We start from the raw sequence: 57,671 nt of genomic DNA on the forward strand, positions 1-57,671 counted from the left end.
TGTTCGGCGACATCCTCACCGACGAGGCCTCGGTGCTGGCCGGCTCGATGGGCATGCTCCCGTCCGCCTCCATCGGCGAGAAGGGGCCGGGCCTCTACGAGCCCATCCACGGCTCCGCCCCGGACATCGCCGGCAAGGGCATCGCGAACCCGGTGGGCACCGTGCTCTCCGCCGCGCTGCTGCTCCGCCACTCGCTCGGCCTCGAGCCGGAGGCGGCCGCCATCGAGCGCGCCGTGGACCAGGCCATCACCGACGGCTGCCGCACCGCCGACCTGGGCGGGAAGCTCTCCACCCGCGCCATGGCCGACGAGATCCTGAAGCGGCTCGCCTAGCCACGCCCCGGGACGCCGCCATGCCGGCCGGCCCACGCGGCCCGCTCCCCGCGCTGGACGGGCTGCGCGGGCTGGCCATCGGCGGCGTCCTCGCCTGCCACCTGCTCAACGCCTGGCCCGGCGCCGGCGCCTGGGAGCGCCGCGCGGTGGCGGCGCTCGGGCTGGGCTGGACCGGCGTGGACCTGTTCTTCGTCCTCTCCGGCTTCCTCATCACCGGCGGCCTGGTGGACACGCTCGGCCAGCGCGGCTGGTGGCGCGGCTTCCTGGTCCGGCGGGCGCTCCGGATCTTCCCGCTCTACTACCTCGCGCTCGCGGTGTTCGCGGTGGCGGGGCCGGCGCTCGGGCTGGTGGACCAGTGGACGTTCGGCCGGTGGGGCTGGTGGTACTGGGGCTACCTCGGCAACTGGGCCTACGCGGCGCGCCAGGTCATCCCGGCGCTCTCGCACTTCTGGTCGCTCGCGGTCGAGGAGCAGTTCTACCTGGCCTGGCCGCTGGTGGTGCTGCTCGCGCGCGGGCGGGCGCTCGCCGCGGTCTCGGCCGCGCTGGTCTGTGCCGGGCCGGCGCTGCGCTGGCTCATCGTGGACTCGGGGCTGCCGGTGGGGAGCGCCTACCGGCTCACGCCGGGCCGGGTGGACGCGCTCGCCATGGGCGCGCTCGTCGCGGTGGTGGCGCGCGCGCCGGGCGGCGCCGGGCTGCTGCGGCGCGCCTGGTGGCCGGCGGCGGCGGTCGGGGCGGCCGGGTTCGCCGCGCTCGGGCTGCCGCACGGGTTCGACATGCACGCGCGGCCGCTCGAGATCTGGAGCCACCTCTGGCTGGCGCTGGCGTTTGGCGGGCTGGTGGCGGGCGCGGTCGCGACGGAGGGGACCGCCCACCCGCTCCGGCGCGCGCTGTCCGCGGCGCCGCTCCGGGCGCTCGGCCGCTACAGCTACGGCCTGTACGTCGTGCACTACCTCGTCCACGTGGGCGCGCTCGGCGCGCTGCGGGCGCGACCCTGGGGCACGGCGCTGCTCGCCTCGCGCGCGGGCTACGCCGCCTACGCGGTGACCGCGCTGGCGGCCTCGCTCCTGATCGCCTGGGCGAGCTTCCACCTGGTGGAGCAGCGCTTCCTCGCGCTCAAGGACCGCCTCGCGCCGCGGCGCGCCGCGGCGTAGCGCCCCCGCCCGCGCGCCCGCGGAGGGGCCGAAAGCGGACCGGTCCGGGCGAGAATCCGCGTGCGATCGGGGCTCAGCGGCGCATCGACACCGGCCGCCGTCCTGTGCTTTCCTGCGGGCCCCGGGCACCGAGAGCGCACCGGCCCGCGTTTCGACTTCCCACCCCGTTCGCCCGCGAAGGAGAGGCACACATGGCGACTCCCGCGTTCCACTACCAGGACCCGTTCCCCGTCTCGAAGGACGCGACCAAGTACCGGCTCCTCACCAGCGAGGGCGTGTCGGTCGGGACGTTCGAGGGCAAGGAGATCCTGAAGGTCGAGCCGGCGGCGCTCACCCGCCTCGCGCGCGAGGCGATGCGCGAGGTGTCGTTCTTCCTCCGCCCCGAGCACAACGAGCAGGTCGCGAAGATCCTGGCAGACCCCGAGGCGTCGCAGAACGACAAGGGCGTCGCCATCGCGTTCCTCAAGAACGCCGAGATCGCGGCCCGCGGCGAGCTGCCCATCTGCCAGGACACCGGCACCGCCACCATCGTGGCGAAGAAGGGCCAGCAGGTCTGGACCGGCGTGAAGGACGAGCAGTACCTGTCGGAGGGCGTGTACCTCACCTACACCGGCGAGAACCTCCGCTACTCCCAGACCTCCGCGCTCGACATGTACCGCGAGGTGAACACCGGCACGAACCTGCCGGCGCAGATCGACGTCCTCGCGACCGAGGGCGCCGAGTACAAGTTCCTGTTCGTGGCGAAGGGCGGCGGGTCGGCCAACAAGACCATGCTGTTCCAGGAGACCAAGGCGCTCCTCACGCCGGAGAAGCTCGAGAAGTTCCTGGTCGACAAGATGAAGTACCTCGGCACCGCCGCCTGCCCGCCGTACCACATCGCGGTGGTGGTGGGCGGCACGAGCGCCGAGACCTGCCTGAAGACGGTGAAGCTCGCCTCGACGAAGTACTACGACGGCCTCCCCACCGAGGGGAACGAGCACGGCCAGGCGTTCCGCGACGTCGCGCTGGAGCAGCGGCTGCTCGAGGCGGCCAACAAGCTCGGCATCGGCGCGCAGTTCGGCGGCAAGTACTTCGCGCACGACATCCGCGTGGTGCGGCTGCCGCGCCACGGCGCCTCCTGCCCGGTCGGCATGGCGGTGTCCTGCTCGGCCGACCGCAACGTGAAGGCGAAGATCAACAGGGAAGGGCTCTGGATCGAGGAGCTCGACCACGCGCCGGGCCGCCTCATCCCGCTCGAGCTGAAGAAGGGCAAGCACGAGCACGGCGTGAAGGTGGACCTCAACAAGCCCATGAAGGAGATCCTGGCCGAGCTGACGAAGTACCCGGTCTCGACCCCGCTGCTCCTCACCGGCACGCTGGTGGTGGCCCGCGACATCGCGCACGCGAAGTTCAAGGAGCTGATCGACCAGGGCAAGGGCGTGCCCGAGTACCTGAAGCACCACCCGGTGTACTACGCCGGCCCGGCCAAGACGCCGAAGGGCAAGCCGTCCGGCTCGTTCGGCCCCACCACCGCCGGCCGCATGGACTCGTACGTGGACCTGCTGCAGTCGCACGGCGCGTCGATGGTGATGATCGCGAAGGGCAACCGCAGCCAGCAGGTGACCGACGCGTGCAAGAAGCACGGCGGCTTCTACCTGGGCTCGATCGGCGGCCCGGCCGCGGTGCTGGCCGAGGAGAACATCAAGAAGGTGGAGTGCATCGACTTCGCCGAGCTCGGCATGGAAGCCGTCTGGAAGATCGAGGTCGAGAACTTCCCCGCGTTCATCCTGGTGGACGACAAGGGCAACGACTTCTTCAAGAAGCTGGGGATGTAGCCGGCCCCGCCTCGATCACCCGCACCCCCCGGCCGGCAGGCGCGCCCGCGAAGGCCGCCTGCCGGCCGTCCTGTTCCGGGGCCGCCGCGGCGGCCGGGGGCCGGGCGCGGCGCGCGGGGGGCCGCGGCGCGAACGCCGCCAGCTCCTCGTCCAGCGCGCCCGCCAGCGCGCGCGGGTCGATCGGGAACGCCGCGTCGGCGCGCACGCCCATCGTCACCTTGCCGGCGTAGCTGAAGACGCTCACGCCCAGCCCGAGCGCGGCCGGGTGCGGGACCCAGAACAGCAGCTCGTCCACCCGCCGGCCGGCGAGGTGGAGCCGCCGCTGCGGGCCGGGGACGTTGGTCACCACCAGCGACGCCTTCCGCGAGAAGAACGCGGTGCCGAGCCGCTCCAGCGCGGGCGGCGCGAAGCCGAGGGCGCCCAGCACCCCGAGCGCCACCCAGGCGTCCGGGCTGCGCTTCAGCGCGGCGGTGCGGCCGCGCACGATCTCCAGCCGCTCGTCCGGCGCGAGCGGTTCGACCGGCAGGTCGAGGAACACGAGGCCGAACTGGTTGCCCGCCCCGGCCACCCCCGCCGCGGGCGCCGCGCGCAGGTTCACCGGCACCAGCGCGCGCACGTCGTCGGGCAGCGGTCCCGGCGGGACGGGGCCGGCGCGGAGGGCGCGCGAGAGCGCGCCGGAGAGCGCCGCGAGCAGCGCGTCGTTCACGGTGCCCCCGCCGGCCCGGGCGGCGGCGCGCACGTCCTCGAGCGGCCACGACCGCGACCACGCGACGGTCCGGCGGCCGGAGAGCGCCGGCGGCGCGAGCGCGCCGGTCGCGGTGGGGAGCGTGGCCATCTTCCAGAGCGCGGCCGCGGCGGCGAGCGGATCCCGGAGCAGCGCGCGGGCGCCGCGGCGGAGCGGGTCGCCTCCGGGCACGTCCGGCGCCGGCGCCTCGACGCGGCCGGCGTGCTCGTCGGACAGGCCGAGCAGCACCGACACGAGCGCGACCCCGTCCGCCATGCAGTGGTGGAGCTTCACCACCAGCGCGCTCTCCTCGGCGCCCTCGAGCAGCAGCGCGCGCCAGGGCGGGCGGCCGGCCGGGAGCGGCTGCGTGGCCGCCTCGGACACGGCCGCCTCGAGCGCCTCCGGGTGCGCCTCGCGCAGCGGCCGCGCGCTGAGGTGTCGCGCGATGGAGAAGCGCGGATCCGGCTCCCAGGCCGGGCCGCCCAGCGCGCCGGCGTCCGCCACCCGCGCGCGGAACCGCTCGTGCGGCAGCAGCCGCTGCTCCAGCAGCGTGCGCAGCCGCGGCGGGGTGAGGCGACCCGCGAGGCGCAGCAGCACCACGATGTCGGCCGTGTTCTCGGGGCGGTCCATGCGCAGCCAGGCGGCGTCCACCCGGCTCATCGGCTCGCGGGTCATGTCGGCTCCTGGGCCGGATCCTGCGCGGATCGGCGCGCGGAGGGAGGGACCGGGAGGGAGCCCGGGCGACGTGACGCAGGGGAGGGCAGCCGGCCGGCCGGTCAATACCGCCGCTCCACCAGCAGGGCGACGCGGCGCGGACGTACCACCACCGTCCGGCGGAGCACCTTGCCCCCGCTGCGGAGCACCACCTCGTGCGTGCCGGCCGGCACGCGCAGGCGGGCCACCTGGAGCTCGGCGGGCAGCGACAGCCAGCTCCGCCGGTCGGCCTCGCTGGTGGACGTCAGGGCCAGGAACGTCAGCCACCCGAGCACCTCGCTGTCCGTCGCCTCCCCGACCGCGGCGGCGACGCCCCCCTTCAGCGCCGTGCTCACCACCGCCTTGGCGGCGATGCGGCCGATCCGCTCGGACAGGTGCACCTGCGCCACCTCCTCGAGGGAGGTGACGGTGACCGCGTCGGCGCGCCGGGCGCCGGCCTCCAGGGTGGCGGCGTCGCGTACCCACGGGCGCGTGACGTACACCGGGACCACCAGGAGCTCCGGCCCGGCGCCCTGCCGGCTGGACCGCTTCTCCGGCGACAGGCCCGCCTCGAGCACGAGCACCACCTGTCCCTCCTCGGCGCCGAGCGGATCCGCGCCGAGCGCGGGGCGCGCCGCGGCGAGCGCGTCGGCCTCTTCGGCGCGGCCGGTCGCCCGCGCCAGCCGCAGCGCGGGCTCGGCGAGCGGGCCGAGGTCGGGCGCGAGGCGCAGCGCGTCGGCGTAGTCGATGTACGCCGAGTCCGGGTTGCCGGAGTCCTCCCACAGCACGCCGCCCAGGTAGCGCGCCACCGCGAGCTGCTGGTACGGCTTCTTCTCCTCCTGCACCATCTTCCGCAGCCGCTCGTCCACGCGCCGCACCTCCACCAGCGCGTCCTCGTCCTTCCCCAGGGCGGCGTAGTTGAGCGCCTGGACGACGTTGATCATCAGCTTCTCGAAGTCCTCGCCGCGGTAGGCGCGGGCGCGCTCGTTCTCGAGCAGCGCGCGCCCCTCCTCGCTGACCGAGATCGCCTCGAGCGACGCGGCCAGCCGCTCGGCGCGGGCGAGCACCGGGAGGCTCTCCTCCCAGCGCCGCGCGGCGTGCAGGATCATGCCCTGGTCGAGCAGCGCGAGCAGGCGGTCGCGCTCGGGCCCGCGGCGCACCTCCGCCTCGGCGAGCGCGGCGGCGCGGTCGTGGTCGCCGGCCTGGTACGCCTCGCGCATCGCGCGCGTGCGCGAGACGTAGTCGCCGGCGCAGCCGGAGAGCAGCACGGCCCCGAGCGCCATCGCGGCCGCGCGGGCGCGGCGCACGGCCCGCCCCCCTACCAGCCCACCGACTGCTTCCGGAACTTCTTCCGCAGCTCCTTCTCGTCGGTCCAGGTGATGAGGCCGGTCCGGAGGTCGGTGAGCTGCATGGTCATCTTGTAGTAGACGACCTTGTCCGCGCCGACCTCCTGCACGATCGACGCGATCTGCCCGGTCAGGACGCAGTCGGCGCCGACCTGCGCGCCCGGGCCCTTGGCGGTCTCCTTCGCGACCATGCCGGACTGCTGGTAGTCGTACTCGGCGGCGATCTGCTCGCGGGCCGCCGCGTCGGCGAACGCGAACCGGCCGGACCGCTGCAGCTCGACCCGGACCTTGTCCGCGAGCGACTCGGTGTCGATGTGCTCGGAGGTCTTGTTCCGGACGCGGCCCACCACCAGCACCGGCCGGCCCGGCAGCGCCTGCACCACGGGCGCGCCGAGCAGCGAGCCGGTCATCTTCTTGGCGATGAGCTGCAGGTCGTTCTCGTTGAACTGGTCGGAGAGCAGCTCGATGGTGTTCGGGTCCTCGTAGGCACCGCGGGTGAAGGCTCGCGGGCCGCAGGCGGCGACGAGCGCGGCGGCGGTGAGCAGCGGGAGCGTGCGGGGCAGGGCGCGGGAGCTGGCGCGGGGCATGGCGGTCTCCGGGGCCTACAGGCGCAGGCCGAGGCCGAGGAAGATGCGGTGGGTGACGGTGGTGTCCTGCTCCACCGGGATGTCGAGCGCGTAGTGGAGGCCGAGGACGAACCGGTCGCTCGCCTCCAGCTCGGCGCCGATCTGCGGGCTCAGGCCGAAGCGGCTCCGGCCGTTCCAGTGCATGACGCCGCCCTTCACCCCGGCGCTCAGCGAGAACGGCGACGCCGGGGTGCGCAGGCGGGGCCCCACCAGCACCAGCGTCCGCTCCAGGTCGAAGTCGTAGGCGCCGGTGAGCTCCAGCAGCAGCCAGTCGTCGGGCGACCAGGCGAGGTCGGCGCCGAGGAAGTAGGGTCGGTCCTTGAGCGGGTACCCCGGCCCCTCGCTGGAGATCGCGCCCCCCGCGTCGAACGTGATCTGGAACGCGCCGGGACCGGGCGCGCGCCGGTAGCCGCCCTGGCCGACCTCGGTGCCCTCCGGGCCATCGGTCCTCCCGGGCGGCGCCGCCGGCTGCGCCAGGGCCAGCGCGGGCAGCGCGGCCAGCAGGAACGCTGCTACGGAACGGAGCGGTCGAGCCATGGCGAGCCCCCTCTCGCGCAGTCGAATGCCGTCGTCCACGCGTATCACCCTCGCGGGACCGCGGCGCAAGGACCCAATGCGTGCGTGTGCGGCGTCGCCGCGCGCCGCGGCGTCCGGCCGCCCGCCCGCTGACGTCCACCCGCACGAGGGCGCGCCGCCTCCGGGGGGCGGGGCAAGGTTCCACGCGACGGCGAACGGGCGGCAGCGCCGTCAGGCGCCGCTCGCGGCCACGCACCGGCGGCGGCCGGTGATGATCCGCAGGGCGGCCGGCTCGACCCGGATCTCGATCTCGCCGGGGGAGGCCGAGCCCTCCAGGTCGATCTGGATGGGCGAGCGCGAGGCGAGGCGGATCCGCGCCGCCCGCGCGGTGCGGACGCTGCTCCGGGGCGGGGCGGCCGTCGCGACGCCGTGGCGGAGCGCGGAGGTGAACGTGCGGCGTCGCCGGTGCACCACCACGTCGGCGAGGCCGTCGGCGGGGTCGGCGTCCGGGTGGACCACCGTGCCCCAGGCCACGCAGGGCAGGTTGTACACGCCCACGTTGAACACCGGCTCGGAGGGCTCGGCGAGCACCACCCCGTCCGCCTCCAGGCGGACGCCGGTGTGCTTGCGGAGCGCGCCCGGGAGCGCCGCCAGCACGCCCCCCACGCGCGCCAGGCCGCGCCCGCGCGAGGCGCCGGAGATGATCTGCCCCTCGAACCCGCAGCTCACCGACGCGAGCGCCAGCGGCGCCTCGGGGTGGGTGGTCACCAGCGCGTCGATCTGCAGCGAGCGGCCGTCCGCGATGGCGGCGAGCGCGCGGCGAAGGTCCGCCACCCCGAGCGCGTGGGCGATGACGTTGCCGACGCCGAGCGGGAGGATGGCCATGGGCCGGTCGGCGCGGTCCGCGGCCCGCACCGCGCGCGCCACGAAGTTCACGGTCGCGTCGCCGCCGGCGGCCACCGGGATCTCGTCGGGCGCGAGCCCGCGCATGGCGCGCTCGGCCCCGGACAGCGTGGTCACGACCGCCAGGCGCGATCGGCGGGTCCAGGCGGGCGCGCGGGAGAGGAGGCCGCGCAGGCGCGCGGCGGCGTGGCCGTCCTGCGCCTCGGGGTTCACCAGGAAGACGAGGCGGGGGAACTCCACCTCGCGCCCGGAGGTGCGCGCCTGCTCCATCCCCTCCGCTGCCCGCATGCGGCCCCCTTCGACCCCGTGACGTTACACGCGGGGACGCAGCGTTGCCAGCCCGTCATGCGAGGAGCGCGGAGTTCGTGGAGAACCGCCCGTGCCTGCCTCAGGGTTCGCCCGGGGTCGAGGCGCGGGAGGCGACCTCCTCGGCGGCGCGGACGTCCCCCGGCGCCCCGAACCGCCGCGCCAGCGCCACCGCGCGCTGGGCCGCCACCCGGGCGGCGCCGCGGTGCCCGGCCGCGAGCAGCCGCCGGGCCAGCGTGGCGGAGGCGGTGCTCGCCGCGCGCAGGCTGCCGCTCCGCTCGCCGAGCTGCGCCGCCTTCCGCAGCAGCACGCGCTGCTCCTCCTCGGCGGTGCCGCGCTCCGCGAGCACCTCGGCGAGCGCGATCTGGGCCCAGGGCACGAACGCGGCCGCGCCGGCCTGCTCGCGCAGCGCGAGCGACTGCCGGAAGCCGAGCTCGGCGCGGGCGAGCTCGCCGCGGTCCTGGTCCAGCCCGGCCAGGTGGCGCTCCATGTTGGACAGCATGAAGTCGTCGCCGAGCCGCCGGGCGCGCGCCGCGCCGTCCTCGAGCAGCGCGCGGGCCGCCTCCGGCCGGCCCAGCCGGTCCTCGGCGAGCGCCTGGTGGAAGATCGCCTCGGCCTCCAGGCGCGGGTCGCCGGCGTGCCCCGCGGCGGCGCGCGCCTCCCGGATCGCGGCGGCGGCCGCGCGCATCCGCGACGGATCCTCGAGCGCCTCGAAGTAGACGCGCCGCGCGTGGACGAGCAGCGCGGTGGCCAGCACGCGCGGATCGCCGGCCTCGCGCGCGGCGGCGAGCGCCCGGTCGGCGGCGGTCGCGGCCTCCCGCGGCGCGTGGCGGTGGAACTCGCTCCGGTCCACCGCGATGCGCGCCAGCAGCACGGCCAGGTCCGCGCGCAGCTTCGCCGGGACCTCGCCGCAGGCGAGCTCGCGCTCCACCGCGGCGCGCGCCGCGTCCCAGCGCCCCTCGAGCAGGTCCTGCTCGACGCGCGCGGAGAGCTGGGGATCCGGCCCGACCTTCCCGGGCAGCGGGGTGGCGGCGGCGAGGTGGAGGAGGGCGAGGGCGAGCGCTGGGGCGAACGGGAACATCGGGTCGATCTCGGGCGCGGGGGCCGCTCGGGATGGGAGGGGCAGGCGGCCGGCTTGTGACCTCGAGCCGGCCCGCCGGGACCGCGCCGGTGCTATGAAGGCGCGGTGACGCTCCTGCACGCGGCCGGCCTCGGCCTCTCCTTCGGCAGCCGCACCCTGTTCGACGGCCTGACGTTCACCCTCGAGGAGGGAGAGCGCGTCGGCCTGGTCGGCGTGAACGGCGCCGGCAAGTCGTCGCTCATGCGCATCCTGGCCCGCGCCACCGAGCCGGACCGCGGCGAGGTGCAGCTCCGCCGCGGCGCGCTGGTGACCTACCTGCCGCAGGAGCCGGCGTTCCCGGAGGGCGCCACCGTCGCGTCCGAGCTCGAGGTCGCGCGCGCCCCGCTCCGCGCCGCGCTGGAGGCGCACGCCGCGCTCGCGGCGCGGCTGGAGACGGCGCAGGACGGCGCGGCGCACGCGCGGCTCCTGGCCGAGATGGCGGCGCTGTCGGATCGGATCGATCACCTGGGCGGCTGGGACACGGCGCACGAGGCGCGGCGGCTGCTCGACCGGCTCGGCGTGCCGGACTGGGATCGCGCGGTGGCCGAGCTGTCGGGCGGCGCCCGCAAGCGCGTCGCCATCGCCCGGGCCCTGCTCACGCGGCCGGACCTGCTGCTGCTCGACGAGCCCACCAACCACCTGGACGCGGACACGGTGGACTGGCTGGAGGAGGAGCTGGATCGGCTCGACGGCGCGCTCCTGCTCGTCACCCACGACCGCTACTTCCTCGACGACCTGGTGGACCGGATCCTCGAGATCACGCCCGGCGCCGGCGTCACCAGCTACCCGGGAAACTACGAGGCGTACCTCGAGCAGAAGCTGGAGCTGGAGGCGCTCGCCGCCACCGCGCAGCACAAGCAGGAGCGCTGGATCGCGCAGGAGGTGGCCTGGCTGCGGCGCGGCGTGGAGGCGCGGCGCACCAAGAGCAAGGCCCGCATCGAGCGGGCGCGGCGGCTGATGGCCGAGCGCGGGTACCAGCGGCCGCGCGCGGCCGAGCTGAGGCTGGCGGAGGCGCCGCGGCTGTCGCAGGTGGTGCTGGAGGCGCACGGGGTGGAGAAGCGCTTCGGCGAACGGACCGTCCTGCGCGACGTCGAGGTGGTGCTGCAGCGTGGCGAGCGGCTCGGCATCGTCGGCCCGAACGGCGCCGGCAAGACGACGTTCCTGCGCGTGCTGCTGGGGGAGCTCGCGCCGGACGCCGGCGAGGTGGTGGTGGGCAAGCGCACCCGCGTCGCCTACTACGATCAGCAGCGCGCCGGGCTCGATCCCGAGCAGACGGTCTACGAGGCCGCCGGGGGCTCGCCGCCCGGGCGCACCGGCGAGGACTTCGTGGAGCTGTCCGGCAAGCGCGTGGCGCTCCGCGACTACCTCGACGACCTGCTGTTCCCGCCCACCATGCAGCGCATGCAGGTGAAGGCGCTCTCCGGCGGCGAGCGCAACCGGCTGCTGCTGGCGCGCCTGTTCCTGGAGGGCGCGAACGTGCTGGTGCTCGACGAGCCGACCAACGACCTCGACCTCGTCACGCTGAACGTGCTCGAGGGCCTGCTGCTCGGGTTCGACGGGACGGTGCTGCTCGTCACGCACGACCGCTACTTCCTCGACAAGGTGGCGACGTCGATCCTGGCGCTGGAGGGCGACGGGCGCGCGATCCGGTACCCGGGCAACTACGAGACGTACCGGACGCTGAAGGAGCAGGCGGCGGCCGCGGCGGCGCCGGCGCCCGAGCTCGCGCCGCCCGGCGGACGAGCGCGGGAGGCGCCCACCGCGGGGGGCGCGGCCGCGGCGGAGCCGAGGGCGCGCAGGCCCGGCAAGCTCTCCTTCAAGGAGCAGCGCGAGCTGGAGGGGATGGAGGCCGCGATCCTGGCTGCCGAGGAGCGCAAGGCCGCGCTCGAGGCGACGCTCGCCGATCCGGAGACGTACCGCCGGGACGGCGCGGCCGTGGCCGGGATGCGCGAGGAGCTGGAGCGGCTCGCGGCCGAGGTGGAGCGGCTGTACGCGCGCTGGCAGGAGCTGGAGTCGTACCGCGGCGGCGGGGCCTAGGCCGGGCGTGGCGGCGGCCGCTGCGGCGCGGCCGGGTTCGCGGTATCCTCCGCGCCCCCATGAGCGTCTGGCACGTCCAGGTGAACGGCGTCCCGGCCTGCACCTCGCCGGTGATCACCGAGGAGGAGCGGCTCGAGCCGCCGGTGTGCGGCGCGCGCAACCGCCAGCGCGCCGAGGAGTACGCGGCGATGCTCCGCGAGCGCCACCCGGGCGACGCCGTCGAGGTGGTCGAGCACGGCTGCCCGATGCGCGGGGAGTGAGGCGAGGGATCGGTGTGCCGGCTCGCCGCTAGTCGTGGGGCCTGTTCTCCGCGTCGAGCTTCCAGCGCAGCGTGACCATCACCTTGCCCCACCCGCGGGCCCCGGGCGTGCCGCCGGGCTCGCCGGGGCGGAAGTCCACCCGGAGGTTCGCGTTGGCGATGTACCCGGCCACGGTGGAGAGCGCGGGGATGGGCGCGCGCGAGAGGATGCCGAGCACGAGGTCGGTGCGGCTGGCCCGGTAGAGGGGACCGGAGTCGGGCATGGCGGAGGCCTGGAGCTGGCAGACCTCCGGGGGGCAGACGGGTCCCTGGCGGCGCAGCTCGCCCTCCGGCTCCTCCACCAGGGAGGACTGCCGCGAGGCAGCGGGCGCGGGCGCCTGCGCGACCAGGGCGCTCCGGGAGGAGGCCAGGCCGAGCCTCGGGAGCGCGGACCGGCGGCCGTCGTCGCCTGCGAGGGCGGGGAGCGAGGAGGCGAGCAGCGCGAGCGCGAGCAGGGATCGGAGCATCTCCGATCAACCTGCGCGCTGGCGCCCGCCGGAACAACGCCGCCCGTCGGTACGCCCTGCCCGGCGCCGGGCAGGGGGTTGGCTCGCCGGAGTCAGCGGCGTCCGCCGTCGCCGGCGCCGCGGCCCACCGCGGCCTCAGCCGGCCACGTCGAAGCGGTCGAAGCGCATGGTGAACAGCGCGCGCCCCTGCGTCGCCGATCGCAGCTCGGTGGCGTAGCCGAACATGCGCCGGAGCGGGGCCTCGCAGGTGATCACCTTGACCGCCTCGCCCCGATCGGCCACGTCGAGCACCGTGCCCTTGCGCCGGTCGAGGCTCCCGATGACCTCGCCCAGGTGCTCCGACGGGAGCACGATCTCGACGCGCATGAGCGGCTCGAGGATCACCGGGCGGGCCTTCGCGGCGGCCGTCCGCACCGCGTCGGCGGCGGCGACCTTGTACGCGAACGGCTTCGACGCGCCCTCGCGCCAGGTCGCGCCGGTGAGCGTCACCCGGACGTCCTGCAGCGGGTGACCTTCCAGCGCCCCCGCCTCGGCCGCCTCGCGCGCGCCGTCCTCCGCCATGCGGCGCACCTCCGGGCGGAGGAAGGGGAGCGCGGCCGCCTCGGGCGAGACCTCGAAGCGGAAGCCGCCGCCGCGCGGCAGCGGCCCGACCGCGACCGACACCTGGCCGTAGATCTCCTCGTCCTCGAGCTTGCGCTCGAAGGTGGCGTCCGCGGTGGCCTCCGCCGACAGCGTCTCGCGCAGGAGCACCTGCGGCTGGCCGGTGCGGACCGCGAGCCCGAACTCCCGCCGGAGCCGCTCGGCCACGACGTCGAGGTGCAGCTCGCCCATGCCGGAGACGAGCAGCTGGCCGGTGTCGGGGTCCTCGCCCCACCGGAACGTCGGATCCTCGTCGGCGACCCGCGCGAGCGCCTCCAGCAGGAGCTCGCGATCCTTCTGCGAGCCGGCCTCGATGGCCTCGGAGATGACCGGATCGTAGGACGAGAGCCGCTCGAGCAGCAGCGGGTGGGCCTTGTCGGTGAGCGTATCGCCGGTGCGGGTCTCCTTCAGACCGGCCACGGCGAAGAGCTGGCCGGCGCCGAGCGACGGTACGCGCTCCTTCTGCGCGGCGTGCATGAGCAGCACGCGCCCGACCTTCTCGAACTTGCGCTGGCTCGCGTTCCACACCGCGTCGCCCTCGGCGACGCGCCCGGAGTACACGCGCAGGAACACGTACCGGCGCCGCTCGTCGAGCAGCGAGACCTTGAACGCGAGCGCCAGCAGCGGGGCGCCGTCGGTCGGAGGGCGCCGCTCCTCCTCGCCGGTGTCGGGGTGGACGCCGGCCGGCGGAGGCACGTCGAGCGGGGAGGGGAGCCAGTCGCAGACGGCGTCGAGCACCTGCGGGATGCCCTTGTTGCGCAGCGCCGAGCCGCACAGCAGCGGCACGAACCGGCCCGAGAGCGTGGCGCGCCGGATGGCGGACCGCAGCCCCTCCTCGTCGAGGTCGCGGTCCGACAGCACCGCCTCGGCCGCCGCGTCGTCGAGGTCGGCCAGCGCGGCCACCAGCGCGGCGCGCTCGGCCTCGCCCTCGGCCGAGATGCCCGGCTCGGCGGTGAACGCGCGCGGGTCGTCGGGATCGCCGAACCGGACGGTGCGCCGGGCGACCAGGTCCTCGAAGCCGGAGAAGGCCGCCTCCGCGCCGAGCGGCCGCTGCACCGCCGCGACCACGTGGTCGGGGAAGTGCTTGCGCATCGAGGCGAGCGTGTGCCCGAGGTCGGCGCCGACGCGGTCCATCTTGTTCGCGAACGCGATGCGCGGCACGTGGTAGCGGTCGGCCTGCCGCCAGACGGTCTCGCTCTGCGGCTCCACCCCGTGCGCCGCGTCGAACACCGCCACCGCCCCGTCGAGCACGCGCAGCGAGCGCTCGACCTCGATGGTGAAGTCCACGTGGCCGGGCGTGTCGATGAGGTGCAGCTCGTGCGCGCGCCACTCGAGCCGGGTCACGGCGGACGTGATGGTGATCCCGCGCTCGCGCTCGAGGTCCATCCAGTCCATCACCGCGGCGCCCTCGTGCACCTCGCCCATCTTGTGGGTGCGGCCGGCGACGAACAGGAGGCGCTCGGTGAGCGTCGTCTTGCCGGCGTCGATGTGCGCCATGATCCCGAGGTTGCGGATGGCGCGCATGCGCCGCTCCGACGCCGTCCCCTCGCCGCGTGGCTCCCCCATGCACCGACCCTCCGCCCGCCGCCCCGCCTCCGGCCGCGCGCTCCGGGAAGTATACGTCCATCCCCACGGCGCCGACCGGTTCCGGATCCGCGGCGGTTCGACTAGGCTCCGCGTCCCGTGCGAGAGCTCTGCCGCCGCTGCCTGCGCCCCACCGCCCTCTGCCTGTGCGCGTCGCTCCCGGCGGTGCGCGCGCGGACGCGCGTGGTGATCCTCCAGCATCCCCGCGAGGCCAGGCTCGCCATCTGCACCGCCTGGCTCACGCGCCTGGCGCTGGAGGGCTGCGAGCTGCACCGGGGCGTCCGCTTCGAGGATCACCCGCGCGTGCGCGAGGTGGTGGCCGGCCCGGGGACGGCGCTGCTGTTCCCCGGCGAGGGCTCGGTCCCCGCCGCGGCGCGCGCCGCCGATCCGCCCCGGGTGCTGGTGGCGGTGGACGGCACCTGGCACCAGGCGCGGAAGATGGTGGAGGCGAGCCCGTCGCTGGCGGCGCTGCCGCGGATCTCGGTCGTGCCCGACGGGCCGGGCGGCTACGCCGGGCTGCGGCGCGAGCCGGAGCCGGAGTACCTGTCCACGCTCGAGGCGGTGGCGCTCGCGCTCGGCGCGCTGGAACAGGACCCGGCCCGCTTCGAGCCGATGCGCGAGGCGTTCCGGAAGATGGTGGCGCAGCAGCTCGAGTGCGCGCGCGGGGCGCGGCGCAACCCGCGGCACCGCGGCGGCGCCGCGGGCGCCTGACGCGGCTTCCGGGGAGCGGCCCCAGCCGCATGGCTGGGGAGGCAGCGGCCGCAGCCCTCGTTACAGCTGCGGTGCCAGCAGCCGCGCCGCGCTGGCGCCCAGGCGCGACAGGAACGGCGCGTCGGCCTCGCGCGTGGTCTTGGGCCGGGCCACCTCCAGATCGCGCTCGAACAGGTCCGCGAGCGCCTGCACCGCGGGGGCGCCGTACAGGACGGCCGTGACCTCGAAGTTGAGGCGCAGGCTTCGGTTGTCGAGGTTGGCGGTGCCGATCATCCCGACGTCCTGGTCCACGAGGCAGGTCTTGGCGTGGAGCATGCGCGGTCCGTAGAGCCAGATCCGCGCGCCGGCCGCGAGCAGCGCGTCGTGGTACGTGCGCGAGGCGGCGTCCACCACCCGCGAGTCGGTGCGGCGCGGCAGCAGCAGGCGCACGTCGACGCCGCGGAGCGCGGCGCTGGTCAGCGCCGCGAGCAGGGCCTCGTCGGGCACGAAGTACGGGGTGGTGATCCACACGCGCTCGCGCGCGCCGCCGATCGCGGCCACGTGGAGCTGGCCGACCGCGGACGTGTCCTGGTCCGGGCCGGACGGCACGATCTGCACCTCGTGCGACCCGGGCGGCTCGTCGGGGAAGTACGGCCGGAGCCCGCCCGCCGGCAGCGGCGAGCCGGTCTTGCCGGTGGCGAAGGCCCAGTCCTCGAGGAAGGTGAGCTGCAGGCCGTGGACCGCGGCCCCCTCGATGCGCACCGTGGTGTCCCGCCAGGCGGACCGGCCCACCGCCGCGGCGCTCTGGTCGTCCGACACGTTCATCCCGCCGGTGAAGCCCACCCGCCCGTCGCACACCACGATCTTCCGGTGGGTGCGGAAGTTCGCCGAGCCCCCGCGCAGCCGCGACACGAGCATCGGGTTGAAGCGCTCCACCTCGCCGCCCGCCTCACGGAGCGGCGCGAGCAGCGCGGCGCCGAGCCGCGGCGACCCCGCGTCGTCCACCAGCAGGCGCACCTGCACGCCGCGGCGGGCGGCGGCGGCCAGGGCGGCGAGCACGCGCGCGCCGGTCCGGTCGCGCTCGAAGATGTACATCTCGACGTGGACGTGGTGCCGGGCGGCGGCGAGGTCTCGCTCCAGCGCCTCGAAGTGGTCGTCGCCCTCCGAGAAGAGGACGACGGATCGCGCGGTCTCGGGCGGCGGCGCCTGGAGCCGGATCGCGAGCCGGGCGAGCTGGCCCATGCTGGAGAGATCGCGCGCGGTGGCCCGATCCCACGCCTCGAGGTACGCGCCGCGGGCGCGCTTCAGCACGTTCAGGCGCAGCTTCTTGCGGTCGAGCCGCCGGGGCCCGACCACGAGGTACACCGCCACGCCCACCACCGGCATGGCGGCGAGCGCCAGGATCCAGGCCAGCGTGGCGGTGGGGGAGCGGCGCTCCAGCAGGATCCAGCAGCTCGCCGCAACCACCCAGGCCGCCTCGAGGACGCCGAGCACGCCCGGCGAGGGCAGCGCGTCGAGGAGCGCGAGGTCCGGGGTCCACATCTTGGCGATTCTACACACGCAGCGGGCGGGCGTGCCGGCGCCCGCCGGGCCGGTGCGGCCGCGCGGCCGACCGCGCGGTACCCACCCGCCCGCGGCATGGGATACAACGGACCGGTCCGCCGCCCGTGCGCCCGCCGGGCGGCCGCCTGCACCGGGGGAGTCCATGTCCGAGCCCGCCGCCGCGGTTCCCGCCACGCCGCCGCCACCGTCCGCGCCCGTCCCGCGCGCGCCGCCGAAGCGCGCCGGCCCGCACCGCTGGCGCTTCTATCGCGTCGGCGGCCTGGAGCAGCCCTACCTCGAGACCGGCGAGGACCTCGCGCGCCTCGCCGAGCTGGACCAGAAGCTCTGGGTGGCGCTCTCCTGCCCGACCCGGGGCCTGGAGCTCGACGCGCGCACCCTGGAGCTGCTCGACCTGGATCGCGACGGCCGCGTCCGCGCGCCGGAGGTGCTGACCGCGCTGCGCTGGTGCGACGAGCGGCTGGTGGACCTGGAGTCGCTGCTGCGCGGCGGCGACGCGCTGCCGCTCGCCGACATCGACGCCGCGAAGCCGGCGGGGCGCGTGCTGCTCGGCGCCGCGCGCCAGGTGCTGTTCCACCTCGGGAAGCCGGAGGCGTCCGCGGTGCTGCCGGCCGACGTGGCCGACCTGACCAGGCTGTACGAGAGCACGCGCTTCAACGGCGACGGCGTGGTGCCGCCGGAGACCGCCGACGATCCCGAGGTGCGCCAGGCCATCGCCGACGCGATCGCCTGCGCCGGCAGCGAGCGCGACCGGAGCGGCAAGCCCGGCGTCGACCGCAAGCGGCTCGACGCCTTCTTCGAGGACCTGGCGAAGCTCGACGCCTGGGCCAGGGCCGGCGAGGCGCCGGACGTGGCGTTCCTGGGCGAGGCGACCGCGGCGGCCTGGGAGGCGTTCCGGGTGGTGAAGGAGAAGGTCGACGACCACTTCGTCCGCTGCCGGCTGGCCGCGCTCGACCCGCGCGCCGCGGTGGCCATGAACCGGTCCGAGCCGGAGCTGGTGGCGCTCGCGGCCCGCGACCTGGCCCGGTCGCGCGACGAGGTGGCCGCGTTCCCGCTGGCGCGGGTGGAGCCCGGGCGCCCGCTCCCGCTCGGCGGCCCGCTGAACCCGGCCTGGGCCGCGGCGCTCGCCGCGCTGCGCGAGCAGGTGGTCGCGCCCGTGCTCGGGGCGGACAAGGCCGCGCTCACGGCCGACGAGTGGGAGCTGCTCTCGGCGCGCTTCCTCCCGTACCAGGCGTGGCTCGGGGCCAAGCCCGCGCAGGCGGTGGAGCCGCTCGGCGTGCCGCGCGTGCGGGCGCTGCTCGCCATGGGGAAGGCGCCCATCGAGGCGCTCGTGGCGCGCGACCTCGCCCTCGAGGCGGAGGAGGCGGCCATCGGCGACGTGGTGCGGATGGTCCACTACCACCGCGACCTGGCGCTGCTGCTCCGCAACTTCGTCTCGTTCGCCGACTTCTACGACCCGCGCCGCCCGGCCGTGTTCCAGGCGGGCACGCTGTACCTCGACGGCCGGAGCTGCGACCTGTGCGTGCGGGTGGACGACCCGGGCGCGCACGCGGTGCTGGCCGCCCACTCGCGCATGTACATCGCCTACTGCGACTGCCGCCGCCCCGGCGGCGAGGCCATGAAGATCGCGGCCTGCTTCACGCAGGGTGACTCGGACTACCTGATGGTGGGGCGGAACGGCCTGTTCTACGACCGGCAGGGGCGGGACTGGGACGCCGCCATCGTGAAGATCGTGGACAACCCGATCTCCATCCGCCAGGCGTTCTTCTCGCCATACAAGAAGTTCCTGCGGATGATCGAGGACCAGGTGGCGCGGTTCGCCGCCGCCAAGGAGAAGGCGTCCGAGGCGCGCCTCGCCTCGGGCGCGGAGGCGGGGGTGGGCGCGGCCACCGGCGGGAAGCCGCCCGTCCCGGCGGCCGTGGACGTGGGCAAGATGGTCGGGATCGTCGCCGCCCTGGGCGTGGGCGCCGGCGCCATCGGCACGCTGCTCGGCGGGCTGGTGTCGGGCTTCGTCGGCCTGGAGCCGTGGTGGGCGAAGGCGGTGGCGGTGCTGGGCGTGCTGCTCGTCATCTCCGGCCCGTCCATGCTCATCGCCTGGCTCAAGCTCCGGCAGCGGAACATCGGCCCGGTGCTGGACGCGAACGGCTGGGCCGTGAACGGCCGGGTGAAGGTGAACGTGCCGCTGGGCGCGGCGCTGACCCACGCGGCGGCGCTGCCGCCCGGCGCGCGCCGTACGCTCGACGATCCCTACGAGGATCGCAGGGCGCGGACGCGCCGCCGGCTGGCCTGGCTCGTGGTGCTGGCGGTGCTCGCCGGCCTGCTGCTGGCGCGCCGCGCGCAGGTGTGGCCGTTCGCGCCGCACGCGCCGGAGGCGCCGCCCCCCGCGGTGTCGCCGGTGGTGCCGGGCCGCTAGCGGCCGTTCGCGGGCCTCGCGGGCCTCGCGGGCGCCGCCGGCCGGCCGGCCGCGCCCGGGGTCCGCTTCAGGAGGCGCTCCATCTCGTCCATGGTGGCGTTCATCTCCTCCATGGCGGCCGCGAACGGCGCGGGCGTGGTCATGTCCACCCCCGCCTCGCGCAGCAGGTCGACCGGGTAGCGCGAGCCGCCCGCGGCGAGCATGGCCAGGTAGCGATCGCGCGCCCCGGTGCGCCCCTGCGCCTCGTCCTCGCGGATGGCCCGGGCGATGGCGGTGGAGGCGACCAGGCTGGTCGCGTACTGGTACACGTAGAAGTCGTAATGGAAGAAGTGCTGGATGTAGGTCCACTCGGCGCCGTACAGGTCGGCCACCTGGCAGACGCCGGCGTCGTGCCCGTAGTACCTGCGCACCAGCCCCAGGTAGAGCGCGCTCATCTTCTCGCCCGTGAGCGCCTCGCCCTTCTCGGCGAGCTGGTGGATGGCGAGCTCGAACTCCGCGAACATGGTCTGGCGGAACAGGGTGGTGCGCAGCGACTCCAGGCGGTTCCCGAGCAGCGCCAGCCGCTCGCCGTCGTCCTTCGCCTGCCCGATGGCGCGGCGGAACAGCAGGTTCTCGTTGAGCGTGGAGGCCACCTCGGCGACGAACGTGGCGTAGTTCGAGGTGGCGTAGGGCTGCTTCTCGAACGCGAGCACCGTGTGCATCGAGTGGCCGGCCTCGTGCGCGAGCGTGGAGACGTCGGTCCACTGACCGTTGAAGTTGAGGAGCTGGTACGGGTGCACGCCGTACACGCCGGTGGAGTACGCGCCGGCCCGCTTGCCGGTCACCGGGAGGAAGTCGGTCCAGCCGGACTGGAACCCCCCGCGCAGCTTCGCGACGTAGGCGTCGCCGAGCGGCTTCACCGCGTCGAGCGTGAGCGCCACCGCCTGGTCCACGTCGTAGCGGCGGTCCACCGCCTTCACCAGCGGGACGTACAGGTCCTCGTAGCGGAGCCTCTGCAGGCCGAGCATGCGCTGCCGGAGCTTCAGGTAGCGGTGCAGGGTGGGGAGGTTCGCGTTCACGTCCGCCACCAGCCGCTCGTACACGGCGGTGGGCACGTTGTCGCGGAACAGCGCCGCCGCGAGCGACGAGTCGAACCGGCGCACGTCGCGCTCGAACAGGTGCGCCTTCACCTGCGCGTACAGGGCCGTGCCGATGGTGCGCTCGTACTGCTTCAGCGCGCCGAAGTAGGCGTGGAAGACCTTCTCGCGGTCGGCGGCCACCGGGCTGGTGCGCGAGCGCTCGTAGCCCGCCTGGTCCAGCCGGACCGCGCCGGTGGAGAGCTTCACGGTGGGGAAGGGCAGGTCCGCGTTGAGCAGGACCGAGTGCACGTCGCGCCCGGCGCCGTCGAGGTCGCCGGTCTTCGCCACGATCCGCTCCTCGCCGGCGGGCAGCGTGTGCGGCTTCCAGCGGAGCGTGTCGTCGAGGAAGAACGCCCACTCGCGCAGGCGCGGGTCCTCGCCCAGGAAGCGCTTCACCGTCTCCGGCGGCAGATCCAGCACCGCCGGCCGCACCCAGGACAGCGCCGCCTGGGCCTCGACCGCGAGCCGCTCCGCCTCCGCGCGCATGGCGCGCGGCCCGGGCTCGCGCGTGTCCTCGTCGGCGCGGGCCGAGGCGTACACGTAGACGCGCTCGAGCGCGTTCTGCAGCGCGCCCATCTCCGAGAGCGCGTCGGCGAGCGCCCTGGCCGAGTCGCCGAGGTGCCCGCGGTGCCGGTCGAAGCCGGGGAGCCGGCTGGCCAGGTCCGCCCGCGCCCTGGCCCAGGCCGCGTCGTTCGGGAACAGGTCGGCGAGCTTCCACTTGTAGCGGTCCGGGACCTGCGCGCGGGTCGTGGCCGGCTGCGCCGGGGGGTTCCCGGGGCTCGAGGCGGCCAGGCTGAGGGCGGCGAGGAGGGCGATCGGGGTGTGCACGGCGGCGCTCCGGGCGAGATGTCGGCGAACGAATCACACAGCCTGCCACGCGCCGGCCCGGGAGGGGAGGATTTGCAGGGGGCCTTCCGCCCGCGCCATCGGCCGCCCACCGCGGGCTCGCCCGGGGCCGCGCGGCGCCGCGCGCCCGGCGGCGCCCCGGCGCCCGGACGCTCCGTGCTGACAACCCGCCCGCTCCGACGTAGCCTCCGGCCATGCCTCCCGCTCGCTCCCGCCGCTGGCCGAAGGTCCTCGGGGTCGCCGTCGCGGTCGTCGTGGTCCTGGGGATCGCCGCCGTGCTGCTCCTCGACCGGATCCTCCTCTCGCAGGTCCGCAAGCAGACGGACCGGCTCTCGCAGCAGCTCGGGCGCCCGGTGGCCGTCGAGAGCGTGAAGACCCGGCTCCTCGGCGGCGTGGGCGTGCGCGTCGCGGGCGTGTCGGTCGGCGCAGGGGAGGGCGAGGACCGGCCGCTCGCCACGCTGGAGCGCGCCGAGGTCGAGGTGAACCTGATCGGGGCGCTGCTCTCGGGCGGGAAGCGCGTGACCGTCCGCGAGGCGGTCGTGGATGGACTGCGGGTGAACGTGATCCGCTTCCCCGACGGGACCACGAACGTGGAGCGCGTGGCGAAGCGGCTGGAGGAGACGTCCGCGAAGGAGCCCGCGGCGGAGGCGCCGGCGGGCGAGCAGAAGCCTGCGGACCTCTCGGCGGTGCGGGTGGACCGCGCCGCGGTGGAGAACGCGCGCATCGCGTTCCTCGACCGGAGCGTGAAGGGCGCCGAGGAGCTGTACGTGGACGACCTCGACGTCGAGGTGCGCGACCTGCGCGCCGGCCGGCCGCTCGAGGTGGTCCTCAAGGCGGCGGTGCTGGCGAAGGTGCAGAACCTGGAGCTGCGGGTCAAGGCGGCGCCGCTGCCGCCCACGCTCGTGCCCACGCCCGAGCAGGTCACGCTGAAGGTCCAGCCCATCGATCTCGGGCCGCTCGCGCCGTTCGTGCCCGGCGAGGCCGGGTTCCGCGGCGGCCGCTTCCAGGCCGACCTGGCGGTGGTGCTGGGGGCGGCGGTGCCGGGCGGCAGCGGGCGCACCACGGTGAAGGGCGGCTTCCGCGCGGACCAGCTCGCCTTCGCGGGGCAGGAGGGCGGCAAGAAGCTGGACGCGGCGCTCGACGCCGACCTGGATGCCGACGCGGAGCACGGCGACCTGCGCATCGGCAAGCTCGAGCTCACGGCCGGGCCGGTGGGCCTCACCGGCCACGGCGCCGCCACCGGGCTGCGCGGCGACGCGCCGCGCGTGGAGGGGCTGGAGATCGTCTCCCGCGGGCTCGACCTCGCCGCGCTCACCGCCTACTACCCGCCGCTCCGGAAGCAGCTGGGCGGCAACGTGGTGGCCGGGCCCATCGGGCTGTCGCTGAAGGGCTCGGGCGGGCAGGCGGCGCAGTCGCTCGAGCTGCGGGTGGACCTCGGCCCGGTCCACCTGTCCATCCCGCGGCAGCTCTCGAAGGCTGCGGGCGCGCCCATGGCGCTCGTGGCCCGCGCCGACCTGGCGCAGCAGGGCGGCGTGGTCCGCTTCGACGCGAGCGCAGACCTCGCCGGCGTGGACCTGCGGCCGGGCGGCGCCGTCGCGAAGAAGCCGGGCGATCCCATGTCGGCGCGCGCGGCCGGCACGTACCGCAAGGCCGGCGCGGAGCAGCAGGTGGAGCTGACGCGGCTCGACCTGAACCTGCTCGGCGACGCGCTGGCCGGGAAGGCCCGGGTGGCCATGGGCGGCACGAAGGAGCGGCCCACCACGCGCTTCGACGCGGAGCTGTCCGGGCAGCGGCTCGATCTCGACCGGCTGCTCATCCCTGCGCCGGAGGGGGCTCCGGAGCCGCCGAAGCAGGCGGAGGCCTCGAAGCCGCTCGACCCGAAGACGTTCGCGGGGCTCTCCGGAACGGCAAGGGTGCGGCTCGGCCTGCTGCGCATGAAGCAGCAGGACCTGCGCGAGGTGGTGCTGAAGGTGAAGGTGGTGGAGGACGCGGTGACGCTGGAGGAGGCGCGGCTGGTCGCGTTCGGCGGCAACGTGTCCGCGGGCGGCACCGCGGTGAAGCTCGCCCACCCGGAGGACCCGTTCAAGATCGACGTGACCATGAAGGGCGTGGAGGGCGAGCAGATGCTGGCGCTCTTCTCGAAGCGCAAGGTGCTCGGCGGCAAGCTCGACGCCGCGCTGCAGCTCACCGGCAAGGGCACCTCGCTCGACCCCATCAAGCAGAGCGCCACTGGCTCGCTCACCGGCGACCTGCGCGACGGCGCGTTCTTCGGGAAGGACCTGGTGGCCGCGGTCGCCGCGCCCATCGCCTCGAAGCTCCCGTTCGCGGGCGGGCGCGTCACCGAGGGCGGCTCGACCAGCCTGGGCAAGCAGGTCGGCTTCGCGTTCCAGATCGCGAACGGCGTGGCGAAGCTCACCAAGCCGATCAGGATCAAGACCGGGGACAACGCGCTCTCGTTCGACGGCGGCGTGCGGCTGGACGGCACGCTGCAGATGCCGACCACGCTGGAGCTCGGCCCGGAGGTGATCGCGAAGATCAGCGGCGGCCGGGCGAAGATGAGCGCGCCCATCCCGGTGACGTTCAACCTCTCCGGCCCGGCCTGGAGCCCGCGCCTCGACGGGCTGGCGCTCGACGCGGCGGTGCAGGCCATCGCGAAGCAGGCGGCGACCTCGGTCGCCGGGAAGCTCCTCGGGGACAAGGCGGGCGCGGCCGGCGCCGACCTCGAGAAGCAGAAGGCCGCGGCCGAGCAGAAGGCGCGCGACGAGGCCCAGAAGCGGAAGCAGCAGCTCGAGGAGGAGGCGCGGAAGAAGCTGAAGGGGCTGTTCGGGCGCTAGCGGCTACGCACGGCGCGTGACGCGGCACGCGTACCAGGGCAGCGCCGCCGCGCCCGGCGCGGCAGGCGGCGGCGCCGGCACCGGCGTCGTCTCCACGCGCCAGCGATCCGGGGGGAGGTGCGCCTCCACGAACGGCAGGCCCGGCGCGTACGCGAACGTGCCGCCGGGGCGCAGCGCGCGCAGCAGCTCCATGTACCGGCGCGCGTAGCGGACCGCCTCGTCGCCCGGGCGCAGGTGGTGGTGGAGGAAGTGCAGCGAGAAGCCCAGGTGAGAGACGATCGTGCCGAGGCTGGCGGGCGCGACCGGGACGGTGAGCCAGTCGCCGCGCTGCACGCGCCCGGCGGGCGCCGCGGCGCGGTCCACCCCGCGCGCGTCCACGCCCCGGGCCGCGAGCCAGCGCACCAGCCGCGCCTCGGTCCCGCAGCCGAGGTCGAGCACCGGCGCGAGGAGCGCGCCGGCATCGAGCCCGAGCACGCGGAGCTGCAGCTCGGGCCCGTACTCGGCGGAGACCACCTCGCGCAGCGCGGGCGCGGCGCCGCCGCCGAGCCCGGCCACGAAGCCGGCCAGGTCCGCCCGGAACGCCTCGGCCACGGCCGCCAGCGCGACGGCGAGCGCCCCCTCGGTGCGCGCCGTCGCGAGCGCGCCGGCGCCGGAGCGGAGCGCGCCGGCCACGAGCCCCGCCAGCCGGCCCTCCTCGCGCGCGTCGACCGGCAGGAACTGGTTGCGGGCGAGCAGCGCCGTCACCAGCCGGGCGGCGAGATCGCCGGCGGGATCCTGCGCGAACCCGGCGCCGGCGCGCGGCGCCGCCAGCGCGGCCTCCAGCCAGGCCCGCAGCGCCTCCCGGTCCGGCAGGAGCGTCGCGGCGAACGCCCGCAGGCCATCGGCGGGCACCGGGGCCGGCCGGGCGAGCGCCTCCAGGCTGGCGGGGGCGAGGCGGGTGGCCTCGGCGAGGAGCGCCTGGCGGAGCGCCTCGAGGCGCGCGGGATCGGAGGGCATGGACGCGCGCGAGGCTAATCCCCAGCCAGCGAGGGCGCAACGCGGCGCGGCCCGGCGCGCCTCCCCCGCGGCGGGCGGGGGAGGCCGGGGGTCGTCTACTTCGGGACCGGCGCCTGGAAGGCGGCGATCTCCTCGACGCTGGGCTGCGGCTCGGGCTCGGCGGGGCGGAAGCCGGCCTGCTCCGGCACCGGCGCCGGCGCGGGGACGGCGGCGGGGTCGGGGAGGGCGGTCGCCGCGTGCGCGGACGGCGACGGCGGGACCGCCGCGTCGGACCGGCTGGAGCAGGCGCCCGCGAGCATCGCGAGCGCAACGGGGATGGCGAGGAAGGCGGCGCGTTCGAACATGGTGGGACTCCGGGGGAAGGAGGCTGCGAGACGATCCCCGGTACTGCACCGCGCGTGCCCGCCGTCGCGCCCTGCTGCGGCGCGCGCTTTCCGCACGACGTGTCGCGCGGGACACACTTCGCGTGGGCGCGGCGACGCGCCGGACGGCCCCCGCCCGTCGCCGCGGCGACAGGCGTCGCGCTACGGATCGACGGTGACGCGGGCGGCGACCGCCTTGGCCCGCTCCACCAGCGCGCGCGGATCGTCGCCGGGCGCGCCCGCGACGAGCGCCACGCCCATGCGCCTGTGCGGGCGCAGCGCCGGCTTCCCGAAGATCCGCACGTCGGCCCCCGGCTCGGCGAGCGCCGCCTCCAGCCCGCGCACCGTCGGCGCGCCGGTGCCGCGCGCCAGGATCACCGCGCTCGCGCCCGGCCGGACCAGCGTGACGGGCGGGATGGGCAGGCCGAGCACCGCGCGCAGGTGCAGCTCGAACTCGTCGAGCGGCTGCGTGCCGGCCAGGGTCACCATCCCGGTGTCGTGCGGCCGCGGCGACAGCTCCGAGAACCAGACCCGGTCCTTCCCCAGGAAGAGCTCCACGCCGAAGATGCCCGCGCCGCCGAGCGCGCGGGTCACCGCCGCCGCCATCCGCCGCGCCTCCTCGAGGAGCGGCGCCGGCACCGGGTGGGGCTGCCAGCTCTCCTGGTAGTCGCCGCGCTCCTGGCGGTGGCCGATGGGCGGACAGAACAGCGTCTCGCCGCGCCGCTGGGTGACGGTGAGGAGCGTGATCTCCGACTCGAACGAGATGAACTCCTCGACGATCACCTCGCGCAGGTCGCCGCGGGTGCCGGACATCGCGTAGGCCCAGGCGGCCTCCATGTCGCCCTCCGCGCGCACCACGCTCTGACCCTTGCCCGACGAGGACATGAGCGGCTTCACCACGCAGGGGAGGCCGATCTCGCGGACCGCCGTGCGGAACGCCTCGGGCGTCGAGGCGTAGGCGTAGCGCGCGGTGGCGAGCCCGAGCTCGCGGGCGGCGAGGTCGCGGATGGCGCGGCGGTTCATCGTGACCGCGGCGGCGCGGGCGCTCGGGACGACCTGGACGCCCTGCGCCTCGTACGCCTGGAGGCGCTCGGTGCGGATGGCCTCGATCTCCGGGACGATCACGTCGGGCCGGTGCTTCGCGACCAGCGCGTCGAGCGCCGCGCCGTCGAGCATGCTCACGACCTCGCGGGCGTGGGCCACCTGCTGCGCGGGCGCGCCATCGTAGGAATCGACGGCGATCACCTCCTGGCCGAGGCGCTGCGCCGCGATGGTGAACTCCTTGCCGAGCTCGCCGGAGCCGAGGAGCAGGATCTTCTTTCGCATGGCGGCGCAGTCTACGCGCTGCGACCCTTCCGGTACACGCACGCCGAGCGGAGGCGTGGCATGGGGAGGGGCCGTGTCCCGCTCCGTCGCCGACCTGGTCTCGAGCCTGCGCCACGGCGCCGCGGTCGACCGGGCAGACCGGGCGGGTGGGGCCGACGGCGGCGAGCGCCTGCGGGTGCGGATCGGGCTGTGGCTCGAGCGCGAGCGGGTGGTCCGGGCGCGCTTCCGCGCCACCACCTGCGCCTCGCTGCTCGCCTACGCCGAGGCCGCCTGCGCGCTGCTCGAGGCGGGCACGCCACCGGGCGACCTCACGCCGGCGCTCCTTCGGGCCCAGGTGAGCGGGGTGCACCCCGTCCACCTCGATCGCGCGGACCTGGTCGCGGCCGCGGTACGGGCCGCCGCGGCCCAGCCGGAAGGGAGCAGCGCTTGAACGTCGCCTACGTGTTCTCGACGCCGAACGCGTCGTACATCCTCGAGAAGATGATCGTCCCGCAGCTCGAGGAGGGCCGCCACGGCGCGACCGTGGTCGGGATGTTCTTCTTCGTGGACAACACGTATCTGCTGGTGAAGGGCAACCCCACCGGCGAGCGCCTCGCCGCGGTGGCGCGCAAGAGCGGCATGCTGCTCATGGGCTGCGACCAGTGCTGCTACCAGCGCGCCATCGCCGACCGGCTCATCGAGGGGATCCCCATCGGCTGCTTCCCGGACCTGTACAAGGCGCTCTCGGGCGCGAAGCTCGACCAGGTGATCACGCTCTGAGCGGCGGACGGGCGGTTACCGGCTGCCAGGGGCCCCCCATGGACCTCGCCCTGCGTCCTGTTGGCCCTCGAGCGAGTCCAGTCGATGCCGTAACGACGACACCGTCCACTTCAGTTGCTGGCGCGCGATCAAGAGCCCGACGGATTTCCCGACGCCGATGGCGGCGACCAAGGCGAGCAGGGCGCCGCCACCGGCGAGCAGCGGCCGCTGGAAGACCAGCTCTCGGTGGTAGGAAGCGAGCACGCCGCCTGTTGCCAACGCAACGACCAGCGCGAGCGCTGCGCTGCCGCAGCCGCACGCGCGGTCGTACCGGTTGATGCGCCTCTCCCACCGGTTCCGCTCGGCGAGGGGCATGTCCTCGAAGGCCAGCACCACGCGGCGCGCGTGGCGCCGGGCTCGGCCGAAAAGAATGCCCCCGAGCTCGTTCGCCGTGTGCACGGTGAGGACGTCGCGGATCACGACAGTGCCCTAGAAGTACGTCACGTGCTTCGAGGCGCGCCACAGCAGGATCTGCCAGGTGCTGAGCCGCGTCATCGTCGGTGGGTCGCTCCCGTCCCAGGGAACGCCCATGAGGTTCGTCGTGTTGCTGGCCGCATCGAGATGCCAGAGGTTGCCGCTGTGACCCAGCTCGTGCGCCGCGACGCGACGGTTGATCTGCGGACCCTCGCCGCCACACGGCTGGTTGCGGACGGTGATGTAGTCGGTGATCCACAGCCCACATCCGAAGGAGCCGCAACCGCCGCCGTCGCCCGGGACGGTGCGGATGACGAAGCAGGTGATCGGCGCGCCGTAGCCGACCACACGTCGGAAGTCGCCAAAGAAGCACTTGGTGGTCGCCATGAAATCGAGCTTCGTCCCGGTCAACCCCAGGTCCGCGCCGAATCCCGACGCGTTGCACGGGACGTCGAGCGTGTCTGCTTCACTGTTGCCCCCGTCGACCTGCACCCAGTCTTCGCTCACCGTCTCGTCGCCGGCGAGCCCGGAGTCGTACTCGAATGGCGCCAGGCGGATGACCCGGATGTTCGCCTCGCGGCGCAGGATCTCGACGGCGTGTTGCAGCAGATTGACGACATAGGGTGTGGCGGCGACCTGGTTTCCGTTCTCATCGCGGAGGATGATGGTGCAGATGCGCAGCTTCTTCTCCGGCCGGATCCCGATCAGGCCCCAGAGCGCATCCACCAGCGACGCGAGAATCCAGGCGATCGCGGTGATGAGATTCCACAGCCACTTGATCAGGCGGCCGAGGTAAGGGATCTCGAAGATGAGCTCGACCACGAGAGCGATGGCATCCAGCACCCAGCCGAGGATCGATTCGAGCGTGACGATGATGGCGTTCACGATCGTCGTCACCACGTCCCAGACCAGGCAGATGGCCGTGGTGATCCAGGTCCACCCGACACAAACCCAGTTCGAGACCCACACCCAGGCCACGCAAACCCAGGTGATGAGCTTGCATCCCCAGGAGCACGGCCACCAGTCGCAACAATTCTCGTCCCAATCCGAGCAGCTGCTCTCGCCCTCGTCCTTCCACTCGGAACACTCCTGGTGCCGCTCCTGGCCCCACTCCAGACATCTGGGCATGGATCGCCCTCTCGCGGTTGATGGAGGGATCTTCAGCCGCAGCGGACATCTCTGCGTTGCTCCTGCCGTCTCCGGTAGCTGGTGTGCAGCCCGAGCGCGGGCAGCACCGAGACCAATGCGAGCAACGCCGCTGCGGCCATGACGTACGGGTCGTGGCGATGACCGCCGTATGCCAGGAGGCCGGCGATGGCGACGAAGACGGGTCGTAAGAAGTGAACCGCAGGGGAAGTGCGCGGAAGGCGTCGCGGTCTGCGGGCTGTGCGGGTCGTCTCCATGATCTGCTCCTGATGGGCGGAGTCAACGCGCGCTTCTCTTCTCGAGCACGTCGGCCACCGCGCGGCTGGCGCGGTGCGGGACCGTCCGCGGATTCGCTGCCTCGTAGTTGCCGACCGCGCTCTGCGCTCTGGCCGAGCCGATCGAGACGAGGGCGCGCACCGCCTCGGCCGCGAGGATCGGCGTCGTCTCGGGACGTTCGAGCATCTCGCCGAGCCGCGAGACGAACCGGTCGTCCTTCTTGCGCCCCGCGGCGCGGATGGCACGAACCGCCAGATCGGGGCTCGAGTCCTGGATCAGCAGGTCGATCGCCTCCGTCGCCTGCGGGTGGTCGATCCAGCCGAGGAGGGCCGCGGCGTTGGTCCGCACCTTGAGGCGAAGCCCGGGGTACTGCCCGAGGGCGGCCTCGCACACGACGGTGACCGCCTCGTTGCCCCACTCGACGATCGCCTCGGCGGCGGCGCTCGGCGAGAGGTCGGTCGCCGTGAGCAGCTTCATGACGCGTATCTCGTTCTCGGTCGGCATGATGACCTCGCTCAGTCCTGCGCGTCGGCCGTGGCGCACTGCGGGATGGTGTTGTTGCCCATGAACAGCGACCCCGCGGGCAGCGACGCCACCTTCCCGTCCTCCACGTGTGTAGCCCCGATGCGCGCGGGATCCACCTGACCGCCGTGGATCGCCATTCCATCCGAGGCATCCCAGAACGGGTACATGAGGAACGTCTCGTCGCCGCCGTCGCAGGCGCGATCGAAGAAGGTGCCCGGCCCCTCGCCCGCATCGCAGACGTGGCGCAGGCAGAGGGCGTGACCGATCTCGTGCGCGACGACTTGCTGGAGATCGACGGGGCCGAGCGGCCCACCTTCATCGCCGATGAACAGCGGTCCTCCGCCGAAGTACGCGTACGCGGTGGCGAACTCGACGTCGCGCGCGAAGAAGAAGTTGAGCGCCCCGAGCACGCCCGGTGCCGCGGCGAAGAGCGCCCGGTCGGCCGCCGGGTCGTCGATGGGCCACGTGTTCGCGTGGACGTCGGTGGTCGAGACGTCGGTGACTCCCTGGACGAGGCGGAAGCTGATCCGAGCTTGCCCCCACGGGGCCGTCACCGAGAACGCGCCCCCCTCGCTGAAGAGGTCTGCGATCTCGGCCGCGGTACGCGTGGTCCCGCTTCCGGGGCTCGTGCCGACCACCCTGAACGCGGCGACACGCACCACGATCGTGTCGCTGATGCGGATCGCCCGCTCGTCGCGGCTCGTGCCACCGTCCGGATTTCGCACGACGATCCGCCGGACGCCACGCAGTGAGCCGAGCGGGGCCGGCGGGATCGTGAGCGTGATCGCCGTGCGGGTCACGCTCGACGTGGGGAGCAGATAGCTCAGGGCCGGCGCCACCGAGCGATCCTCCGCGAACACCTGGGCACCACCCGCGAAGGCGAGGCCGTTCAGGACCACCGTCTGACCTTCGATCCAGCGCGGCGGCGAGGGGAGGGCGAGAAGCTTGGGAAGCACTCGCAACATCACCCGGTTGCTGCGGCGATCGGACACGCCGGCTGGTCGGAGGACCACGGGGTGGAACCCGCCGTCGGAGTCGTTCGGGACCACGAACGCTGCGGTGGTCGCGCTCGCGACGGGCCCCACGTCCGCGCCGTCGAAGAACACGCGATCGATCGACGGATCGAAGTTCTGCCCCGCGATCGACACGGTCTGGCCTGGCTCGGCCTCGTAGACGCTCAGGCTGAGGATGTGCGGACGGTTGAGCTCGTCGTACCATTGCTGCGGCGTGATCGGGAGGATCTGGATCGCGTCCGGGACGACGCTCGGGCCCGGCGGGCCGAACGCCCCGGGGATCCCAGCGGCGCCGTCGGCGCCGCGCGCGCCGCGTCGCTCCGGGTGCTCGTCGCACCACGTCTCGCAATCCGCGGTGCCGGCGGCGCCGCCGTTACCACCCAGGCCCGCATTCCCGGGGTCGCCTCCCGGGCCGCCACCACCGGGGTTCACGTCGATCGACGGCGGCGCCGCGTCGAGCGCGGCGATGCTCTGGTGCGTCGTGAGGAGCGTGAGCCTCCCGCCGTCGCCTCCCTTCCCTCCGGTGCCGCCGCGTCCCGCATCCCCGCCCAGCCCGCCATCGCCGCCCGACCCGACGCTGCGACAGCAGCCGCCGAAGAACGTCCCGTCTGCGCGCAGCCCGGTCGCGCCGTCGCCGCCGCGCCCCCCGTCCTGCCCACGTCCCCCGCGCCCGCCATCCTGGCCGCGCAGGTCGATCGGCGGCAGCCCGCTCGTCGCGTTCAGCACGTACATCGTCACGATGGGCGCTGGCACGACGGCGTCGGCACCGCCGTTCTTCGTCGGGTGCGGAGCCTGATCCCCGTCCTCGCCGTCGCCACCCTGGGCGCCAGGCGACCCACCGCTGGAGCCGGGAGCCGCCGGGCTGGGCCAGAACGCGGCCGCTGGCGGGAGGGGCGGCGTCTCCCAGGTGATGCGGGTCGCGCCGTCGTATCGGATGGACTCGACGATCACGACCAGCTCGCGGACCTCCTGCCCCACGACGACGTCCTGCCCGCGGATGTCCCACTCGCCGGCCATGACCACGGCCGTGTCGTGCAGGACGAGGTTCGGCTCGTAGTACAGGACGTTCTGCAGCAGCTCGGCGAAGCGGTACCGCGGGATCGTCGGGATCGTCCGGGGCGGCTGGACGACGGGCGCGACGTACGCGCCGACGCGGAGCTTCCGGTTCGGGTCGAGCCGGAACGATCCGAGGTCGCGAACGCTGCAGACGCCCAGCTCGGTCATGAGGGTGCGCGCGCGATCGAGCCACATCTGGATGTTCTGGGGCGCGAGCACCGCGTCGGGCTCGTCGGTCCCGAGGCCCGGGTTCTGCGCAGCCAGCGCGGTGAGGATGTTCGAGATCCGCTGCTCGACCGTCGGTTGCAGCGCGAGGCCGCCGGGGACGTGCTTCGCGACCGGTGAGCTCACCTTCACGATGCCGCCGATGGAGTCGCCCGAGGTGTTCGCGAGCGACACCCGGAACGGCCGCTTCGCGGCGACGTCCGCCGCGGAGACGGCGAGCGCGATCGTGTCCGCCCCTTCCACCTTGCGGCGGATCCGCGCGGACGGTCCGTCGATCCGCAGCTCGGCAGTCTGGCCTGGCTGGAGATCGACGGTGAACACCAGGTCGCCCGGCAAGGCGGGGAGGAGGCTCCGCGTGAACGTGGCATTGGCGCGAAGCGTGACCTGCGTCTGCACCTCGCCCCGGAGCGCCATCGCCCCCACGGCGACTCGCGCCGCGAGGACGGACTCGGCGAGCAGGCGCCGGTTGATCGGCGCCTCCCGGTCGCCGCGGAGTGCCAGCATGCGATGCATGAGCTGCTCGGGCTCGGCGGCGGCGAGGCCATCGATGGAGTCGATCCCGATGCGGGGGAGCACCCGTCCGACGCTGCGGAACTCGTCCCCGAGCGCGATCGTCCAGTCGGGCGGCGGATCGGGGTCCAGGTCCCTTCGCGCGACGAGCTGCACGCGGCGCGGCGGGAGGATCTCCCAGACGTCCGTCTCGTCGGTGTCGTAGCAGCTCCTGGCCTCGCCGTCGTCGAGGTCCCAGTGGATTCGCCCGAACGGTGCTTCGAGCTCCACCAGGCCGCCGTGGATGGGCACCCGCCGGTCGACGACGTAGCGGCCGGAGTCCTTGTCGAGCGCGCGCACCCGGACCTCGTCGCCGCGTGCTCCCGCGAGCACCAAGCGCACGGTGCTCGTCCCGTGGAGCGGCCTGCCGTCGAGGCGCATCGCCACGCGGGCCACGTCGTCGGGGCGCACGGAGATCGTCCGCTCGGCGCGGCCGAGCGCGGCGGAGGCCGCGCGCACGACGTACTCGCCCGGCTCCACCCCGTCCAGCCTGAATCGCCGGCTCACCGGATCCTGCGGCACCTCGAGTCGCCGATCGTCTCGCTCCAGCACGACCGCACCGCTCTTCACCTGCTCCCCGCCGGCGAGCTCGAGCTTCACGTCGATCGCGCCCGCCTGGCCGGAGACGCGGAGGCGCGGGAGCTCCTCGAGCGCGCTGCCGACCTCGGCGATCCGCTCGGGGGTGAGCTCGGACGCGCGGACGACCGCGCTCGCCGGCACGTAGCCCGGCGGCCGGACGATCACCTCGGCCAGCGTCTCCGCGCGTGAGTACATGCGCGGACGCGGCAGCGCCGACGGGGTCGGCAACGTGCGAGCCCAGCGCGACAAGCGCGAGGGCGGCGTGTCTCCGCCCTCGGCCCCGCCGCGCGCTCCGGATTCCCCGGGCTCTCGACGCGTCCCCGTACCGCCGCACCCGCAGTCTCGCGTGCGCTTCTGCGCCATGGAACCCCCCGGCTGCCCAGGGCGACGAGGCAGCTCGTCGCGCTGGGCAGCAGACCGGACATGCTCGCGTTCGTGACGGGTCCCGATCCGGTCCGCGCGTGCGTCGGGCTCCGCGCCTCCGTCGCATGGGCGGCGGTACGCTCCGCAGGGGCCCGTACGCTCGCGGCGTGTCTCCGTCGCCGCAGCGACCGGTTACGCTCTGTGCTGGTTCGCTCGTTGGACTGGACCCGCCGGTCTCGGTCACATCGACGGATCGCGCCGTCCACTCCTGGTGACCTCGCGTGCAACCGCGAGCGAAACGACGGAGCGGCCACATGGCGTCCGAAGGTCACGAGCACGAGGGCAGCCACATCGAGATCCGCGAGCGCGAAGGGAAGCCGGAGCTCCGGATCGACGGCAGGCGCGTCGCTCACGGACGGTTGCCGAACGGGATGTACTTCCTGGACGACTACGCCTTCGACTGGACGGACGACCTGATGGAGCTCGCGCGGCGGTACGTCAGCCACCGGCGCCGGGCGCAGCAGATCCGGGCCAGGTCCTCCGCGTCGAAGGAAGGTGCGTCATGAGGTGCCGCAAGAACTACCGCGACCTGGACGCCGCCGAGCGCGACCGCCTGGTCCAGGCGCTCCACCACGCGAAGGCGGCAGGCGTCGTCGACCAGTTCGCCAGCGAGCACGAGGCCCACTTCAGCCACGGGATTCACACGAGCTCGCACTTCCTGCCGTGGCATCGCGAGTTCATCCGGCGCTTCGAGGACGCGCTGCGCACGTATCACCCCCAGGTGACGCTCCCCTATTGGAACTCCGTCGTCGACCGCAGCCCGTCGGACTCGCTGTGGGACGGTCCGTTCCTCGGCCAGTTCGACTCGGCGTGGAACCTCGATCGGGCGCTGGGATCCGACACGCTGCCCACCGAGGGTCAGCTGAACACGGCGCTAGGCCGCGGGACGTACGACACGTTCTGGCCCGACCTCGAGGTCAACCTCCACAATGCGCCGCACCGGTGGGTCGCGGGGAAGATGGCGCAGCGCGACTCACCCCACGACCCGGTGTTCTACCTCCACCACTGCTGGATCGACCTGCTCTGGGCGCAGTGGCAGCTAGGCCATCCCACCGCGCCGTTCGTCTCGAGCGGAGCCGGGGCGGGGCTCACGGATCCGCTGATGGGGTACACCACCACGCCCGCGGACGTGCTGGACCATCGGACGATCAACGTCTATCGCTACCCCCCGGGCTTCGTGCAGGACACGCCGCGCGTCACGCTCGACACGCCCGTCGTCAACTTCATCGAGGTGCCCGCCGGCGAGACGCGGATGGGCGCTGCCGTGTTCTCCCTCGACGCGTGCGAGACGCTGCACTTCACCGTCGTGAACGGACCCGTCGTGACGGCCGGGCCGCCGGGGACGTTCGGGCTTCCTGGGTCGCCCGGGCCGGCGGACCCGCACGTCGACGAGAAGGGACGGGTCTGGTTCACGTACACGGCGACCGCTGCCGGCGACGTCTCGGAGGGCGCCGCGACGATCAGGTGCGACGAGACCGGCGATCAGTTCGCCGTCGCGCTGAGGGCCAACACGATCGCTCGACCGACGGCGGCGATGGTGATGGTGCTCGATCGATCGAACAGCATGACGTTCGACTCGGGGGTCGGCGCAGGCGTGACGCGGGCGGACGTCCTGAGGTTCTCTGCGCCCACGGCGGTCGTCGTTCTCGAGGACACGAACGCAATGGCGGTGTGCAGCTTCGATCACGACGCGCATCCGGGCATCCCGATGACCGAGGCCGCCGGAGCCGGGAAGCTGACCATCAGCGCGGCCATCCAGAGCTACGCGCCGAATCCGAACGGGTGGACCTCGATCGGAGAAGGGGTCGCGCTCGCGCACGGCATCGTCGCCCCCGTGACCGACCACGAGGTCAAGGCGCTGGTCGTCCTGACCGACGGCGAGGAGAACCACGGTCCGCACGCTCGACGCTACATCCACGACGTGGAGGACCTGATCGCGTCGCTCAACGGGCGCGTGTATGCGATCGGCCTCGGCCGCGCCGAGATCCTCAACCCCGTCGCGCTCCAGGCGCTGTGCAGCGGAAACCGCGGCTACCTGCTCATGACGGGCGACCTCACGCCCGACGCGACCTACCGGGTGGCGAAGTACTACCAGCAGATCTTCGCCGGCGTGACGAACCACGACATCGTGCTCGATCCTCAGGGATACGTCGGTCCCGGCCCCGAGGTGCGCATCCCCTTCTGGCTGGCCGACACGGACATCTCGGCGAAGGCGTTCCTCCTGGCGCCCGCGCCCCACGCGATCCGGTTCCGGCTGGAGACGCCCGACGGCGACATCATCGATCCCGCGGTCGCGAGCGCCCACCCGACGCTCGCGTTCGAGGCGGGGCACCAGGTGGCGCTGTATCGCCTCGGGCTCCCGGTGCCGCTCGGCGGGAAGAGCGCGCATGCGGGCCGGTGGTACGCACGGCTCGGCGTCGAGAACGCGGGCTACAAGCGGTATCTCTCGTCGCTCGAGGATCGGTCGGCAGGGCGCGCGACCGCCGCGGCGCACGGCATCCTGTACAACTTCAACGTGCACGCGTACTCCAACCTGAGGATGCGCGCCACGCTGTCCCAGACGAGCAACGTGCCCGGCGCGAGCCTCGGCGTGCGCGCGGTCCTGACCGAGTACGGCCTGCCCGTGGCCGGGCGCGCCCACTGTCGCGCGGAGCTCACGCGCCCAGACGGCGCGGCGTCGACGCTGCCGATGCCCGAGGTGCAGCCGGGCGCGTTCGAGACATCGTTCACGGCCCATGCTCACGGGATCTACCCGCTTCGGATCCTCGCCGAGGGGAGGACCCTGCGCGGGCTGCCCTTCACGCGCGAGCAGCTCCTGACGGGCGCCGTGTGGCGCGGCGGAGACGACGCGCCGACCGTGAAGGACGATCCAGACCGCGACCGTGACCGGGTGTGCAGCCTCGTCGCGTGCGTCCTCCGCAGCCGCGGCGTGCTCGGGGTGCTGAGCCAACAGGGGATCGATCCGGAGGAGCTCCGCCGCTGCCTCGCCGAGTATTGCCGGAAGCCCTCGCCGGGCGAGCCGTCCCACCTCGCCTCGTCGGACGTGGAAGGCAGGCTCCGCGTGATCCTGCGCGACGAGAACACGCTGCGCGCAGTGATGGAGATGATCAGGCCTGCGCTGGAGTGAGCCGGCGGCGCGACGCTACCTGGTGAGCGGGTGGAGGTGGTCCACCGGCCCGCGCCCCTTGCCGACGGTGTACGAGCGGCGCAGCGCCTCGACCAGGTAGGCCTTCGCGCCGCGGACCGCGTCGAGCAGCGCGTCCCCGAGCGCGAGCCGGGCGCACAGGGCGGCGGAGAGCGTGCAGCCGGTGCCGTGCACGTTGGCGGTGTCGATGCGCGGGCCGGGGATCTCCTCCAGCCGGGATCCGTCGAAGAAGACGTCCTCCGCGCCCGGCACGCTCTCGCCGCCCTTCACCAGCACCGCGCGCGCGCCCAGCCGGTGGAGGTCGCGGGCCGCCTCGCGCATCGCCGCGAGCCCGCGCACCGGCCGGCCCAGGAGCGCCTCGGCCTCGTGCAGGTTGGGCGTGACGATGGCGGCGAGCGGGAAGAGCCGCTCCACGTAGGCGCGCTCCGCGGCCGCGTCGAGCAGCCGGTCGCCGCTCTTCGCGACCATCACCGGGTCCACCACCAGCGGCCCGAGCGGCAGCCGCGCCGCCGCGTCCGCCACCGCGCCGACGATGGCCGCGTTCGCGAGCATGCCGGTCTTGGTGGCCGCGACCGGCATGTCCGTCGCGACCGCCTCGAGCTGCGCGACCACCATGGCCGGCTCGAGCGCCACCCAGGCGGTCACCGCCACCGAGTTCTGCGCGGTCACGGCGGTGATGGCGGAGGTGCCGTGGAGCCGGTGGGCGGCGAAGGTGCGGAGGTCGGCCTGGATGCCGGCGCCGCCGCCGGAGTCCGAGCCCGCGATGGTGAGGGCGACCTTCATGGTGGGCGCACCATAGCCCAGGATCGCCCCGGCGCGCGGCCGGCGCGCCCGCGCGCGGGGGGGCCGAACGAGGGGCCGGCGCAGGAGCGGAACGGCCCCGACGAGCAGTCGCGCCGCGCCGGGGCGCGCCTACCATGGTCGGACCCATGTCCCGCCGCCTGCTCTGCCTCCACGGGCACTTCTACCAGCCGCCGCGCGAGAACCCCTGGATCGAGGCCATCGAGGTGCAGGACTCGGCCGACCCGTTCCACGACTGGAACGAGCGGATCGCGGTGGAGTGCTACGCGCCGAACGGCGCCGCGCGCCTGAAGGACGGGCGCGGGCGGATCCTCGACATCGTCGACAGCTACCTCCACCTCTCGTTCAACTTCGGCCCCACGCTGCTCGCCTGGCTGGAGCGCCACCGGCCCGACGCCTACGCGCGCGTCCTCGACGCCGACGCGCGCAGCCTGGAGCTGCGCGGCCACGGCAACGCGCTCGCACAGGGCTACAACCACGCCATCCTGCCGCTCGCCTCGCCCCGCGACCGGCTCACGCAGATCCGCTGGGGCCTGGCCGACTTCCGGCGCCGGTTCCACCGCGAGCCGGAGGGCTTCTGGCTGCCCGAGACCGCCGCCGACGCGGCGACGCTGGAGGCGCTGGCGGGCGAGGGCCTCCGGTACACCATCCTCTCGCCGTACCAGGCGGTGCGGATCCGGGCGCCCGGCGGCGAGTGGGTCGACGCCACCGGCGCGCGCTTCGACCCGACGCGGCCGTACCGCGTGCGCGCCGGCGCCCGCGAGCTCACCGTGTTCTTCTACGACGGCCACATCGCGCGCGACCTGGCGTTCGGGGACGCGCTCGGCTCCGCCGCGGCGCTCCTCGACCGGCTGCAGGCCGGGTTCGACCCGGGGCGCGAGCACGACGAGCTGCTCACGGTGGCGGTGGACGGCGAGACGCTCGGCCACCACAAGAAGGGCGCCGACGAGGTGCTGGCCGGGGCGCTGCGCGAGCTGGCGCGTCGGCCGGGCGTGGAGCTGGTGAACCTGGGCCAGGCGCTGGACTGGATCCCGGTGGAGTGGGAGGCGGAGATCGCCGAGGGATCGTCCTGGAGCTGCGCGCACGGGGTGGAGCGCTGGCGCTCGGACTGCGGGTGCAGCGCGGGCGGCGCGGAGGGCTGGACGCAGGCCTGGCGCGCGCCGCTGCGGAACGCGCTGGACGGGCTGCGCGGGCAGCTCGACGCCGTCTACGAGCGCGAGGCGGCGGGGCTGCTGCCGGACCCGTGGCGGACGCGCGACCGCTACGCCGAGGTGCTGGTGGACCCGGAGCGCCGGGACGCCCCGGACTTCGTTCGGCGCGAGGCGGGGCGGGCGCTCTCGGCGGAGGAGTCGGTCCGCGCGCTCCAGCTGCTGGAGATGCAGCGGCAGGGGCAGCTCATGTTCACGAGCTGCGGCTGGTTCTTCTCCGAGCTGTCGGGGATCGAGACGGTGCAGGTGCTCCGGTACGCGGCGCGCGCGGTGCAGCTCGCCCGCGAGGTCGCCGGCGTGGACCTGCAGCCCGGGCTGGAGCGCGCGCTCGCGGCCGCGCCCTCGAACGACCCGGCGCTGGCGAACGGGCGCGAGGTGTTCCGGCGGCTGGTGGAGCCGAGCGTGGTGTCGCTGGAGGGCGTGGGCGCCCACCTCGCGATCGCCGCGTCGGTGCGGCCGGTGCCGGACGCGGGCTGGGTGTTCTGCTACGCGTACCGGGTCGAGGGGCGGCGGGCCGCGGCGGCCGGCCCGGTCGCGGTGGCGCTGTGCCGGCTGCAGCTCGAGAGCGCGCTCACCCGCGAGACCCTCGACGCCGTCGCCTGCGTGCTCCACTTCGGCGCGGCCGACTTCCGCTGCGGGCTGGCGCCGTACCGCGGGCCGGAGCAGCTCGCCGAGCTGGAGGAGGCGCTGCTGGCCCGGTCGCCGGCGCAGTCGCTGGCGCAGCTGCTGCGTTCGGTGGACCGCTTCTTCCCCGGGCGCGACTACGGCCTGCGCGACCTGTTCCTGGACGAGCGCCGCCGCGTGGCGGGCACGCTGCTGGAAGGGACGCTGCGCCGGTACGAGGACGGCTACCGCGAGATCTTCGAGGACAACCGGCGCCTGATGGAGTTCCTGCGCGAGATCGACTCGCCGGTCCCCGGGCCGCTGCGGGTCACCGCCGACGTGACGCTGACCGCCCGCGTGCTCCGCGTCACCGGCGCGGCGCGGAGGGGGGAGGTGGACCTCGCCGCCGCCGAGGTGGAGCTGGGGGCCACCGTGGAGCTCGCCCGCCGGCTGGGGGCGCACCTGCACATCGACGCCGTCCGGCGCGACGTGGAGCAGCTCGTGGAGGACCGGGTGGCGGCGCTGGTGGCGGGGCAGGCGCCGGCGGCGCGGGCGGCGGAGCTCGCCGGGATCCTGAGCCTGGCCGAGCGGCTGGGCCTGCGGCTCGACCTGTGGAACGCGCAGAACCGGGTCTGGGCCTGGGCCGGCTCGGCCATGGTCACCCTGGACCGGGAGGCGACCGCGGAGCTGGCCCGGAGGCTCTGGTTCGACGAGGCGATGCTGCTGGCGCGCGCCGGGTTCGCGACGCCCGCCTGACCCCGGAAGCATCTCCCCCCGACCCAGAGTCGTCCGCGGAACCGCGTTCCGGCGCGGGGGCGCGTCAAGGCTGCCCGGCGCAAGTGCTCGCAGCGCCGGCGGTTTCACCGCCAGACGGCGGCCGATCGCGTCATCGCCTGCGTCAGGATGACTCTGGGTCGGGGCTCAGGGGTCGGGGGTCAGCGGCCGAGCATGTCGCGGACGATGGGCTTCAGGCCGGCGAAGAAGAACTCGACGGCGATCACCATCACGATGAGGCCCATGATCCGGACCAGCACCTTGTTCCCGCTGGGGCCGAGGAAGGCGAGCAGGGGCTTCGCGGAGACCAGCATCGCGTAGGTGAGCACGTGCAGCCCGAGCAGCACCGTGAGCAGCACCGCCTTGCGCGCGAGGTCGTGCGCCTCGCTCATCAGGATGATCACCGTGGTGATGGCGCCCGGCCCGGCGATCACCGGGATCCCGAGCGGCGTGATGGCGATGTCCTCGGCGTAGCCCTCCGCGTCGGGCTCGTCGTGCTTGGTCCGCGACGGGCGCGCCTGGAGCATCTCGTAGCCGACCAGCAGCAGGATGATCCCGCCTACCACCCGCAGGCTGTTGACCGAGATGTTGAAGAACCGGAAGACGAGCTGCCCGCCCAGCGCGAACACGAGCAGCACGCACAGCGCCGTGATCGTCGCCCGCCGGGCGACCCGCCGCGCCTCGGGCCCGGACAGCCCGGACGTCATCGACACGAACGGCGGGAGCACGCCCACCGGGCCCATCATGGTGAACATCGACACGAAGACGAGCAGGCCGAAGTCGAGCAGGGGCTTCATGCGCGCGCGAGTGAAGCACGCCCCGGCCGCGGCCGCCACCGCGCGTCCCGGCCCGGCGCCTCGTCACGGGGGCGGGTACAGCGGCGCCGCCGCCTCCGCCCACAGCCGGCTCATCGCCACCGCCCCCTCCGCGTCGGGGTGGAGCCCGTCGGCGAGCCGGTCCGGGCGGTCGCGGAACCACGCGTACAGGTCCGGCCCGGGCAGCAGCCCCTGCGCTGCCACCACCGCGTCCACCACCGCGTTCTTCTGCGCGACCCAGTCGTACCCGTACCGCGTCTGGAACGGGATCCGGGCGACCACCGGGATGCGCCCGGCGGCCCGGACGCGCTCGACGATGCGCTCGAGGCCGGCGCGGAGCCGCGGGAGATCCCCGTCGTTCGCGCCCAGCACGATCGCGAACACCCTCGCGTCCGGGTTGAGCGCCAGCACCTCGTCGATCCGCTCGGCCACCTCCCAGGTCCGCGCGCGGCAGAAGCCCGCGTCGATCATGGCGGGCTGGTAGCCGGGGTGCGCCCGGGCGATCGCGTCGGCGAAGCTGGGCCGGTGCGCCGCGGCGCGGTCGAACACGCCGGCGCCGATGCTGTCGCCGAGGAACACCCAGACGTCGTCGCCGCCGACGGAGAGGTCGTGGACGTCGATCTCGTCGAGGAACAGGCCCCACTCGTTCACGCGAGGTGACAGGGCCGTGACCACCAGCCGCACCCAGCGCTGGCCGGTGAAGTCGAGCGCGTGGGCGCGGCTGCGCACCGGGTTGCCGCGGGCCTCCACGGCGGTGCGCCAGGTGCCGTCCCGGCCGTCCCGCGAGTCGGCCGAGGTCTCGATGCGGTAGTCCACCGGCGCGCCGTACTGCTGCTCGCGGTAGTCGTGGTTGTGGGACGAGGTCCAGGAGAGGAGCACGCGGCTCGGGCCGCGGCCGATGCGGATCGCCACCCAGGCCGGCGCCGCGGGCGTGGGGAAGCCGCCCGACCAGGCGTCGCCGCGATAGACGCCGTCCACCAGCACCGCGGCGCCGGGGCGGCTGGCGGCGACCTGGGCGCCGCGGGAGAGCAGGCGTGCCGGGCGCAGGGGACGGCCGTGCGGGCTGGGTCCGGCGCGCTCCGCCCGGGCCGCCGCGGCGCGGGCGCGACGCGCCGGGGTGCGCTCCCACGCCACCGCACCGGCCGCCGCCAGCACCGTCGAGATCGCGAGCGCGACCGGCAGGAACGCCGGGCGGCCCGGCGGCCGGGGAGCGGGGTGGGACACGACTGCGCGTTCTAGCGCCGGCCGGGGCGGGTGTCCACGGACGCAGGCCCCGCGGCAAGGCGTACACGCCCGCCGCCCAGGCGCGCCCCTCGCGCCTTGCCCGCCGTCAGGGCCGCACGCTACCCTGATCGGATCGTGGGGGAGGAGCGCTCACCAGCCGAGATCATCGCCGCGTCGCTTGCGACCTGCCTCGGCCCGAACACCGCGCGCACCGCGGTGCGCACGTTCGCGGACCGCGCCCTCGCGCGCCGGCCCGAGGACCTCACGCGCGCCGACGTGCCGGCGCTGCTGGACGCGCTCCGCCCCATGCTGCGCACCCTCCTCGGCCAGGACCCGGCCGACCTCGTGCTGGCCGAGATCCGCGCGCGGCTGGCCGAGCCGCCGGCCCGCGTGCGCCGGGCCTGAGAGCGCCGCCCATTCGCGTGGAGCCCTGCTGCGGCGCACGCTGGCTGCCTGCGCCGGGCAGACTCGTCCCTGCGCTGCTCGACGTGCCTACGGGCACGCCTGCGCTGCTCGGTCCTCGTGTGCCCGGCTCGGCGACGCCATCGCGTGCCTCGCGACGGGCCCCACGCGAACGGGAGGCGCTGTGAGGCCGCGCGAGGGCTCCGCGCCCGACGCCCGACGCGCCGCTTGAACCCGCCGCCCCGCCGCGGCATGAATCGGGTCGCGCATGGCGCCCGTGCTCACGTTCCGTGAAGTGACGCGCACCTTCGCGGGGGCCGGGGGCGTCCCGCTGCCGGTGCTGCGCGGCGTCTCGGCCGAGCTGCCCGCCGGCCGCGCGGTGGCGATCACCGGGCGGAGCGGGTCGGGGAAGTCCACGCTGCTCCACCTCGCCGCCGGCATCGACGCGCCCACCTCCGGCGAGGTGCTGCTGCTCGGACGCTCGCTGGGCGCGCTCCCCGACGCGGAGCGCACCCGGGCCCGGCGCGACCACGTCGGCCTCGTCTTCCAGTTCTTCCACCTGCTGCCGCACCTCTCGGTGGAGGACAACGTGCTCGTGCCGGCGCTGGTGGCCGGCGACCCGCCCGGCGGGGCCGCGGCGCGCGCCCGGGAGCTGCTCGAGCGGGTGGGGCTGGAGGGGCGCGCGCGCGAGGCGGTGCAGAAGCTCTCGGGCGGCGAGATGCAGCGCGTGGCGCTCTGCCGGGCGCTGCTGCGCCGCCCGAAGCTGCTCCTCGCCGACGAGCCGACCGGGAACCTGGACGAGGCCAACGGGCAGACGGTCATGGACCTGCTGCTCGGGCTCGCGCGCGAGGAGGGGAGCGCGGTGCTGTACGTGACGCACAGCCGGGAGCTGGCGGCGCTCGCCGACGCCACCTGGACGCTGCACGCCGGCCGCCTGGAGCAGGGCGGGTGACCGCGCCGTGAGAGGCTACCTGGCGCGCGCCGTGGGGCGGGAGCTCCGGGCCGGCAAGGCGCTGTTCCTGCTCTCGGTGGCGGGCGTGGCGCTCGGCGTGGGCGCGGTCCTCTCGATCCAGATCCTGAACGGCAGCGCGCTGGGCGCGTTCGCCGGCACGGTGCGGGCGGTCTCGGGCGACGCCGACCTGTCGGTGCTGGGCTGGACCGGCGCGCTCGACGAGGCGCTGTTCCCGGAGGTGCTGGCGGTGCCGGGCGTGGCGGCCGCGCGCCCGCTCTGGCGGGCCGACGCGGTGGTGGAGGGGCGGCCCGGCGCGTCGCTGGAGCTCGTCGGCGCCGACCTGCTCGGCGCCGCGCGCGGCCCGACGGCGCTGCCGCAGGGCGCGCTCGAGGGCGCGCTGGGCACGCCGGGCTGGGTGGCGGTGACGCCGGCCTGGGCGGACGAGATGGGCTGGCGCGTGGGCGACCGGATCGACGTGTCGCTCGGCTCGCGGCGCGCGCGGCTGGTGCTGGGGGCGCGGGTGGACTTCCAGGCGGCGGCGCCGCTGGCGAGCCGCCGGCTGGCGCTGATGGACATCGGGCAGGCGCAGGGGCTGCTCGGCGCGCCCGGTCGCATCCACCAGATCGACGTCCGGGCCGCGCCGGGCGTGGCGCCGGCGACGCTGGCGGAGCGGCTCTCGGCGGTGCTGGGCGAGCGCGCGCGCGTGGCCACGCCCGAGCAGCGCACCGTGGAGGCCGGGGGGCTGCTCTCGGCCTTCCGCCTGAACCTCACCGCGCTGTCGCTGGTCTCGGTGCTGGTGGGCGGGTTCCTGGTCTACGCCTCGGTGCGCGCCTCGCTGGCGCGCCGGCGCGAGGAGCTGGGGCTGCTGCGGGCGGTGGGCGCCACCCGCGCCCAGGTGCTGGGGCTCGTGCTCGGCGAGGCGGCGCTGCTCGGGGCCCTCGGCACGGCCGCGGGCGTCCCGCTCGGCTGGCTCGCGGCGCGGGCCAACGTGGGCGCGGTCTCCGGCACCGTCCGCAACCTCTACCTGCTGGAGGGGATCGACCGCGTGGCGCTGACGCCGGGCCTGGTCGCGCTGGCCGCCGCCACCGGGCTGGCCGGCGCGCTGGCGGGCGCCCTCTGGCCGGCGCTCGACGCGGCCCGGGCCGACCCGCGCGCGCTCCTCGCCTCGATCACGCTGGAGGAGGGCGCCGGGGCGCGCGCCGGTCGCCTGCTGGCGGCGGGGCTCGCCGCCCTCGCGGGCGGGCTGGCCGTGTACGTGCTCGCGGGGCAGCGGGTCGCCGCCGCCGGCTTCGCGCCGGCGGTGGGCATCCTGGTGGCGGTGCCGCTCGCCACGCCGGCGCTGCTCCGCGCGCTGGGGCGCGCCGGCCTCCCGCACCGGCTCGGGATCGCGTACGGGCTCCGCAGCCTGGGCGGCCGGCTCTCGGCCTCGGCGCCCGCGGCGGGCGCGCTGGCGGTGGCGGTCGCCATGCTCGCCGGCGTCACCGTGATGGTGGGGAGCTTCCGCGACACGGTGGAGCGCTGGCTCGACGCCACGCTGCGCGCCGACGTGTACGTGACCACGCCCTCCTGGCGCCGGGCCCGCAGCGAGGCGACGCTCGCGCCCGACGTGCTCGCGACGCTGCGCGCGTATCCGGGGGTCGGGTCGGTGGACGTGCTGCGGCAGCACACCGGCTACACCGCCGACGGCCGCCGCGTGCAGGTGTCCGGGGTGGAGGCCGCGCTCGCCGGCGCCGAGCAGCGCGTGGTGCTGGTGGGCGGCGACGCGGCGGCGGCGATGCGGGCGCTCCGCGTGGACGGCGCGGTGCTGGTGTCGGAGCCGCTCGCGCGCAAGGCTGGCCTGGCGCCCGGGGCCACGCTCGCGCTGCGCGGCCGCGCCGGCCCGGTGCGCTTCCCGGTGGCCGGCGTCTACCGCGACTACGGCGCCGAGGGCGGGGCGGTGCTGATGGACCTCCAGGCGTACGCGCGCGCGTTCGGCCCGGGCGCCCCCTCCAACGCCGCGCTCACGCTCGCCCCCGGCGCCGATCCGGAGCGCGCGGTGGCGGCGCTGCGGGCCGCGCTCCCCGGCGCCGCCCTGCAGATCCGCTCCAACCGCACGCTCCGCGCCGAGGTGCTCGCCATCTTCGAGCAGACGTTCGCGGTGACGCGGCTGCTCGAGGCCATGGGGCTCGTGATCGCCGCCGCGGGGGTGACGCTCTCGCTGCTGGTGCTGGCGCGCGACCGGCGCGCCGAGCTGGCGCTGTACCGGGCGCTGGGCGCGAGCCGCGGCCAGCTGTTCCGGGTGTTCCTGGGGCGCGGCCTGGCGGTGGGCGGGGCGGGGTTGCTGCTCGGGCTGGCCGGCGGCGGCGCGCTCGCGATCGTGCTGGTGCGCGCGGTCAACCCGGCGTTCTTCGGCTGGACGCTCGGGATCTCCGTCCCGCTGCGCGCGCTCGCCCTCGAGGGGCTCGCCATCCTCGCCGCCGCCGCGGCAGCCAGCCTGTACCCGGCGCTCGCGGCGAGCCGCACCCCGGCGCAGGAGCTCTCCCGCGATGCGCTCTAGCCTGCTCGCCCTGGCGCTCGCGGCCTCGCTGGGCACCGACGGGGGCGGCGCCACCGCGGCGCGCGCGACGGAGTCCGCGAGCGCGCCGGAGGGCCGGGGCGGCGGGGCCTGGGCGCCGGCCGACCCGTCGCATCGATGGAGCTTCCCGCGCGACCACCACGCGCATCCGGAGTACCGGAACGAGTGGTGGTACCTCACGGGCACGCTGGAGGACGCGACCGCGCCCGGCCACCGGCTCGGCTATCAGGTGACGTTCTTCCGCGTGGGCCTGGTGCGCGCTCCGCCGGCGCTCGCCTCCGCGTGGACGACCGGCGGCGCGGTCATGGCGCACCTCGCGATCACCGACCCGCGCGCGGGGACGCACCGCTTCTCGGAGGTGCTCTGGCGCGAGGTCCCGATGCTGGGCGGCTTCGGGGCGGCGGGCGAGCCGGTGCTGGCCTGGGCCGTCGCGCCGCCCGGCACCGCGGGCCGCTGGGCGCTCTCGCTCGGCGACGACGGGACGTTCACCCTCTCGGCCCGCGACGACGCGCAGGGGATCGCGCTCGACCTGGTGGCGCGGCCGGAGCGCCCGGTCGTGCTGCAGGGGCCGAACGGCTACAGCCGCAAGGCCGTCGCGCCCGGCCATGCCAGCCTCTACTACTCGTTCACCCGGATGGCGACCTCCGGCACGGTGTCGCTGAGCGGCCGGGCGCGCGCGGTGCGCGGGACGAGCTGGATGGACCGGGAGATGGGCTCGTCCCAGCTCGCGCCCGCGCAGGTCGGCTGGGACTGGTTCGCGCTCCGGCTCGCCGACGGGCGCGACCTGATGCTCTACGCGCTCCGGCGCGCCGACGGCAGCGTGGACTTCCGCCGCGCCACGCTGGTGACGCCGGACGGCGCGGTGCGGTGGCTCGACGCGGACGCCTGGCGCGCCGAGCCGCTCGGGCGCTGGCGCAGCCCGGCGACGGGCGCCGAGTACCCGCTCGGCTGGACCGTCACGATCCCGTCGGCGGGGATCCGCCTCTCGGTTCGACCCGAGCTGGAGGCTGCGGAGAACGTCTCCGCGCGCGTGCCGGGGCTCGCCTACTGGGAGGGGCCGGTGCGACTCACGGGTCCGGACGGCCGCGCCGCGGGCGAGGGATACGTCGAGCTGACGGGCTACGGCGCGCGCGCGCGGCCACCCATCTGACCGCGTCGCTGCGATACACTGCCGGCGCATGACCGATCTCGACAGCGCCATGGTGGACCTCGTGGCGCGCCAGCAGGTGAAGGTCCCGCCCTATCCCGCGGTCGCGTTCCAGATCGACGCGCTGCTGCGCACGCAGGACTATGGCCTCGACGATCTCGCGAGGCTGGTGGCGTCGGACCAGGTGCTCGCGGCCGACGTGCTCCGGTGCGCGAACGCCGCGCTCTACGCCCGCGGCGCGCCGGTGGCCTCCGTGAAGCAGGCGGTGCAACGCATCGGCGCGACGGACGTCGCCCGGCTGGCGCTCGCCTCGGGGCTGGGCGCGCACGTGCTCGCGGCCGGGAGGCTCGCGCCGCTGCGCCGGCGCGTGTGGATGGACGCGCTCGCCTCGGCGCTCCTCTGCCAGGCCCTGGCGCGAGGGCGCGGGCTCTCCCCCGAGATCGCGTTCTCGGCCGGCCTCCTGCACGACTTCGGCAAGGTGGTGGCCATCGCCTGCCTGGAGGACCTGCTGGCGCGCCGCGAGGGCGCGGTGCCGCGGCAGGCCTCGGAGTGGGCCGCGATCGCCGAGCGGTTCCACGTGGAGATGGGCGTGGTGATGGCGGCGCGCTGGGAGCTGCCGCCGGTGCTGGCCGACGTCGTCGCGCAGCACCACGCCGAGCGCATCGGCGCGGCGGCGGACCCGCGGTACGTGGAGACGGTCGCGGCGGTGGACGAGGTGGTGCGCCTGATCGCGGACCGGACCTCGGTCGCCGCCGACGACCTCGCCGAGGCGGCGCTGCTCGACGCGACGGAACGGCCGCTGGTGGCCCGCGCCATCGAGGTGCTGCCCGGCTTCGTGGCGGCGTTCGAGCGGCCCGAGGCGTGGAAGGCCGACGTGGGCGCGAGCCTGATCGCCCCGCCACCGGGTCCGGCCCCGTCCGCGGGGCACCCGCTGCCGTACCTCATGACGCTGCGGCTCGGCGGCACCGAGCACGTGTTCGACATCCGCGCGATGGGCGGGGCCCAGTGCGTGGTCTCCGGGCCGCGCGCGCTGCCCGAGAACGTGCTGCTGGAGATGAAGATCGCGTGCGACCCGGCGCTGCGCGGGTTCGCGACCGTGAAGCTGGCCTGGGCCGAGCACGGCCGGTCGCTCATGCTGGTGCAGCCGTACGGCCTCCCCGCCGAGGCGCTCGCCCGCTGGAAGGCGCTGTTCGAGGGCGCGGCCGCCGCGGCCGCCTGAGCGCGGCCGCCCCGCCGGCGACGCCCGCCCCGCGGGGCGCTCCCGGCGGTGGCGGCGCCCGGGCCTTACAACCCCTGGCATGCTCGACGAGCGGGGCGCGCTCGCGCGGGGCGCGGCGGAGGCCATCCGGGCGGGGTACGAGGCGTACCAGGCCGAGCGCGCGCGCATCACCGCGCGCGCCCGCGGTCGCTTCGAGGCGCGCGACTGGGCGGGCGCGCAGCGCGACGCGCGGGAGCGGCTCGACCTGCGCGACGGCGTGGTGCACCGGACCGTCGGCGAGGTCCGGGCGGAGCTGGGCGGGGCGGTCCAGGACCGCGAGGTGTGGCGCCGCGCCAAGGAGGCGTTCGAGGCGGCGGCCGGGTCCAGGCCGGACTTCGAGGTCGCCGGGTCGTTCTTCAACTCGGTCACGCGGCGCGTGTTCACCACGGTCGGCGTCGACCCGGCCATCGAGTTCCTGGCGGCGGACGCGCCGCCGCCGCGCGAGGATCCCCCGCAGCACCGCACCTTCCCGCGCGAGGCGACCACCGAGGCGCTACTCGCGCGCGTCCTGCGCGCGACCCCGATCTCGGCGTCGTTCGAGGATCTCGCCCGCGACGCGCGCCTCGCCGCCCTGGAGCTGGACGCTCACGTGCGCGGCCTCCCGGATCGCCAGCCGATCGAGGCGGTGGAGCTGGCGCGGCCGGTCTTCTACCGCGGGAAGGGCGCGTACCTGGTCGGACGGATCCGGCGCGGCCGGCACCTGACGCCGCTCGTGCTGGCGCTCGCGCACGGCGAGCGCGGCGTGGCGCTCGACGCGATCCTGTTCACCGAGGAGGACGTGTCGATCGTGTTCGGCTTCACCCGCTCCTACTTCCACGTGGAGCTGGAGCGCCCCCGCGCCATGGTGGCGTTCCTGTCCACGCTGCTGCCGCTGAAGCGGCGCTCGGAGCTCTACACCGGCCTCGGCTACCACAAGCACGGCAAGGCCGAGCTGTACCGCGAGGTGACGCTCCACCTCGCCGACGGCGAGGACCGCTTCGTGCCGGCGCGCGGCGACCGCGGGCTGGTGATGTGCGTGTTCACGCTCCCCGGCCTGGACGTCATCTTCAAGGTCATCCGCGATCGGTTCGCCCCGCCCAAGCAGACCACCCGGCGCGAGGTGATGGACCGGTACCGCCACGTGTTCCGCCACGACCGCGCCGGGCGGCTGGTGGACGCGCAGGAGTACGAGCACCTCGCGTTCCCGGCCGGCCGCTTCGCGCCGGCGCTGCTCGACGAGCTGCGCACCGAGTGCGGCGACGGCGTGCGGGTGGCGGATGGGGAGGTGGCCATCCGGCACCTCTACGCCGAGCGCCGCGTCACGCCGCTCAACCTGTTCGTCCGCGAGGCGGACGAGTGGACGGCGCGCCAGGCGGTGCTCGACTTCGGCTGCGCGCTGCGCGACCTCGCCGCCACCGACACCTTCCCCGGCGACCTGCTCCTCAAGAACTTCGGCGTCACGCGCCACGGCCGCGTCATCTTCTACGACTACGACGAGCTCACCCGGGTGACCGACTGCAACTTCCGCGACCTGCCCGCCGCGGGCGGGGGCGACGACGGATGGGGCGGCGGCCCCGACGCCGGCTACGACGGCGGCGATCCGCCGTTCTACGTCGGGCCCGCGGACGTGTTCCCGGAGGAGCTGCTGCCGTTCCTCGGGCTGACGGGGCGGCTCCGCGAGGTGTTCCTGCGGGCCCACGGGGAGCTGCTCACCGGGCGCTGGTGGCGCGGGATCCAGGCGCGGCTGCGGGCGGGGGAGATCGTGGACATCTTCCCGTACCGCGAGGAGCAGCGGCTCCGCCACGCCCGTCCATGAGCCGATCCGAGACGATTCGACCTTCCCGGGACCTGGCCTCCGCGGCGCGGCGTGCCAGGATGCGCCGCCCTCGCGTGCCCTCCCTGGTGTCCACCGCGGCGCTCGCCGCCCTCCTGCTCGCGCTCCCGGGCCGGGCCGCCGCCTCCGGCGACGCGCCGGTGCGGGTGGCGGGCGCGGCGTTCGCGCCGTGGCAGGACGCGGGCGGCGCGCACCTCAAGCTGCAGGGGGCGGGGCTGTTCCGCTGGGGCTGGTTCGTGAAGGTGTACGCGGCGGCGCATTACCTCGACGCCGCGGCGCCGGGCGCGCCGCCCGAGGCGGACGTGGCGCGCCGGCTCGAGATCGCGTGCCTGGTGAACGTGAGCGCGGCGGAGCTGGCGCGCGCCACGGACCGGCTGATGGAGCGCGCCCACGGGCCGGAGGTGCTGCGGGCGCTCGGCGCGCGCCTGGCGCGGCTCCGCGCGGCGTACGTCGGGCTGAAGCCCGGCGACCGCTACGCGCTCACCTACACGCCCGGCCGCGGCACCGAGCTGTCGCTGAACGGCCGCACGCTGGCGCGGGTGGAGGGGGCGGACTTCGCGCGCGCCTTCTTCTCGATCTGGCTGGGGAGCCGGCCGGTGGACGGCGGGCTGCGCGACGCGCTGCTCGGCGCGGGCGGCGGCGCGACGGTGGCCCGCGCCCGGTCGCGCGGCTGATCCCGGCGCGGGGCGCGGCCCGGCGCCGCACGCGAGCGTTGCACCCACAGCCCGCGGTGTGTCCTACTCGGCGCGCACCTGCGGCACGGCGGACACGGCCCCGCGGTCGGCGCCCGAAACCTCCCGGACGGCGCGGGGGCGGGCGCTGGCCTCCCGCCTGCAATGCCGTCGCCCGGACCGGGAGGACCCAATGCTCCGCACCCCGCTCGCCGCCCTGCTGGCGGCCTTCGCCCTCACCGCCTGCGGCCGCGGCTGCGGCCCCGCGCCGACGCCGGACGGCCTGGCGCTCTCGCCGCTGCCGGAGCCGCCCCCGCTCGCCATCCCCGAGGGCGCGCTGGCCGCGGCCGGCGAGCTGGCGGTGGTGGCGGCGCGGCCGGTGGGGCCGGTGGAGGGCGAGGTCCGGCCCGCCATCACCTTCTCGCGGCCGGTGGTGGCGCTCGGCGCGAGCGACCCGGCCCATGATCCCGCGGCCGCGATCACGATCTCGCCGCCGGTCGAGGGCGAGTGGCGCTGGCTGGGCTCGGCCACGGTGGAGCTCGTGCCGCGCGCGCTCCTCCCGCTCGCGACGCGGTTCACCGTCACCGTCCCGGCCGGCCTGCGCGCGGTGGACGGCGCCGCGCTCGCCGCACCCTACGCGTTCACGTTCGAGACGCCGCGCCCGGCGGTGCAGCGGCTCCTGCCGCGCGAGGGCTACGGCTGGCTGGCGCCGAGCGAGCCGGTGTCGCTCGTGCTCGACCAGCCGGTGCGGGACCTCGCCGCCCATCTCAGGCTGAAGGTCGGCGGCGAGGACGGCTGGCCCTACGCGCTGAAGGAGATCCCGGTCGTCGCCGAGAAGCCCGCCGCCCCCGGGCGTCGCCTGCCGGCGCCGGAGCCGGCCGCGCGCACCGGCCGCGATCGCCGGGTCCGGTACGAGGTCACGCCCCGGCGTCCGTACCCGCTCGACACGCCGGTGGAGCTGCGCATCGAGGGCGCGCTCGCCGGCGCCGAGGGCCCGCTGACGCTGGAGGGCGCGCCGCGCTTCGCGCTCCGGACCTACGGGCCGCTGCGCGTCGCCGCGGTGGAGCCCTGCTGGTGGGGCGGGGAGCGTTGCCCGCGGGGCCCGGTCCGGATCCGCACCACCAACCCGGTGGACCGCGCCACGCTCGCCGCCGCGATCACCATCACGCCTCCGGTGAAGATCGACTGGGACGAGGTGGACGTCACCGGCCCGGACGCCAGCGCCGCGGAGGTGATCCTGCCGGCCGCGTTCGCGCCCGGGACCCGCTACCGGATCGCGATCGGGCCGGCGCTTCGCGACGTGTTCGGCCAGGCCCTGGCGCAGCGGTCCGAGCGGACCTTCGACACCTCCGATCTCGAGCCCGAGCTGGACGCCGGCGAGGAGCTGGCGCTGCTCGAGGCGGGCGGGGACGGGGCGCTGCCGGTCGGCGCCACCAATCTGGCGACGGTGGAGGCGACGCTCGCGCCGCTCGACGTGCCCGCGGTGGCGCGGCTGCTGGCGAGGCCGGATCGCGCCGACCTGGGCGGCGGGCCGGCGGTGTCCCGCACGCTGGACGTGTCGGGGCCGCGCAACACCGGCCGCACCGTGCCGCTCCCGGTGCGCGAGCTGCTGGCGGGCCGCGGCACCACGCTGTTTGCGGTGCGGGTGGTGGCCCCGGAGATCCACGTCGAGCAGCCCTGGCAGCGGTGGCGGCGCGAGCGGCGGATCGTCGGCCAGCTCACCGACCTCGCGGTGCACGCGAAGCTCGGCGCGACCCGCGGCGTGGTGTGGGTGACGCGGCTCTCCGACGGGAAGCCGGTGCCCGGCGCGGAGGTCGCGCTGCACGATCGCGATGGCATCGAGCGCTGGCGCGGACGGGCCGGCGCCGACGGGCTCGCCGAGGTGCCCGGGCTGGCGGAGATCATCCCGCCGGCCGGGAAGGAGCGGCAGTACCCGTGGGCCACGCCGTTCGCGCTGGTCTCGGCGCGGGCCGGCGGCGACCTCGGCGTCACGCTCTCGAGCTGGTCGGGCGGCCTCGATCCGGCGGCGCAGGACGTCCCCACCGACTGGGACGGGACCGAGCCGCGGCCGCTCGGCGGCGTGTTCGCCGACCGCGGCATCTACCGGCCCGGCGAGAAGGTGCACCTGAAGGGCCTCGTCCGCACCCGCGCGCTGGGCCGGATCGGGACGCCCGCCCGCGGGAAGGCGACCGTCACCGTTCTGAGCGCGCGCGGCAAGGAGATCTGGTCCGGCGAGGCGGCGCTGACGCCGTTCGGGACCTGGTCCGCCGAGCTGCCCATCCCGGGCGACGCGCCGCTCGGCGCGTTCGAGGTGCGCGCGCGGGTGGAGGCGGGCGGGGCGGTGCTGCCCTACCACGCCGGGTTCCGCGTGGAGGAGTACCGCGCGCCGCAGTTCCAGGTGGACGTCACCCCGCCGGCCCGCGAGGTGACCGCGGGCGAGCCGCTCCGCGCCGAGGTGCTGGCCCGCTACCTGTTCGGCGGGGCCATGCCGAAGGCGGCGGTGCGCTGGACCGCCACCCGCGAGTCGATCGAGTTCCAGCCGCCCGGCCACCCGGGCTTTGCGTTCGGCCCGCAGACCTGGTGGTGGGACGACGAGGCGCCCCGGCGCACGGCGGACGTGGTCGCCTCCGGCTCGGGCGAGACCGGCGACACCGGCCACCTCGCCATCGACGCCGGCAAGGCCGAGGCCACCGGCGGCCGGACCTTCGCGGTGACGCTCGAGGCCGAGGTCACCGACGTGAACCGGCAGCGGCTCGCCTCCCGCGCCGCGGTCACCGTCCACCCGGCGGCGGTGTACGCCGGCGTGCGGCGCCGGGGCACCGGGTTCGCCGAGGCGGGGAGGCCGGGCGAGCTGGAGGTGATCGCCGCGGCGCCCGACGGCGCGATGCGGGCCGGGATCGCGGTGGAGCTCGTGGTGAAGAAGCGCGAGTGGCGCTGGATCCGCAAGAAGGGCGTGGGCGGCCGCTGGGTGACCGAGAGCGAGGTGGTGGAGGAGCGGGCTGGCGGTTGCGCGCTGCGCACGCGGGACGAGCCGGTGGCGTGCGCGTTCACGCCGCCGGCGCCGGCGCTCTACGTGGCCGAGGCCACGCTGAAGGACGCGCAGGGGCGCGCGCAGGTCACGCGCTTCCCGTTTTACGCGACCGGCCCGGGCTGGGTTTCCTGGCAGCGCGAGGACACCGGCCGCATCGACCTCGTGCCCGACCGCTCGAGCTACCAGCCGGGCGAGGTGGCAAAGGTGCTGGTGAAGAGCCCGTTCCCCCGCGCCGAGGCCATCCTCACGGTGGAGCGCGAGGGCGTGCGCTCCGCGCGGCGGGTGACGCTGGAGGGCAGCGCCACCACGCTGGAGGTGCCCATCACCGAGGAGGACATCCCGAACGTCTTCGTGTCGGTGCTGCTGGTGCGCGGCCGGGTCGCCGCGGCGGAGGCGGGCGGCGAGGCGCCGGGCGGCGCGGGCGCCGATCCGGGCCGCCCCGAGGTGCGCGTGGGCTACGCGAAGCTCGCGGTGGAGCGGCGCGCGAAGCGGCTCCAGGTGGCGCTTCAGCCGGACCGGGCCGAGAAGCGGCCGCGCGAGCCGGTGGAGGTGCAGATCCGCGTCACCGACCACGCCGGGAAGGGCACGCCGGCCGAGGTCACCGTGTGGGCGGTGGACGAGGGCATCCTCAGGCTCACCGGCTACGAGCCGCCGGATCCGGTGGCGCTGGTCCACCCGGAGCGCGGCCTGTCGGTGCGCCTGGGCGAGTCGCTCATCCACCTGGTGGAGCGGCGGCGCTACGGCGAGAAGGGCCGCTCGCCGGGCGGGGGCGGCGGCGGGGAGGGCGCGGGCGCCGGCTTCCGCACGCGCTTCGAGACCACGGTGCTGTTCGCGCCGGAGGTGCGGACCGACGCGGAGGGTCGGGCCACGGTGCGCTTCACCGTGCCCGACAACCTCACCACCTGGCGCATCATGGCGGTGGCGGTGTCGCGCGGCGACCGGATGGGCGCGGGCCGGTCGAAGGTGACCGTGTCGAAGCCGCTCCTGGCGCTCCCGGCGCTGCCGCGGCTGGCGCGGGTCGGCGACCGGTTCGAGGCCGGCGTGGTGGTGCACGCGCCGGGCGCGCCGGCGCAGGAGGTGGAGGTCCGCGCCGAGGCGAGCGGGCTCGTCCTCGACGGCCAGGCGGTGAAGAAGGTGCGGCTCGACGGGGCGCCGCGCGAGGTGCGGTTCGCGTTCCGCGCCGAGGCGCCGGGCCAGGCGGTGCTCCGCTTCGCCGCGCGCGGCGCGGCCGGGCAGGACGGGGTGGAGCAGCGGCTCCCGGTGCGGCTCGCGGTGGAGCAGGAGGCGGTGGCCGTCTCGGGCGACACGCGCGATCGCCGGCGCGAGGCGCTGGCGCCGCCGGCCGGGGCGCGGCCGGACGTGGGCGGCCTGGAGGTGCGGCTCGCCTCCACCGCGCTGGCCGGCTTCTCCGAGGGCATGCGGCAGCTCGTGGAGTACCCGTACGGCTGCCTGGAGCAGCTCTCCTCGAGGCTGGTCCCGTTCATCGCGCTGCGCGAGCTGCAGGGCCGGCTCGGGCTGCGTCACCTGCCCGGCGAGCGCGCGCCGGCGCCGCCGGACTGGGCGCGCGCGTGGCTGGGCGACGAGGTGTTCCGGATCCAGGAGACCGACGATCCGGACGAGGTGGTCCGGCGGACGGTGAAGGCCATCGAGCGGCTGCAGGGGCCGGACGGCGGCTACCGCTACTGGGCGTCCTCGGAGTGCTCGGCGCCGTGGGCGTCGTCGTACGCGGTGCTGGCGCTGGGCCGGGCCGCCGAGCTGGGCTACCCGGTGGATCGCGCGGCGCTCTCGCGCGGGCAGCGGTACCTCGCCGGCACGGTGGCCGCCGGGCGCTGCACGCGTTGCGGCGGCTCCTGCGCCACCCCAGACGATCCCACCCGCGTGTTCGCGCTGTACGCGCTCGCGCGCACCCGCGCCCCGAAGGCGTCCTTCCACGCCGAGCTGGTGGCGCGCCGCGCGAGCCTGCCCCTGTTCTCGCAGGCCATGCTGGCCGACGCGCTGCTCGTCACGGGCAGCCGCGACGAGGGCCGGCGCGTGCTGCAGGAGGTGCTGAACCACGTGAAGGAGTCGCCCACCGGGGCGCACCTCGAGGAGGCCGACCCGCGCACGTACGCGCCGCTCTGGTCGTCCGACACCCGCACCACCGGCATCGTGCTCGGGACGCTCGCGTCGACCCTGCCCGATCACCCGTACGTGCCGAAGATGGCGGCCTGGCTGGCCGGGGTCCGCCGGGCCGACGGGCGCTTCCGCAACACGCAGGAGGCGGCGTTCGCGCTGCTCGCGCTGTCCGAGGTGATGCGCGCCCGCGAGAAGGACGTGCCCGACTTCACCGCCCGGGTCTCGCTCGCCGGCGCCGAGGTGGCCTCGGCGCGCTTCGCCGGCCGGAGCGCCGAGGCGGTGCGCCGCGAGGTCCCCATGGCGCGCCTGCCGCGCGGCGGCGGCGCGCTCGACTTCGCGCGCGACGGGGCCGCGGGCGTCCTCTACTACGGCGCGGTGCTGCGCTGGGCTCCCGCCGAGCTGCCGCGGGAGCCGCTCGAGCGCGGCATCCACGTGCAGCGCTGGATCGAGCCGTATGCCGGGGGCGGCCAGGTGCGCGCGGTCGCGGCCGGCGAGCTGGTGCGGATCCGGGTGCGGCTCGGCACCTCGCAGGAGCGCCACCACGTGGCGGTCTCGGTGCCGGTGCCCGCCGGGCTGGAGATCGTGGACACCTCGCTCGCCACCACCGCCGCCGTGGCGACCGCGCCGGCCGCAGGCCAGGACGAGGGCGAGGACGCCGAGGAGGGCGAGGGCTACGCCTGGGAGTCGGCCGAGGACCTGTCGGAGGAGGAGGCGGGATCGCCGGAGGGCTGGGCGTTCCGCTTCTGGAGCCCGTTCAACCACCAGGAGCGGCGGGACGACCGGCTGGTGCTGTTCGCCGACGCGCTGCCGCCGGGGCTGCACCTGGCGACGTTCGTGGCCCGCGCCACCACCCCCGGGACGTTCCTGCTCGCGCCGGCGCGGGCCGAGGAGATGTACGCGCCGGAGGTGTTCGGCCGCTCCGACGCGGGCACGTTCGAGGTGCGGGCCGGCGGCGGCCGCTAGGGGGCGCGGTGCGCGAGGCGTTCCAGCGGGCCGCGAGGGCCCTCCGTCCCGCCCTCGCGCGGCTCGCGGCCGCGCTCGGCGGCCTGGGCGCGGTCGCCGCGCTCGCGGCGGCGGTGTTCGTCGCCTGGCCGCTGCCGGACGGCCTGCTCGAGCGCCGGCCGGTGGCGGCGGTGCGCTTCACCGACCGTGACGGCGGGCTCCTGCGCGAGGTGGCCTCGCGGGCGGACGGGCGCAGCGTGCCGCTGCCACCGGGCGAGCCGGTGCCGCCGCGGGTCCGCGCCGCGTTCCTCGCCGCGGAGGACGCGCGCTTCGACCGCCACCCCGGCGTGGACCCGCTGGCGGTGGCCCGCGCCGGCTGGCAGCTCGTCCGGTACCGGCGGGTGGTGTCGGGCGCGTCCACCCTCACCATGCAGCTCGCCCGCGCGCTCGTCCCGCACCCGCGCACCGCGGGCGGCAAGGCGCTCGAGGCGCTGTGGGCGCTGCGGCTCGA

42 protein-coding genes (2 of these 42 cut by a window edge) are annotated in these 57,671 nt (G+C 75.5%); 22 read left to right on the plus strand and 20 right to left on the minus strand.

From position 1 onward, the window contains the following. The 3 genes from leuB to A2CP1_RS09480 form a co-directional block, all read left to right on the plus strand. Positions 1-332, plus strand: partial view of a 3-isopropylmalate dehydrogenase gene (leuB, locus tag A2CP1_RS09470; protein WP_012633144.1) — the end only. The gene continues 730 nt to the left of window position 1, outside the view; 332 of the gene's 1,062 nt are visible here — the last part of the coding sequence; its start codon lies off the left edge, out of view; the stop codon is at positions 330-332. A gap of 20 nt (positions 333-352) precedes the next feature. Continuing rightward, the gene (locus A2CP1_RS09475; RefSeq protein WP_012633145.1) at positions 353-1,483 is read left to right on the plus strand and encodes an acyltransferase family protein; all 1,131 of its coding nucleotides are present in this window, start codon (positions 353-355) and stop codon (positions 1,481-1,483) included. A gap of 191 nt (positions 1,484-1,674) precedes the next feature. Then, positions 1,675-3,297: a fumarate hydratase gene (locus tag A2CP1_RS09480; RefSeq protein WP_012633146.1), complete on the plus strand. Its 1,623-nt coding sequence runs from the start codon at positions 1,675-1,677 to the stop codon at positions 3,295-3,297. Here A2CP1_RS09480 and A2CP1_RS09485 read toward each other — a convergent pair. The 6 genes from A2CP1_RS09485 to A2CP1_RS09510 all read right to left on the minus strand — a co-directional run bounded on the left by A2CP1_RS09485 (position 3,278) and on the right by A2CP1_RS09510 (position 9,492). Continuing rightward, positions 3,278-4,696 carry a WS/DGAT domain-containing protein gene (locus A2CP1_RS09485; RefSeq protein ID WP_012633147.1) on the minus strand — a complete coding sequence of 473 codons (1,419 nt, stop codon included), beginning with the start codon at positions 4,694-4,696 and terminating at the stop codon, positions 3,278-3,280. The two genes, A2CP1_RS09480 and A2CP1_RS09485, sit on opposite strands and share 20 nt — an antisense overlap. A 101-nt stretch (positions 4,697-4,797) precedes the next feature. After that, complete coding sequence (locus A2CP1_RS09490) at positions 4,798-6,021, minus strand: COG3014 family protein (protein ID WP_012633148.1); 1,224 nt, start codon at positions 6,019-6,021, stop codon at positions 4,798-4,800. Between the two features lie 11 nt (positions 6,022-6,032). Beyond that, positions 6,033-6,647 carry a penicillin-binding protein activator LpoB gene (lpoB, locus tag A2CP1_RS09495; RefSeq protein WP_012633149.1) on the minus strand — a complete coding sequence of 205 codons (615 nt, stop codon included), beginning with the start codon at positions 6,645-6,647 and terminating at the stop codon, positions 6,033-6,035. A gap of 15 nt (positions 6,648-6,662) precedes the next feature. Further along, complete coding sequence (locus tag A2CP1_RS09500) at positions 6,663-7,223, minus strand: hypothetical protein (RefSeq protein ID WP_041450489.1); 561 nt, start codon at positions 7,221-7,223, stop codon at positions 6,663-6,665. Between the two features lie 210 nt (positions 7,224-7,433). After that, complete coding sequence (locus A2CP1_RS09505) at positions 7,434-8,393, minus strand: diacylglycerol/lipid kinase family protein (RefSeq protein ID WP_012633151.1); 960 nt, start codon at positions 8,391-8,393, stop codon at positions 7,434-7,436. A gap of 100 nt (positions 8,394-8,493) precedes the next feature. Then, positions 8,494-9,492 carry a hypothetical protein gene (locus tag A2CP1_RS09510; RefSeq protein ID WP_012633152.1) on the minus strand — a complete coding sequence of 333 codons (999 nt, stop codon included), beginning with the start codon at positions 9,490-9,492 and terminating at the stop codon, positions 8,494-8,496. A 105-nt stretch (positions 9,493-9,597) separates the two neighbouring features. Between A2CP1_RS09510 and A2CP1_RS09515 the strand changes: the two genes are divergently transcribed. After that, positions 9,598-11,568, plus strand: coding sequence for an ABC-F family ATP-binding cassette domain-containing protein (locus A2CP1_RS09515; RefSeq protein ID WP_012633153.1), 1,971 nt, complete (start codon positions 9,598-9,600; stop codon positions 11,566-11,568). A gap of 59 nt (positions 11,569-11,627) precedes the next feature. Continuing rightward, a complete protein-coding gene (locus tag A2CP1_RS09520) occupies positions 11,628-11,828 on the plus strand; it encodes a hypothetical protein (RefSeq protein ID WP_012633154.1) in 201 nt (66 codons plus the stop codon). Between the two features lie 28 nt (positions 11,829-11,856). Here the strand turns inward: A2CP1_RS09520 and A2CP1_RS09525 are convergent, their stop codons facing one another. Both A2CP1_RS09525 and fusA read right to left on the minus strand, forming a co-directional pair. Continuing rightward, on the minus strand, positions 11,857-12,333 hold the full coding sequence (locus tag A2CP1_RS09525) for a hypothetical protein (protein WP_012633155.1): 477 nt from the start codon (positions 12,331-12,333) through the stop codon (positions 11,857-11,859). Positions 12,334-12,468: 135 nt separating this feature from the next. Then, positions 12,469-14,538: an elongation factor G gene (gene fusA / locus A2CP1_RS09530; protein WP_012633156.1), complete on the minus strand. Its 2,070-nt coding sequence runs from the start codon at positions 14,536-14,538 to the stop codon at positions 12,469-12,471. A 117-nt stretch (positions 14,539-14,655) separates the two neighbouring features. On the opposite strand from fusA, the gene A2CP1_RS09535 reads away from it, so the two are divergent. Next, complete coding sequence (locus tag A2CP1_RS09535; protein ID WP_012633157.1) at positions 14,656-15,267, plus strand: tRNA-uridine aminocarboxypropyltransferase; 612 nt, start codon at positions 14,656-14,658, stop codon at positions 15,265-15,267. Positions 15,268-15,327: 60 nt separating this feature from the next. Here A2CP1_RS09535 and cls read toward each other — a convergent pair whose 3' ends face one another. Next, positions 15,328-16,788, minus strand: a complete 1,461-nt coding sequence (gene cls, locus A2CP1_RS09540) for a cardiolipin synthase (protein WP_012633158.1) — start codon at positions 16,786-16,788, stop codon at positions 15,328-15,330. Positions 16,789-16,951: 163 nt separating this feature from the next. On the opposite strand from cls, the gene A2CP1_RS23575 reads away from it, so the two are divergent. Next, on the plus strand, positions 16,952-19,219 hold the full coding sequence (locus tag A2CP1_RS23575) for a phage holin family protein (protein ID WP_012633159.1): 2,268 nt from the start codon (positions 16,952-16,954) through the stop codon (positions 19,217-19,219). Here A2CP1_RS23575 and pepF read toward each other — a convergent pair. Continuing rightward, entirely contained in the window at positions 19,216-21,165 is a 1,950-nt protein-coding gene (gene pepF / locus A2CP1_RS09550; protein WP_012633160.1) for an oligoendopeptidase F, read from the minus strand. The genes A2CP1_RS23575 and pepF overlap by 4 nt on opposite strands. Before the next feature lie 212 nt (positions 21,166-21,377). Here pepF and A2CP1_RS09555 point away from each other — a divergent pair, with 212 nt between their 5' ends. Further along, positions 21,378-24,017 carry a DUF748 domain-containing protein gene (locus tag A2CP1_RS09555; RefSeq protein ID WP_012633161.1) on the plus strand — a complete coding sequence of 880 codons (2,640 nt, stop codon included), beginning with the start codon at positions 21,378-21,380 and terminating at the stop codon, positions 24,015-24,017. Between the two features lie 3 nt (positions 24,018-24,020). On the opposite strand, the gene A2CP1_RS09560 is transcribed toward A2CP1_RS09555, so the two are convergent. The 3 genes from A2CP1_RS09560 to purT all read right to left on the minus strand — a co-directional run bounded on the left by A2CP1_RS09560 (position 24,021) and on the right by purT (position 26,701). Beyond that, the gene (locus tag A2CP1_RS09560) at positions 24,021-25,013 is read right to left on the minus strand and encodes a class I SAM-dependent methyltransferase (RefSeq protein ID WP_012633162.1); all 993 of its coding nucleotides are present in this window, start codon (positions 25,011-25,013) and stop codon (positions 24,021-24,023) included. 95 nt (positions 25,014-25,108) lie between these two features. Continuing rightward, a complete protein-coding gene (locus A2CP1_RS09565) occupies positions 25,109-25,357 on the minus strand; it encodes a hypothetical protein (protein WP_012633163.1) in 249 nt (82 codons plus the stop codon). Positions 25,358-25,537: 180 nt separating this feature from the next. Next, complete coding sequence (purT, locus tag A2CP1_RS09570; RefSeq protein ID WP_012633164.1) at positions 25,538-26,701, minus strand: formate-dependent phosphoribosylglycinamide formyltransferase; 1,164 nt, start codon at positions 26,699-26,701, stop codon at positions 25,538-25,540. Positions 26,702-26,774: 73 nt separating this feature from the next. Between purT and A2CP1_RS09575 the strand changes: the two genes are divergently transcribed. Next, the gene (locus A2CP1_RS09575) at positions 26,775-27,131 is read left to right on the plus strand and encodes a DUF732 domain-containing protein (protein ID WP_012633165.1); all 357 of its coding nucleotides are present in this window, start codon (positions 26,775-26,777) and stop codon (positions 27,129-27,131) included. Beyond that, the gene (locus A2CP1_RS09580; RefSeq protein WP_012525874.1) at positions 27,128-27,460 is read left to right on the plus strand and encodes a SaoD/DsrE family protein; all 333 of its coding nucleotides are present in this window, start codon (positions 27,128-27,130) and stop codon (positions 27,458-27,460) included. The genes A2CP1_RS09575 and A2CP1_RS09580 overlap by 4 nt, the downstream gene beginning before the upstream one ends. A gap of 15 nt (positions 27,461-27,475) precedes the next feature. Here the strand turns inward: A2CP1_RS09580 and A2CP1_RS09585 are convergent, their stop codons facing one another. The 4 genes from A2CP1_RS09585 to A2CP1_RS22805 form a co-directional block, all read right to left on the minus strand. Then, a complete protein-coding gene (locus tag A2CP1_RS09585; RefSeq protein WP_012633166.1) occupies positions 27,476-27,919 on the minus strand; it encodes a hypothetical protein in 444 nt (147 codons plus the stop codon). Between the two features lie 9 nt (positions 27,920-27,928). Further along, entirely contained in the window at positions 27,929-28,891 is a 963-nt protein-coding gene (locus tag A2CP1_RS09590) for a hypothetical protein (protein WP_150106336.1), read from the minus strand. A gap of 447 nt (positions 28,892-29,338) precedes the next feature. Further along, a complete protein-coding gene (locus tag A2CP1_RS09595) occupies positions 29,339-29,839 on the minus strand; it encodes a HEAT repeat domain-containing protein (protein ID WP_012633168.1) in 501 nt (166 codons plus the stop codon). An 11-nt stretch (positions 29,840-29,850) separates the two neighbouring features. Further along, positions 29,851-33,477, minus strand: coding sequence for an IPT/TIG domain-containing protein (locus tag A2CP1_RS22805; protein WP_012633169.1), 3,627 nt, complete (start codon positions 33,475-33,477; stop codon positions 29,851-29,853). 482 nt (positions 33,478-33,959) lie between these two features. Here A2CP1_RS22805 and A2CP1_RS09605 point away from each other — a divergent pair, with 482 nt between their 5' ends. Both A2CP1_RS09605 and A2CP1_RS09610 read left to right on the plus strand, forming a co-directional pair. Further along, positions 33,960-34,211, plus strand: a complete 252-nt coding sequence (locus A2CP1_RS09605; protein WP_012633170.1) for a hypothetical protein — start codon at positions 33,960-33,962, stop codon at positions 34,209-34,211. Beyond that, positions 34,208-36,832 carry a tyrosinase family protein gene (locus A2CP1_RS09610; RefSeq protein ID WP_012633171.1) on the plus strand — a complete coding sequence of 875 codons (2,625 nt, stop codon included), beginning with the start codon at positions 34,208-34,210 and terminating at the stop codon, positions 36,830-36,832. Before A2CP1_RS09605 ends, A2CP1_RS09610 begins: the two co-directional genes overlap by 4 nt. A 15-nt stretch (positions 36,833-36,847) precedes the next feature. Here A2CP1_RS09610 and thiD read toward each other — a convergent pair whose 3' ends face one another. Continuing rightward, positions 36,848-37,633 carry a bifunctional hydroxymethylpyrimidine kinase/phosphomethylpyrimidine kinase gene (gene thiD / locus A2CP1_RS09615; protein ID WP_012633172.1) on the minus strand — a complete coding sequence of 262 codons (786 nt, stop codon included), beginning with the start codon at positions 37,631-37,633 and terminating at the stop codon, positions 36,848-36,850. A gap of 146 nt (positions 37,634-37,779) precedes the next feature. On the opposite strand from thiD, the gene A2CP1_RS09620 reads away from it, so the two are divergent. Then, positions 37,780-40,218: a DUF3536 domain-containing protein gene (locus tag A2CP1_RS09620; RefSeq protein WP_012633173.1), complete on the plus strand. Its 2,439-nt coding sequence runs from the start codon at positions 37,780-37,782 to the stop codon at positions 40,216-40,218. Positions 40,219-40,397: 179 nt separating this feature from the next. On the opposite strand, the gene A2CP1_RS09625 is transcribed toward A2CP1_RS09620, so the two are convergent. Beyond that, the gene (locus tag A2CP1_RS09625) at positions 40,398-41,033 is read right to left on the minus strand and encodes a MarC family protein (protein WP_012633174.1); all 636 of its coding nucleotides are present in this window, start codon (positions 41,031-41,033) and stop codon (positions 40,398-40,400) included. A gap of 63 nt (positions 41,034-41,096) precedes the next feature. After that, complete coding sequence (locus A2CP1_RS09630; protein ID WP_012633175.1) at positions 41,097-42,275, minus strand: GDSL-type esterase/lipase family protein; 1,179 nt, start codon at positions 42,273-42,275, stop codon at positions 41,097-41,099. A gap of 135 nt (positions 42,276-42,410) precedes the next feature. On the opposite strand from A2CP1_RS09630, the gene A2CP1_RS09635 reads away from it, so the two are divergent. The 9 genes from A2CP1_RS09635 to pbpC form a co-directional block, all read left to right on the plus strand. After that, the gene (locus A2CP1_RS09635; RefSeq protein ID WP_012525879.1) at positions 42,411-42,680 is read left to right on the plus strand and encodes a hypothetical protein; all 270 of its coding nucleotides are present in this window, start codon (positions 42,411-42,413) and stop codon (positions 42,678-42,680) included. Between the two features lie 265 nt (positions 42,681-42,945). Beyond that, positions 42,946-43,629 carry an ABC transporter ATP-binding protein gene (locus tag A2CP1_RS09640; RefSeq protein WP_012633176.1) on the plus strand — a complete coding sequence of 228 codons (684 nt, stop codon included), beginning with the start codon at positions 42,946-42,948 and terminating at the stop codon, positions 43,627-43,629. 7 nt (positions 43,630-43,636) lie between these two features. Next, complete coding sequence (locus tag A2CP1_RS09645) at positions 43,637-46,165, plus strand: FtsX-like permease family protein (protein ID WP_012633177.1); 2,529 nt, start codon at positions 43,637-43,639, stop codon at positions 46,163-46,165. Beyond that, positions 46,155-47,333: a lipocalin-like domain-containing protein gene (locus A2CP1_RS09650; protein WP_012633178.1), complete on the plus strand. Its 1,179-nt coding sequence runs from the start codon at positions 46,155-46,157 to the stop codon at positions 47,331-47,333. The genes A2CP1_RS09645 and A2CP1_RS09650 overlap by 11 nt, the downstream gene beginning before the upstream one ends. 28 nt (positions 47,334-47,361) lie before the next feature. After that, positions 47,362-48,549, plus strand: coding sequence for an HDOD domain-containing protein (locus A2CP1_RS09655; protein WP_012633179.1), 1,188 nt, complete (start codon positions 47,362-47,364; stop codon positions 48,547-48,549). A gap of 79 nt (positions 48,550-48,628) precedes the next feature. Continuing rightward, complete coding sequence (gene aceK, locus A2CP1_RS09660; RefSeq protein WP_012633180.1) at positions 48,629-50,383, plus strand: bifunctional isocitrate dehydrogenase kinase/phosphatase; 1,755 nt, start codon at positions 48,629-48,631, stop codon at positions 50,381-50,383. A 74-nt stretch (positions 50,384-50,457) separates the two neighbouring features. Then, positions 50,458-51,075, plus strand: coding sequence for a chalcone isomerase family protein (locus A2CP1_RS09665; protein WP_245530027.1), 618 nt, complete (start codon positions 50,458-50,460; stop codon positions 51,073-51,075). A 190-nt stretch (positions 51,076-51,265) separates the two neighbouring features. Continuing rightward, positions 51,266-57,181 (plus strand): Ig-like domain-containing alpha-2-macroglobulin family protein, encoded by a 5,916-nt coding sequence (locus tag A2CP1_RS09670; protein WP_012633182.1) that lies wholly within the window; start codon positions 51,266-51,268, stop codon positions 57,179-57,181. 8 nt (positions 57,182-57,189) lie between these two features. Then, positions 57,190-57,671: the beginning of a penicillin-binding protein 1C gene (gene pbpC / locus A2CP1_RS09675; RefSeq protein ID WP_012633183.1), read on the plus strand. It continues 1,867 nt past the right edge of the window; only the first 482 of its 2,349 coding nucleotides appear in the window; it begins with the start codon at positions 57,190-57,192; the stop codon falls past the right edge of the window.

Origin of the sequence: Anaeromyxobacter dehalogenans 2CP-1 (assembly GCF_000022145.1) — a bacterium.
Lineage (GTDB): Bacteria > Myxococcota > Myxococcia > Myxococcales > Anaeromyxobacteraceae > Anaeromyxobacter > Anaeromyxobacter dehalogenans.

Bases quoted from the DNA above. Each gene is read 5' to 3' on its own strand.
- A2CP1_RS09475 (WP_012633145.1), top strand. From the start codon at position 353: ATGCCGGCCGGCCCACGCGGCCCGCTCCCCGCGCTGGACGGGCTGCGC.
- A2CP1_RS09480 (WP_012633146.1), top strand. From the start codon at position 1,675: ATGGCGACTCCCGCGTTCCACTACCAGGACCCGTTCCCCGTCTCGAAG.
- A2CP1_RS09485 (WP_012633147.1), bottom strand. From the start codon at position 4,696: ATGACCCGCGAGCCGATGAGCCGGGTGGACGCCGCCTGGCTGCGCATG.
- lpoB (WP_012633149.1), bottom strand. From the start codon at position 6,647: ATGCCCCGCGCCAGCTCCCGCGCCCTGCCCCGCACGCTCCCGCTGCTC.
- A2CP1_RS09500 (WP_041450489.1), bottom strand. From the start codon at position 7,223: ATGGCTCGACCGCTCCGTTCCGTAGCAGCGTTCCTGCTGGCCGCGCTG.
- A2CP1_RS09505 (WP_012633151.1), bottom strand. From the start codon at position 8,393: ATGCGGGCAGCGGAGGGGATGGAGCAGGCGCGCACCTCCGGGCGCGAG.
- A2CP1_RS09510 (WP_012633152.1), bottom strand. From the start codon at position 9,492: ATGTTCCCGTTCGCCCCAGCGCTCGCCCTCGCCCTCCTCCACCTCGCC.
- A2CP1_RS09520 (WP_012633154.1), top strand. From the start codon at position 11,628: ATGAGCGTCTGGCACGTCCAGGTGAACGGCGTCCCGGCCTGCACCTCG.
- A2CP1_RS09525 (WP_012633155.1), bottom strand. From the start codon at position 12,333: ATGCTCCGATCCCTGCTCGCGCTCGCGCTGCTCGCCTCCTCGCTCCCC.
- fusA (WP_012633156.1), bottom strand. From the start codon at position 14,538: ATGGGGGAGCCACGCGGCGAGGGGACGGCGTCGGAGCGGCGCATGCGC.
- cls (WP_012633158.1), bottom strand. From the start codon at position 16,788: ATGTGGACCCCGGACCTCGCGCTCCTCGACGCGCTGCCCTCGCCGGGC.
- A2CP1_RS23575 (WP_012633159.1), top strand. From the start codon at position 16,952: ATGTCCGAGCCCGCCGCCGCGGTTCCCGCCACGCCGCCGCCACCGTCC.
- A2CP1_RS09555 (WP_012633161.1), top strand. From the start codon at position 21,378: ATGCCTCCCGCTCGCTCCCGCCGCTGGCCGAAGGTCCTCGGGGTCGCC.
- A2CP1_RS09560 (WP_012633162.1), bottom strand. From the start codon at position 25,013: ATGCCCTCCGATCCCGCGCGCCTCGAGGCGCTCCGCCAGGCGCTCCTC.
- A2CP1_RS09565 (WP_012633163.1), bottom strand. From the start codon at position 25,357: ATGTTCGAACGCGCCGCCTTCCTCGCCATCCCCGTTGCGCTCGCGATG.
- purT (WP_012633164.1), bottom strand. From the start codon at position 26,701: ATGCGAAAGAAGATCCTGCTCCTCGGCTCCGGCGAGCTCGGCAAGGAG.
- A2CP1_RS09595 (WP_012633168.1), bottom strand. From the start codon at position 29,839: ATGCCGACCGAGAACGAGATACGCGTCATGAAGCTGCTCACGGCGACC.
- A2CP1_RS22805 (WP_012633169.1), bottom strand. From the start codon at position 33,477: ATGTACTCACGCGCGGAGACGCTGGCCGAGGTGATCGTCCGGCCGCCG.
- A2CP1_RS09605 (WP_012633170.1), top strand. From the start codon at position 33,960: ATGGCGTCCGAAGGTCACGAGCACGAGGGCAGCCACATCGAGATCCGC.
- A2CP1_RS09610 (WP_012633171.1), top strand. From the start codon at position 34,208: ATGAGGTGCCGCAAGAACTACCGCGACCTGGACGCCGCCGAGCGCGAC.
- thiD (WP_012633172.1), bottom strand. From the start codon at position 37,633: ATGAAGGTCGCCCTCACCATCGCGGGCTCGGACTCCGGCGGCGGCGCC.
- A2CP1_RS09620 (WP_012633173.1), top strand. From the start codon at position 37,780: ATGTCCCGCCGCCTGCTCTGCCTCCACGGGCACTTCTACCAGCCGCCG.
- A2CP1_RS09625 (WP_012633174.1), bottom strand. From the start codon at position 41,033: ATGAAGCCCCTGCTCGACTTCGGCCTGCTCGTCTTCGTGTCGATGTTC.
- A2CP1_RS09640 (WP_012633176.1), top strand. From the start codon at position 42,946: ATGGCGCCCGTGCTCACGTTCCGTGAAGTGACGCGCACCTTCGCGGGG.
- A2CP1_RS09650 (WP_012633178.1), top strand. From the start codon at position 46,155: ATGCGCTCTAGCCTGCTCGCCCTGGCGCTCGCGGCCTCGCTGGGCACC.
- A2CP1_RS09655 (WP_012633179.1), top strand. From the start codon at position 47,362: ATGACCGATCTCGACAGCGCCATGGTGGACCTCGTGGCGCGCCAGCAG.
- aceK (WP_012633180.1), top strand. From the start codon at position 48,629: ATGCTCGACGAGCGGGGCGCGCTCGCGCGGGGCGCGGCGGAGGCCATC.
- A2CP1_RS09670 (WP_012633182.1), top strand. From the start codon at position 51,266: ATGCTCCGCACCCCGCTCGCCGCCCTGCTGGCGGCCTTCGCCCTCACC.